Source organism: Undibacterium sp. FW305-107, assembly GCF_058788535.1.
Genome location: NZ_JBYTAV010000004.1, coordinates 115344 through 173014 on the forward strand (window position 1 = coordinate 115344; position 57671 = coordinate 173014).

General features: G+C 51.2%; 47 protein-coding genes (1 of these 47 only partly in view). 12 read left to right on the forward strand and 35 right to left on the reverse strand.

The window, feature by feature from the left end; all coding sequences use genetic code 11:
* The first annotated feature begins 88 nt into the window (after positions 1-88).
* Complete coding sequence (locus AC3WQT_RS10120; RefSeq protein ID WP_492703751.1) at positions 89-2011, forward strand: M64 family metallopeptidase; 1923 nt, start codon at positions 89-91, stop codon at positions 2009-2011.
* 59 nt (positions 2012-2070) lie between these two features.
* Here the strand turns inward: AC3WQT_RS10120 and AC3WQT_RS10125 are convergent, their stop codons facing one another.
* The 27 genes from AC3WQT_RS10125 to AC3WQT_RS10255 all read right to left on the reverse strand — a co-directional run bounded on the left by AC3WQT_RS10125 (position 2071) and on the right by AC3WQT_RS10255 (position 36846).
* The gene (locus AC3WQT_RS10125; RefSeq protein WP_492703752.1) at positions 2071-2502 is read right to left on the reverse strand and encodes a nuclear transport factor 2 family protein; all 432 of its coding nucleotides are present in this window, start codon (positions 2500-2502) and stop codon (positions 2071-2073) included.
* Positions 2503-2508: 6 nt separating this feature from the next.
* Positions 2509-3147, reverse strand: coding sequence for an SGNH/GDSL hydrolase family protein (locus tag AC3WQT_RS10130; RefSeq protein WP_492703753.1), 639 nt, complete (start codon positions 3145-3147; stop codon positions 2509-2511).
* Between the two features lie 13 nt (positions 3148-3160).
* Complete coding sequence (locus tag AC3WQT_RS10135; protein ID WP_492703754.1) at positions 3161-3502, reverse strand: zinc ribbon domain-containing protein YjdM; 342 nt, start codon at positions 3500-3502, stop codon at positions 3161-3163.
* A gap of 74 nt (positions 3503-3576) precedes the next feature.
* Positions 3577-5628 (reverse strand): PAS-domain containing protein, encoded by a 2052-nt coding sequence (locus AC3WQT_RS10140; protein ID WP_492703755.1) that lies wholly within the window; start codon positions 5626-5628, stop codon positions 3577-3579.
* A gap of 119 nt (positions 5629-5747) precedes the next feature.
* Positions 5748-7382, reverse strand: a complete 1635-nt coding sequence (locus tag AC3WQT_RS10145; RefSeq protein ID WP_492703756.1) for a hypothetical protein — start codon at positions 7380-7382, stop codon at positions 5748-5750.
* An 8-nt stretch (positions 7383-7390) separates the two neighbouring features.
* Complete coding sequence (locus tag AC3WQT_RS10150; protein WP_492703757.1) at positions 7391-7843, reverse strand: GNAT family N-acetyltransferase; 453 nt, start codon at positions 7841-7843, stop codon at positions 7391-7393.
* Positions 7840-8340, reverse strand: a complete 501-nt coding sequence (locus AC3WQT_RS10155; RefSeq protein WP_492703758.1) for a DinB family protein — start codon at positions 8338-8340, stop codon at positions 7840-7842. The genes AC3WQT_RS10150 and AC3WQT_RS10155 overlap by 4 nt, the downstream gene beginning before the upstream one ends.
* A gap of 189 nt (positions 8341-8529) precedes the next feature.
* Positions 8530-8967, reverse strand: a complete 438-nt coding sequence (locus AC3WQT_RS10160; RefSeq protein WP_492703759.1) for a hypothetical protein — start codon at positions 8965-8967, stop codon at positions 8530-8532.
* A 157-nt stretch (positions 8968-9124) separates the two neighbouring features.
* Positions 9125-9598 carry a VOC family protein gene (locus AC3WQT_RS10165; protein ID WP_492703760.1) on the reverse strand — a complete coding sequence of 158 codons (474 nt, stop codon included), beginning with the start codon at positions 9596-9598 and terminating at the stop codon, positions 9125-9127.
* An 80-nt stretch (positions 9599-9678) separates the two neighbouring features.
* Positions 9679-9975 carry a cupin domain-containing protein gene (locus AC3WQT_RS10170; RefSeq protein WP_492703761.1) on the reverse strand — a complete coding sequence of 99 codons (297 nt, stop codon included), beginning with the start codon at positions 9973-9975 and terminating at the stop codon, positions 9679-9681.
* Positions 9976-9990: 15 nt separating this feature from the next.
* Positions 9991-10485, reverse strand: coding sequence for a nuclear transport factor 2 family protein (locus AC3WQT_RS10175; protein WP_492703762.1), 495 nt, complete (start codon positions 10483-10485; stop codon positions 9991-9993).
* Positions 10486-10552: 67 nt separating this feature from the next.
* The gene (locus AC3WQT_RS10180; RefSeq protein WP_492703763.1) at positions 10553-10792 is read right to left on the reverse strand and encodes a hypothetical protein; all 240 of its coding nucleotides are present in this window, start codon (positions 10790-10792) and stop codon (positions 10553-10555) included.
* A 469-nt stretch (positions 10793-11261) separates the two neighbouring features.
* Complete coding sequence (gene icmF, locus AC3WQT_RS10185) at positions 11262-14540, reverse strand: fused isobutyryl-CoA mutase/GTPase IcmF (protein WP_492703764.1); 3279 nt, start codon at positions 14538-14540, stop codon at positions 11262-11264.
* 288 nt (positions 14541-14828) lie between these two features.
* Positions 14829-18446, reverse strand: coding sequence for an indolepyruvate ferredoxin oxidoreductase family protein (locus AC3WQT_RS10190; protein WP_492703765.1), 3618 nt, complete (start codon positions 18444-18446; stop codon positions 14829-14831).
* 438 nt (positions 18447-18884) lie between these two features.
* Entirely contained in the window at positions 18885-19367 is a 483-nt protein-coding gene (locus AC3WQT_RS10195; protein ID WP_492703766.1) for a hypothetical protein, read from the reverse strand.
* An 89-nt stretch (positions 19368-19456) separates the two neighbouring features.
* Complete coding sequence (locus AC3WQT_RS10200) at positions 19457-20719, reverse strand: sugar MFS transporter (RefSeq protein WP_492704145.1); 1263 nt, start codon at positions 20717-20719, stop codon at positions 19457-19459.
* A gap of 47 nt (positions 20720-20766) precedes the next feature.
* Positions 20767-21768: a glucokinase gene (locus AC3WQT_RS10205; RefSeq protein WP_492703767.1), complete on the reverse strand. Its 1002-nt coding sequence runs from the start codon at positions 21766-21768 to the stop codon at positions 20767-20769.
* Entirely contained in the window at positions 21765-24353 is a 2589-nt protein-coding gene (locus AC3WQT_RS10210; protein ID WP_492703768.1) for a glycoside hydrolase family 3 protein, read from the reverse strand. The genes AC3WQT_RS10205 and AC3WQT_RS10210 overlap by 4 nt, the downstream gene beginning before the upstream one ends.
* A gap of 113 nt (positions 24354-24466) precedes the next feature.
* Entirely contained in the window at positions 24467-25297 is an 831-nt protein-coding gene (locus tag AC3WQT_RS10215) for a glycoside hydrolase family 16 protein (protein ID WP_492703769.1), read from the reverse strand.
* 64 nt (positions 25298-25361) lie between these two features.
* Positions 25362-28061 carry a TonB-dependent receptor gene (locus AC3WQT_RS10220; RefSeq protein ID WP_492703770.1) on the reverse strand — a complete coding sequence of 900 codons (2700 nt, stop codon included), beginning with the start codon at positions 28059-28061 and terminating at the stop codon, positions 25362-25364.
* A gap of 330 nt (positions 28062-28391) precedes the next feature.
* Positions 28392-29837 (reverse strand): GH1 family beta-glucosidase, encoded by a 1446-nt coding sequence (locus AC3WQT_RS10225; protein ID WP_492703771.1) that lies wholly within the window; start codon positions 29835-29837, stop codon positions 28392-28394.
* A 589-nt stretch (positions 29838-30426) separates the two neighbouring features.
* Positions 30427-31455 carry a LacI family DNA-binding transcriptional regulator gene (locus AC3WQT_RS10230; protein ID WP_492704147.1) on the reverse strand — a complete coding sequence of 343 codons (1029 nt, stop codon included), beginning with the start codon at positions 31453-31455 and terminating at the stop codon, positions 30427-30429.
* A 76-nt stretch (positions 31456-31531) separates the two neighbouring features.
* Positions 31532-32593: an ABC transporter ATP-binding protein gene (locus AC3WQT_RS10235; protein WP_492703772.1), complete on the reverse strand. Its 1062-nt coding sequence runs from the start codon at positions 32591-32593 to the stop codon at positions 31532-31534.
* Between the two features lie 27 nt (positions 32594-32620).
* Positions 32621-33490 (reverse strand): carbohydrate ABC transporter permease, encoded by an 870-nt coding sequence (locus AC3WQT_RS10240; protein WP_492703773.1) that lies wholly within the window; start codon positions 33488-33490, stop codon positions 32621-32623.
* Entirely contained in the window at positions 33487-34389 is a 903-nt protein-coding gene (locus AC3WQT_RS10245; protein WP_492703774.1) for a carbohydrate ABC transporter permease, read from the reverse strand. The genes AC3WQT_RS10240 and AC3WQT_RS10245 overlap by 4 nt, the downstream gene beginning before the upstream one ends.
* A gap of 35 nt (positions 34390-34424) precedes the next feature.
* Complete coding sequence (locus AC3WQT_RS10250) at positions 34425-35666, reverse strand: ABC transporter substrate-binding protein (protein WP_492703775.1); 1242 nt, start codon at positions 35664-35666, stop codon at positions 34425-34427.
* Positions 35667-35943: 277 nt separating this feature from the next.
* The gene (locus AC3WQT_RS10255) at positions 35944-36846 is read right to left on the reverse strand and encodes a LysR substrate-binding domain-containing protein (RefSeq protein WP_492703776.1); all 903 of its coding nucleotides are present in this window, start codon (positions 36844-36846) and stop codon (positions 35944-35946) included.
* Positions 36847-36978: 132 nt separating this feature from the next.
* Here AC3WQT_RS10255 and AC3WQT_RS10260 point away from each other — a divergent pair, with 132 nt between their 5' ends.
* The gene (locus AC3WQT_RS10260) at positions 36979-37461 is read left to right on the forward strand and encodes a nuclear transport factor 2 family protein (protein WP_492703777.1); all 483 of its coding nucleotides are present in this window, start codon (positions 36979-36981) and stop codon (positions 37459-37461) included.
* On the opposite strand, the gene AC3WQT_RS10265 is transcribed toward AC3WQT_RS10260, so the two are convergent.
* The 5 genes from AC3WQT_RS10265 to AC3WQT_RS10285 form a co-directional block, all read right to left on the reverse strand.
* Positions 37431-38630, reverse strand: a complete 1200-nt coding sequence (locus AC3WQT_RS10265) for an acyltransferase family protein (RefSeq protein ID WP_492703778.1) — start codon at positions 38628-38630, stop codon at positions 37431-37433. The genes AC3WQT_RS10260 and AC3WQT_RS10265 overlap by 31 nt on opposite strands.
* Before the next feature lie 122 nt (positions 38631-38752).
* Positions 38753-39451: a LytR/AlgR family response regulator transcription factor gene (locus AC3WQT_RS10270; RefSeq protein WP_492703779.1), complete on the reverse strand. Its 699-nt coding sequence runs from the start codon at positions 39449-39451 to the stop codon at positions 38753-38755.
* Positions 39448-40563, reverse strand: coding sequence for a sensor histidine kinase (locus tag AC3WQT_RS10275; protein ID WP_492703780.1), 1116 nt, complete (start codon positions 40561-40563; stop codon positions 39448-39450). Before AC3WQT_RS10275 ends, AC3WQT_RS10270 begins: the two co-directional genes overlap by 4 nt.
* Positions 40530-41468 (reverse strand): LysR substrate-binding domain-containing protein, encoded by a 939-nt coding sequence (locus AC3WQT_RS10280; RefSeq protein WP_492703781.1) that lies wholly within the window; start codon positions 41466-41468, stop codon positions 40530-40532. The genes AC3WQT_RS10275 and AC3WQT_RS10280 overlap by 34 nt, the downstream gene beginning before the upstream one ends.
* 3 nt (positions 41469-41471) lie before the next feature.
* Entirely contained in the window at positions 41472-41918 is a 447-nt protein-coding gene (locus tag AC3WQT_RS10285) for an Lrp/AsnC family transcriptional regulator (protein ID WP_492703782.1), read from the reverse strand.
* 126 nt (positions 41919-42044) lie between these two features.
* Between AC3WQT_RS10285 and yedA the strand changes: the two genes are divergently transcribed.
* Positions 42045-42932, forward strand: coding sequence for a drug/metabolite exporter YedA (yedA, locus tag AC3WQT_RS10290; protein ID WP_492703783.1), 888 nt, complete (start codon positions 42045-42047; stop codon positions 42930-42932).
* 61 nt (positions 42933-42993) lie between these two features.
* On the opposite strand, the gene AC3WQT_RS10295 is transcribed toward yedA, so the two are convergent.
* The gene (locus AC3WQT_RS10295) at positions 42994-44043 is read right to left on the reverse strand and encodes a GGDEF domain-containing protein (RefSeq protein WP_492703784.1); all 1050 of its coding nucleotides are present in this window, start codon (positions 44041-44043) and stop codon (positions 42994-42996) included.
* 309 nt (positions 44044-44352) lie between these two features.
* On the opposite strand from AC3WQT_RS10295, the gene AC3WQT_RS10300 reads away from it, so the two are divergent.
* The gene (locus tag AC3WQT_RS10300) at positions 44353-44973 is read left to right on the forward strand and encodes a methylamine utilization protein (protein ID WP_492703785.1); all 621 of its coding nucleotides are present in this window, start codon (positions 44353-44355) and stop codon (positions 44971-44973) included.
* Between the two features lie 39 nt (positions 44974-45012).
* Positions 45013-47415, forward strand: a complete 2403-nt coding sequence (locus AC3WQT_RS10305) for a bifunctional diguanylate cyclase/phosphodiesterase (RefSeq protein ID WP_492703786.1) — start codon at positions 45013-45015, stop codon at positions 47413-47415.
* Position 47416: 1 nt separating this feature from the next.
* Here AC3WQT_RS10305 and AC3WQT_RS10310 read toward each other — a convergent pair whose 3' ends face one another.
* Entirely contained in the window at positions 47417-49129 is a 1713-nt protein-coding gene (locus AC3WQT_RS10310) for a sensor domain-containing diguanylate cyclase (RefSeq protein ID WP_492703787.1), read from the reverse strand.
* Between the two features lie 341 nt (positions 49130-49470).
* On the opposite strand from AC3WQT_RS10310, the gene AC3WQT_RS10315 reads away from it, so the two are divergent.
* The 6 genes from AC3WQT_RS10315 to AC3WQT_RS10340 all read left to right on the forward strand — a co-directional run bounded on the left by AC3WQT_RS10315 (position 49471) and on the right by AC3WQT_RS10340 (position 54277).
* Entirely contained in the window at positions 49471-50622 is a 1152-nt protein-coding gene (locus AC3WQT_RS10315) for a tetratricopeptide repeat protein (RefSeq protein ID WP_492703788.1), read from the forward strand.
* A gap of 93 nt (positions 50623-50715) precedes the next feature.
* On the forward strand, positions 50716-51621 hold the full coding sequence (locus AC3WQT_RS10320; RefSeq protein WP_492703789.1) for a DUF3034 family protein: 906 nt from the start codon (positions 50716-50718) through the stop codon (positions 51619-51621).
* Between the two features lie 9 nt (positions 51622-51630).
* Positions 51631-52086 (forward strand): group I truncated hemoglobin, encoded by a 456-nt coding sequence (locus tag AC3WQT_RS10325; protein WP_492703790.1) that lies wholly within the window; start codon positions 51631-51633, stop codon positions 52084-52086.
* 169 nt (positions 52087-52255) lie between these two features.
* Complete coding sequence (locus AC3WQT_RS10330) at positions 52256-53104, forward strand: DUF3034 family protein (RefSeq protein ID WP_492704148.1); 849 nt, start codon at positions 52256-52258, stop codon at positions 53102-53104.
* A 37-nt stretch (positions 53105-53141) separates the two neighbouring features.
* On the forward strand, positions 53142-53582 hold the full coding sequence (locus AC3WQT_RS10335; RefSeq protein WP_492703791.1) for a group I truncated hemoglobin: 441 nt from the start codon (positions 53142-53144) through the stop codon (positions 53580-53582).
* 23 nt (positions 53583-53605) lie between these two features.
* Complete coding sequence (locus tag AC3WQT_RS10340; protein WP_492703792.1) at positions 53606-54277, forward strand: cupredoxin domain-containing protein; 672 nt, start codon at positions 53606-53608, stop codon at positions 54275-54277.
* 316 nt (positions 54278-54593) lie between these two features.
* On the opposite strand, the gene AC3WQT_RS10345 is transcribed toward AC3WQT_RS10340, so the two are convergent.
* Entirely contained in the window at positions 54594-55508 is a 915-nt protein-coding gene (locus AC3WQT_RS10345) for a collagenase (protein WP_492703793.1), read from the reverse strand.
* Positions 55509-55917: 409 nt separating this feature from the next.
* Here AC3WQT_RS10345 and AC3WQT_RS10350 point away from each other — a divergent pair, with 409 nt between their 5' ends.
* Positions 55918-57671 carry the 5' portion of a TonB-dependent receptor gene (locus tag AC3WQT_RS10350; protein ID WP_492703794.1) on the forward strand. Its footprint extends 961 nt past the window's final position, so the window shows 1754 of its 2715 coding nt (coding positions 1-1754); its start codon is at positions 55918-55920; its stop codon lies beyond the right edge, outside the window.

Consider the following 57671-nt stretch of genomic DNA (forward strand, 5'->3'; position numbering starts at 1 on the left):
GTTAATATATTTACGGGAATACTTTTGACACGGCAATGCTGGGCTACAGTGTTGCTAAAATCCGTACTTATAACAGGGCTTACCCATCATGGCAGACGTCACCACCATACTCAATAATGGCAGCAGTAAAAACCGCGTTGATATTGTCTTTGTCGCTGAAGGTTATACCGCCGCTGAGCGCGCCCAGTTTTTGGCAGATGCGCAAAAATTTCTCGACAATATGCTGGGTGATGCCAATGCCAAGCTGAATGCTCCATTTTCACCGTATAAAAACCTGTTTAATGCCAACGCCATTTTTGTCGCCTCTGCACAATCAGGTACGGACCAACCCAACAAGAATATCAGCGTCAATACCTATTTCGATGCTACCCAGCATGGTAGTGACGGACGTTTGCTGTATGGTGATTTTTCCAAGGTAAATACGGTTGTCAATGGCGCTGTCGCCAGCGACGCGCATGAACTGGTGATAGTGCTGGTCAATACCGCACTATACGGCGGGGCTGGTGGTTCCATCGCCTGGGCATCTGCCGGAAATATTTCTTCTGCTGAAGTGGTGTTGCATGAAATCGGCCACAGCTTTGCCGGCCTGCAGGATGAATATGTGGATACTTCCATCGCCAGTAATTATCCTGTGACTGATTCTGGCTTCCTGAATAGCCCGCATGTCACCGATTCGCTGAGCCGCATCCCCTGGTCTGCCTGGCTTGGTTATAAGGATGGTGATCTCGGCGTGGTCGGTACTTATGAAGGTGGCTATTACCGTAATACGGGTATTTGGCGCGCAACCCAGGATTCAAAAATGAATCACCTGGGTGTGGCTTTCAGTGCGCCTGAAAAAGAAGCCTTTGCGCTGAAATATTATGCCGCCATTGGTGACTATCTTGACCTGTATTCGAGCATACCCGGCATCTATCAACCATCGGTGCCCGACAGCAGCTTGCTGGCCTATACCTGGAAGATAGGCGGCAACACTGTCAATACCACAGACAAAGTCTATTTTGATGCCTATGGCTCCGGTGCCTACAAGTCAGGGGCCAGCCTGAGCCTGACGACCGTAGATAATACTGGTTATATACGCAAAAACCTCAGTACCACACAACAGACTGAATCCACGACACTGGACAAGACCATCATCAACGTCAGTGGTGCCAGCAGCAGCCTGAATGCCAATAACACTATTTACCAGTTTGATGGCAGCAATAATACGATAGGCCTGAGTGCGCCTCAATCTGTACGTTATGACTATATTGATGGTGGCGCAGGCACAGACACCTTGGTCATCAGTGCCAAACTGGGTACAGGTGGTGGCAGTTATTTTGTCTGGGAAATCGGCAACAACACCATGTTACTGGGTAACCAGAATGCGGCTTATTGGGCTGCCCACAGTGTAGAGAAAATACAGTTCACCGACTACATCGTGAATACCACAGTGTATGACAATGCGCATACCATCAAGACTGGGGAATTGAAGGCGCTGGAAGAATTGTATGTTGCCTATTTCAATCGCGTGCCAGATGCCGATGGCCTTGATTACTGGATCAATCAGTTCAAATCAGGCATGAGTTTCAAGCAGATAGGTGATGCATTTTTCCTGGCGGCAGCCCAGTTCCCGGCACAAACCGGTTATAGCGCCAGCCTCAGCAATACTGATTTCATCAATATCATTTATAAGAATGCCATGGGCAGGACCGATGGCGCTGATGCAGCCGGCATGAAATACTGGCTCAATGAACTTGATACCGGCATACAAAGCCGTGGTTCCATGGTCAGTGCCGTGCTCGCAGGCGCACGTGCTTTCACTGGCGATGCGACCTGGGGCTGGGTTGTCAATTTGCTGGACAACAAAATCAAGGTCGCCAACCAGTTTGCAGTGGAATGGGGTTTGAATTACCTGACACCAGAGGCATCCATCACGAATGGTATCGCAATTGCCTCTGCAGTCACGGCGACCGATATTTCAGCAGCGATTGCACTCGTGGGCATTTACGATGGTCAGATACAATTTGCCTGATGTGTAATTCACTTTACGCTTGCTAGCGCAACAAGAAAGCCACCTTTGGGGTGGCTTTCTTATTTGACGATACCGGCGTGTATCGCAGTCTGGCCATCGCTCCAGAATACTTTCTGGACGATGGCATTGATCAGCCATTGCCCACTGGGCTTGATCAAACCAAATTCATACAGACAATGGGTGTGCAGGGTCTGGCCCTCTGCATTCTTGCGAAAAATAACTGTAGAGACTTTTGCCCTGGCAGTATCACCTGTCAATTCTATTTCAGTATTGCCACTCAGATGATGGGTCTGCAAATCTTGCAAGGCGATGCGGCGTAATTCCGCGTAATGCTTATTACTCATCTGCTCGGGTGGGGTACCGCGCAAATCTGAATAATCAGTGTAAACAGATGCAGCCAGACAGCCGCATAAAGCATTCCAGTCTTTCAGGTCAAAACTATTGGCAAACCTGGCCAACAGGTTTTGAATGGCATGCAAGTCGGCGCTCATAAAAACTTACTTCAAGATCGAAGACACCACACCGACCAGTTCCCAGCCCAGTATCAGATGCTGGTCAGCATCCAGGTGCACGCCATCGTATTCGCTGGAGGTGACGACACTGCCTGCATCAAAGAAATGGCAGCCTGCAGCGGCGGCAACTTCTTTATAGGCGTCGGCCAGACCCGCACATTTTTCTTCACAACCAGTAAACTTGGGAGCAATCGTACCCTTTGGTATGCGTGGTGGTGGCGGTACAACGACGAGTATGGGCGGGATCTGCATACCAGGTTCTATCGGCGCCTGGCGTATGGTATTGATAATCACAGCCAATCCTTGTGAGGATAACCAGGCGTCATTCTGATGCATGGACTGAAAATCATTAATGCCCAGCATAACGATCACCAGTGACAAGGGTGTCAGGGTTTCTATGCGCTGCGCCAGACCTTGTGATCCATTGCGCCCCGGCTTGAAGGGATCTTCCCACACCGTGCGACGTCCATTCAGGCAATCTTCCACTACGCGCACATGCTGGTCAGCACTGTTGAGGCCGATCTCCAGTACACCTGGCCAGCGCTCTTCAAAGTTCAGACGTTTGCGTGTCGTCGGGATCAAGCCCCAGGACAAAGAATCACCATAGACCAGTATGTGCCGCATGCATTACTCCAGATTAGACTTTTTTCAGATAACAGGCTTTTAACATGAAATTGCCTGCGTCCATTTTACAATCGACTTCATGGTCGCCGCTGACCAGGCGTATGCTTTTGACTTTGCTACCCATTTTTAATGTGGTAGACGAACCTTTGACTTTCAGATCCTTGATGAGGACAACTGCATCGCCATCAGCCAGTACATTGCCGTTTGAATCCTTGACGATGCGCTCATCACTATCTTCCGCTGCCGATGTGGCTTGCATTGGCCATTCATGCGCACAATCGGCGCAGATATAGTTGTCGCCATCTGGGTAAGTATTTTCCATGGAGCAGACTGGGCAGGCGGGAAATTGGGACATGAAGGGCTTTCTTGATGCAAAAAGAAAGATAGTATAGCCGACCGCTCTTCTCAAACCGGTAATACCCGAGCGCATTAGTCAGCCGGACCAGCGGGATCAGCAGAGTCAGTATCATTGACAGTTGCGACAAGAGGGATTTGCATGACAAAACTGGTACCGGCACCTTCTTCACTCTCTATGCGAATATCGCCACCCAGCAAACTGGTGACGATGTTATAGACGATATTCATGCCCAGTCCGGTACCACCCTGACCCAGCTTGGTGGTAAAGAAGGGATCAAATACCCGGCCCAGATTTTCTGTGGGTATGCCCACACCATTGTCGTCGAAGCGCAGTTCTACCCTGTCTTGCCCCAGCATGGTGGCGCTGATCCAGATTTGTCCGTCGGGCTTGCCTTCAAAGGCATGCAGGATGGCATTATCGACCAGATTGCAAATAACCTGATCCAGCGGCCCCGGAAAACTATCCAGTTCTATTTGCTCTGGTATATCCATGTTGATACGCAGACCCGCCTGGCGTATCTTGGCCATCATGGTGGCAATCACATCATGGCAAACCTTGCCGAGATTAAAACGGCGGCGCTTGGAACTGGCCTGGTCGACAGCCACTTGCTTGAAGCTGACAACCAGATCAGCAGCATTGTTCAAGCCATGCTCTATCAACTCACTGGCATGTTGCGCCGCCTGCAAATAAGCCGTCAGATCCGAGCGGCGAATATTGCCGTCACTTACCTTCTGGGCAAATTCCTGGGTCTTGGCTTGCAGGGTACTGGCTGTCAACAAGCTGTTGCCGATGGGCGTATTGAGTTCATGCGCTACACCGGCCACCAGCGAACCCAGGGCTGCCAGTTTTTCACTGCGCATCAAATCATCCTGGGTATGGCGTAGCTCTGTAGTGCGCTCGGCGATATTCTGTTCCAGCAAACTATTGGCTTTCGACAAGGCCGTCTGCACTTTTTTGAGTTCAGTAATGTCGGTATAGGTGGTGACAAAACCTTGCAACTTGCCATTTTCATGGATGGGCTTGCCCTGCACCAGATGGGTATGGGCATTTGGGCGGGTGCGTTCAAACTCATGCGCCTGAAACTGTCTGGCCAGAGTCAGGCGGGTGCTGATAAGTTCTTCAATATCACCTTCCCCATACTCACCACGTTCGGCCATGATGCGCAATAAGTCTTCAAATGGCACCCCATGGTAAATCGCATCGGGGTGATAATCGAGCACATCAAGAAAACCCTGGTTCCACAAATACAGTTTCAACTGATCATCGAACACACTTAGACCCTGGGGCATATGTGCCAGCACGGCTTTCAGAAACAGGGATTGCTTGCGGAATTCAATTTCTATACGGCGTTTGGCTGTCACATCCATGCAAGTGGTAACAAAGCCACCACCTTCTACCGGCACGCCACGCACTTCTATAATGCTGCCATCAGAACGCAGGCGTTCATAAGAATAAGGGACATCGCTTTGTATGATGGCCATGAGCTTGGCCAGTTTTTCTTCATCGCTGGCGCTGCTGAACTCACCATATTCACCACGTTTGATATTCGCTTCAAACACTTCACGCGCCAAGGGTGGCTGTCCCTGAAACAGGGCTGTTGGCAAATCCAGCATACGCAACAACTCACCGTTCCAGGCCACGACCCTGAGATTTTCATCGATCAGTGAAACACCACCAGGAAAATTTTCCAGTAAAACGCGGAGTTTTTCATTTTTCTTGCGCGTAGCCAGTTCTGCCTGCTTACGCTCTGAAATATCACGTACCACGGCAACGATGCATAGTCGACCATTATCTTCCAGGAGATTCAACGCTACTTCAGAAGTGAACAGGCTACCATCTGCCCTGCGGGAAGCCCATTCAAAATGTTGGGGCTGACCAGATTTGGTCAGTTCTATATAGCTGTTGGCAGCAGTAAGGGAATCACGCCCGTCAAACTGAGTGGCGGCAGACAGATGCACAGGCGAGCTGGACAACAATTGCTCTCTTGATAAGCCAAACATTCTTTCCGCACTGGGATTGCAATCAATGAAATGCTCTCCCTCTAACACAAGCAAGGCATCCTGAGCCTGTTCTACCATGGCGCGGTATAGGGCAACTCTGGATACTTCAACTTTGCCTGGCATGGGCTTTCCTGAATGAGCTACGGGATGGTGTCGAAAGTAAATACAGCTTACATTTTCAGTATTCCTCAAACCTGCACAGACTACAAGCGGCAAATCTGGCGAGGTACAAATTTATACAATCAGCGGTCCAGGCTAGCTAATAGTTTCTTCATATCAACTGCATAAAATTGCTCAACAGGCTGATATGCCTGCTTGCAGGGCAGGTCCAGTTGCAAGCCAGAGTCCATGGTCAATCTTACCTGCGACCGCAGCCTGCAAGCAGCTATGGTGGCAGCCAAGGTGTCAGAATGATTATATAAAGGCAAATTTTCAGACTTGATGATATTCATGCCACCACGCAGTGTCTTGCAACCCTTGACTTCATCCACGCTGATTTTGTCCGCTTGTGGAAACATGCTGGCGCTGCCGCAATCCGCTCTCATCAATTCCTGCATGGCTTGATTGATCATGGCATTCTTTTGTTGCTGGCTGGCGACGACTGGATGTGCTAGCCCCGTTTGACGGAAAAAATCTACCCAGACAGCCTGCATGCTTTCCTGCTTGCCGAGCAGTCGGGGCAACCATGTACTTTTGCAGTCATGTTCATCGCCACATTCAAGGGCTTGGGCAAAATCTGGCCTTGGTGCCTGCGCCGGTACCTGCCTGAGTTCCTCATAAAAACCATCAAAACGCTCAAATGGTCCTGCCTTGCCCTGCCTGGCTGCCAATCCGTATACATAGACTGCCAGACCACAGCGATAATCAAGCAGCCCGCCACGTATCTCATTTGCTGTCAAATTGCCCCAACTGGACTGACGCACATGCAGCAGACAATCGCCGAGAGCCATGTTCAAGTCTTCAGCTGCCTGCTCATGGTTCAGCCATCCTTTGCGTACAGCCATCAGCCAGCGCAAGAATTCGCCACCACCCTCATGGATCAGGCGTGCATCGGCATAGGCATCAGTCGCATCACGCATTTGAAAACGATGACTAAATTCATGCGACACAAACAAGGTCATCATGCGTTCTGTCTCCGCATCCGGCTGCAAGGGCCAATTGACAAAAGCCAGACGCATGACGTCGGCAGCGTCGCCATCTGGCCTGAGGCCACCAGGACCTGCAACCCTGGAGACCGCAACGATGGGCATCTCGAATTTTGCTTTTGGCAAAGCCTGGCGCAAAAAAGTGACGCTTTCGTCACCCGTTTTGCGTATATTGCTGATATTGGCTTCCCCCATTGCGGCGTCAAAATAGCCAATAAAATTACCTACCACCTTTAATTGCTTTGGCAATAATAAGGCAGCCATATCACCACCGTTTCCATCAGCGGGCCTGGCATTGTCTGCAAATAACCGAGCATTCATGGCAATACCAGGTGCACTAAAACTGTAGTTCACTTTGCCGCAACTTTCATCCACGGCAAAATTGCTGGTATGAACGTAGATCGCGTCACCCACGGGAAAAGCTGCGGGATAACCCCGCACTTTATTCGCACTGACAGGTACCTGGAAACGTAATTGCGTACACGCTGCCTGCTGACTGCTCGCTTGCTCACCATCCGCCTTGCTGCAAGTATCAAGTGGCTGCCAGCTACTACGTATTTTTGCTGCATCACTGCCATGCTTTTTAAAAACCAGTTGAGCGCATGCCGGTGGTAACTGATAACTCACTTCGAGTGCCTGTGGATGCAGAAATTTGATATTGACGTCAACATCTGCGCAAGCACAACCAGATACTGCCAACAAGCAGGTCGCAAGTATTTTTTTATATTTCATAGGGATAATTATTCAGTGGAATTATTTTCCTGAAGTGGCCCAGTATGTTCCAACAGATAATAAACCCCATCTTCACCTTGCCCCTGTTCGATTTGATGCCATCCCAGATGCTGATAAAATTTCAGGGCAGCATGGTTTTGTGCCACGCATTTCAATTGCCAGGGGAAAGGCAAATAAGTTTGCAGATGCTGCAACAGAGCCCTGCCCAGACCCTGCGTTTGCGCTTGAGGATCTACATACAAGTGATGGATATAGGCATCACCTTCCTGCACTGCAAGAACGGCCAATATATGATCCATTGCATCCACTGCGACCCACACTGTTTCGCCATGAGTAACATCAGCAAAACCGGGAATGGTTTCTACAGCACGCTGCTGCCATGCAGCTTCAACCAGGCATTTCTGGTAAATTGCCTGCAGGGCGCTGGCATCCGAATCACTGGCTCTGCGTATGGTAGTCAAGACTGAGCAGCCGTTTGCTGGCTCAGGAATACGGTCAAAGTATCTTTCGGTAGCTGCTTGCCTATCTGGAACAAGATACGGCCAACCGCACCCCGGTGATAATTTCCATGGGTGGCTACATGCAATAACATCTCACCACGGGACATGCAGCCAGGTGTACCATCCACAAAAGTAAAGCGTATGTCATCTGCGAACCTGGTTTCTTGCTGGGCAGCGACATAGTCCATGTACCACTGATCCACTTCTTGCACGCCTCGCTGCAAATCGGCCAGCGTGGGTGTTTCTTTGGTGTTCAGCGCAGTAAAGCCATGTTGCTGGCTTTGCAGGTTGGCGACGAAAATCTGGTCAACTACATAGATATGATTGAGGATGCGTATCGCATCATGCAATTCACGCGCATGCTCGTCTGGCGAGACGCTGGCTGCCAGCTGATACAAGTCGGCATTGGCCCAGGCCTTGTATTCAAACAAAGTCAGTAAAAGTTTTCTGGTATGCATACAATTCCGCTAAAACACACAATAAATTCATACGTCGGCAATGGTCTGCAAAGTAGCCTGCAGCAAATTGCATTTTCACACATATTTTAGCGAGTAATACACTTACGCGTCGGGATACTGGAATCGATAGTGAGCGGGCAAAAAAAAGCCTGTCATCAGAACAGGCATTTGTGTCATAGCGCAGACAATTTATTTTGCAGCTTCTGTCGAGGCAGTCAGCAAATGCAGGGGCCGCACCTCTTGAGATTTTGACTTTACCTCACTAATGGAAATTGTTCTGCCATCCAAAAACACTTGATAAGACGAAGCAGATCCGCCCGAATTTTGCCTTAGCGACATACGTGTCTTGCCATTGAGCTGGTAATCCACGCCAGAGCCACCGTGTACTGCGCGGTATTTGATCGTCTTGCCATCGATACCGGCATTAAATGCTGCGGCACCCTTCATCTTCAGCAAGATATCATACAAACCCTCTGCATTTCTGCCAGCAAATTGCGCCATCTCCACTTCCACATCCTCACCTTCCAGGTACTTACCATAAGGATTCACGACGATGGTCTCAGCCATGGCAAACCCCGTCACGGCGAACAAAAAAAACGCAGCAATCAATGGCTTTGGTAGTTTCAATTTTATTTACCTTTGGATGTAAGTGACTTATAGACTGGCAATCAGCGATTCATAGCAATTCATATACGCTGAATTTTGGGTCTGGCAATCTTACATAAATAAAATCAAAACTTGGATATAGGCAGAAATATTTACAAAATTTACATTTTTTACAAACTCATCCCCTATAGGCTTTGTCAAGGTCAGCAATGATAATTTTCTTCATCTGGAACATAGCCATCATGACCCTTTGCGCCTTGGCCGGGTCAGCGTCATTGAGATAATTGATCAAGGCTTGTGGCACGACTTGCCAGGAGAGACCGTACTTGTCCGTCAGCCAGGCACACTGGCTTTCTTTGCCGCCGCCCGCCAATAATTTGTCCCAGTAATAATCTACTTCTTCCTGCGACTCGCAATCGATGACAAAAGAAATCGCCGGAGTGAAGCTGTAATGCGGGCCGCCATTGAGTGCCACAAATTCCTGCCCGGCCATGGTGAACTTGATGGTCAGCACCGTCCCCTTGGGCAGGGGTGCGCCTTCACCATAGTGGGCAATGCTGAGAATTTTTGCATCCTTGAAGATGTCGAGATAAAACTGTACGGCTTCTTCAGCCTGATGATCAAACCAGAGGAAAGGGGTGATTTTTTGCATGATGCTGTCTCCGTATTAAATATAGATTCAAGATGAAGTACACGATCTGCTGCTAAAACTTATTCCAATATTCTTGCAATTCACTGATCAATGATAACCAGGGTACCCCTGCTGCCAGCCGCAACCGCGTGCGGAGTATGCGCAGGCACCAGATACAGCTCACCCGCTTTGACAGCGACAATCTCGCCGTGAATGTCGAGATTCATTTGCCCATCCAGCACCAGCAGCGCTTCCGTGAAGTCGTGGGTTTCGTCAGGATAGTCACATTCATCCATGCGCAAGACTTTGACTTGCGCACCACCAGCCTTGCCCAAGATGGCAGACCGCCACGCACTTGGCAAAGATGCCGCTTCTGAAATCAAATTTTTATGCAACATCTGTCTGCAAACCTTTCAATGACTGTCTTTTAAAGCCGGGTCCCAGTGTTCTGCAATCTTCCCGTTTTCTATGCGGAACATGTCAAACCAGGTTGTCGTGTATTTCTTGCTGGCATCTTTGGGATCTGGCACAGTACTGACAAAGCTCAAAATCACTTTATCGCCCTCGGCAGTAATCGCCACCAGCGGCGCCTTGACCCTGGCCTGTATGTCTTTGGGTTTGACGAATTTGCTGAAGAGTTCGACAAAAGCCGCACGCCCTGTCCCTACTCCTGGGTTGTGCTGCATATAGGACTCGGCCAGATATTTGTCTGCCAGCTCCATATGCCCGCCTTCAAACACTTCCCGCCAAAAGTCATACACCAGCCGCTTGTTCGCAGCCAGCCGCGCATCCACACTGGCCAGCATGGCCTCATGATCAGGATTGGCCTGCACAGGCAATTGCGCATGAGCAAGCAAAGGCAGACTAAGACAGGAAACCAAGGCAAGACGACGAAAAGAAATCAACATGAAGCGCTCCTATTGGAAAAACATATTTTGCTTACCAGCCTGCAGCCAAGTGCCCCACAAAGCAACGCTACTTGCCCGCATCACCCTTCGCAGGCTTGGCAGCAGCTCCACCCGTTTGGACCTCAACAATCGCCCTTTGTTCATCCGCCTTCTGCTGCATCAACTGCGCCGCCGCTTTCGCCTTGTCCAGCTGCGCTTTTTGTTCGGAAAGAATATTGGCCGAAGCGCTGGGTTCAACCTTGGGTTCTGGTGGTTTGTTACAAGCAGCGAGAATAGAGATACAAGCTAAAACGAGAATGGTACGCATGGAATACTCCTGAAAGCTGCAGCACCGCAGCCATGACCAAATTGAATGTAGATAGGTATTCTAGCAATAAATAGTGCACAGCGAAAAAACAAAAAACCCGAAGAGTTTTCGGGCTTTGTTGAGTCAAAAAATTTTCATCCCCAATACATGCAGATTCATTCGCCTTTCAGTGCCTTACAAAGGCGCGCGCAGCGCCGCCAGCAAACCGTATCCGTGGCACGCTGAGAAATTCATTCAGCGGGATGCAGTACAAGGCCAACGTTAACCCTTGCACAACAATACGTCGGTATTGCGCGCATTTGCAACGCAGTAATGCGCCCGCTAATTGGTGCCCGGATTCCCCCCGTCAGGGAGCTTCGAAAAACCTTTTCATCGGGATGCAGAGCAAGGCGTAAAGCACAGCAATACGTAGGTATTGCGAGCATTTACAACGCAGCTATGCGCCCGATTAAAAGGTTTTTGAAGCTTCCTACATGTTGCGTCGGTATTGTCCCCCGACCTCAAACAGCGCAGTCGTAATCTGCCCCAGCGAACAAACCCGCGCCGCATCCATCAACCTTGCAAACACATTCTCATTATTGATCGCCGCCTGCTGCAAAGCCGCCAGCGCCTTCGGTGCCACGTCCGCATGACGGCTATGGAAATCTGCCAGGCGCTGCAACTGCGATTGCTTTTCTTCTTCCGTTGAACGCGCCAGTTCTATCTTTTGCGGCGTGTCATTGGCTTTTGGATTGCGGAAAGTATTTACACCAATGATGGGCAAAGTGCCGTCATGTTTCAGGTGTTCATAGTGCATGGATTCTTCCTGTATCTTGCCGCGCTGATAACCGGTTTCCATTGCGCCCAGTACACCACCGCGTTCAGCAATGCGTTCAAACTCTTGCATGACGGCTTCTTCTACCATGTCAGTCAGTTCTTCGATGATGAAGCTGCCCTGGATAGGGTTTTCATTTTTCGCCAGACCCCATTCACGGTTGATGATGAGCTGGATAGCCAAAGCACGGCGTACAGATTCATCCGTAGGCGTGGTGATTGCCTCATCATAGGCATTGGTGTGCAGGCTGTTGCAGTTGTCGTAGATCGCAATCAGGGCTTGCAGCGTGGTGCGGATGTCATTGAAGTCGATCTCTTGTGCATGCAGGGAACGGCCACTGGTCTGGATATGGTATTTCAGTTTCTGGCTGCGGTCATTCGCACCATATTTGTCACGCATTGCCACTGCCCAGATACGACGGGCAACACGGCCCAGCACGGTGTATTCAGGGTCCATGCCATTGCTGAAGAAGAAGGACAGGTTGGCCGCAAAATCATCAATGTGCATGCCACGTGCCAAATAGGCTTCGACAAAGGTGAAGCCATTCGACAGTGTGAACGCCAGTTGAGAAATCGGGTTCGCACCTGCTTCGGCAATATGGTAACCGGAGATGGAAACAGAGTAAAAATTGCGCACCTGGTGATGGACGAAATATTCCTGGATATCGCCCATGACCTTCAGTGAGAATTCTGTCGAGAAGATACAAGTGTTCTGACCCTGGTCTTCTTTCAGGATATCTGCCTGCACCGTGCCGCGGACATTTTGCAATACCCAGGCGCGTATTTTTGCTGACTCATCAGCAGTCGGTTCGCGCTTGTTATCGACGCGGAATTTTTCCATCTGCTGGTCGATGGCAGTATTCATGAAGAAGGCCAGTATCGTCGGTGCCGGACCATTGATAGTCATGGATACCGATGTGGCCGGGTCGCACAGGTCAAAGCCGTCATACAAGACCTTCATGTCTTCCAGTGTCGCGACTGACACGCCAGAATTGCCGACCTTGCCGTAGATATCAGGACGTATGGCCGGGTCTGCACCGTACAGTGTCACAGAGTCAAAAGCAGTCGACAGGCGTTTCGCATCCATGCCTTGCGACACCAGCTTGAAACGGCGGTTGGTGCGGAAAGGATCACCCTCACCGGCAAACATACGGGTAGGGTCTTCACCTTCACGTTTGAAGGCGAACACACCGGCGGTAAAGGGGAAAGAACCAGGCACATTTTCCAGCAGCAGCCAGCGCAGGATTTCACCGTGATCGACAAAGCGTGGCAAAGCCACCTTGCGTATCTTGGTGCCAGAGAGCGATTGCTGTACCAGGCGGGTGCGGATTTCCTTGTCGCGGATCTTGACGACATATTCATCACCAGCGTAGGCAGCCTGCATGTCTGGCCACATGCTGATGAGTTTTTTTGATTCACCATCGAGACGGTTTTCACGCTCAGTAATCAGGTCATCAAAATCGGCAGACTTGCCTGCCACTGACAGCATGCGCTTGCTTTCTTGCAGTTGCTGGCGCTCACGGGCAATCAAGACCTGCTTGCCGGTATTCTTGTGATAGGCACGTACTGTATCTGCAATCTCGGCCAGGTAACGGCTGCGTGCCGGTGGCACGATGACATTCTTGGCGCTGGAATATTTGACATTGATGGCAGCCAGCTTGCTGGGCTTGGCCAGCAAACCACGTTGCACCAGCGCTGGCAAGATGCCTTGATACAGAGCAGTAACACCATCATCATTGAAGCGTGAAGCTTGCGTGCCATAGACTGGCATTTCATCCGGCTTTTGCGTCCACAATTCGCGATTACGCTGGTATTGTTTGGCGACATCGCGCAGGGCGTCCTGTGCGCCTTTGCGGTCAAATTTATTGATAGCGACAAAATCGGCAAAGTCCAGCATGTCGATTTTTTCCAGTTGTGACGCCGCACCAAATTCTGGCGTCATGACATACATGGACACATCAACATGCGGCACGATCGCCGCGTCGCCCTGACCTATACCGGAAGTCTCGACGATGACCAGATCAAAACCGGCGACCTTGCAGGCCGCAATCACATCTGGCAGGGCTTGTGAAATCTCTGAACCTGCTTCACGGGTTGCCAGTGAGCGCATGAAAACCTTGAGCTTGCCCTTCCAGGGATTAATCGCATTCATGCGTATACGGTCACCCAGCAAGGCACCGCCAGATTTGCGGCGTGACGGGTCTATGGAAATCAGGGCGATGTTCAGGTGATCATCCTGGTCCAGCCGTATGCGGCGTATCAGTTCATCCGTCAGCGAAGATTTACCGGCACCACCGGTACCCGTGATACCCAGGGTTGGTGTCTTGCTGGCTTTTGCCGCATCCATCAATTGGGTGCGCAATTCTGGCGCGACCTTGTCGTTTTCCAGCGCGGTAATCAATTGTGCCAGCGGGCGGTGTTTGTCGGCGATATCGCCTTGCTGCAATACTGCCAGTGTAGTTGGCGCATAGCCAGAGAGGTCACTGTCACAAGCCTGTATCATCGACAAGATCATGCCCACCAGGCCCATGCGCTGGCCATCTTCAGGGCTGAAAATGCGGGTCACGCCATAGGCATGCAGGTCGGCTATTTCTTCTGGCACGATGACACCACCACCACCGCCAAACACCTTGATATGCGCACCGCCGCGTTGCTTGAGCAGGTCTATCATGTATTTGAAGTATTCAACATGGCCACCCTGGTAACTGGAAATGGCGATGCCCTGGGCATCTTCCTGCAGGGCAGCAGTGACGATTTCTTCTACCGAGCGGTTATGACCCAGATGGATCACTTCTGCACCATTCGCCATCAAGATGCGGCGCATGATATTGATCGAGGCATCATGGCCATCGAACAGGGAAGCAGCGGTAACAAAGCGCACTTTGTTGGCAGGTTTGTATTCAGTCAGGTTCTGGGCAACGGACAGGTCAGTCATGTCTTCCTCATCGGTCTTGTTTTATCACAATGATCATTGCTCTTTAGTAACAATCACTGCGTTTGGGTTAAGCTAAGTTATATGACGTTAACGTAAACGTCAACATGAATATGTAAAACAGCAATCTCAGGCCGGGCGAGGCTTACAACAATAAAATGTCTGGAAAGCTTCATGGATACTGGATATTGAAAAAACTTATCTACCCGTACAATTAGCTACAGCAACATCACTGATGCCACTCTGGCAAGGCAGGTTTTTCACCTAACTTGCCAGATTGCCATTAGGAAATTACGCCACGCGCGATACTTCCTTGATCACTACAGGTGTCTGAGGATTCAGCAAGACTGACTTCTCTGCATGATACGCCTGCATGGCCTTTTCTTTGACATGGCCGTAACCGCGTATCTTTTCAGGCAGGTTCGCCAGGGAGATGGCCTGTTCGAGGTTGTCTGCATTCAAACCTGCTGCCAGTTTTTCCATAAGGGCTGTGTATTCAACGATGAGCGCGCGCTCGGCCTTGCGTTCTTCTGTGCGGCCAAAGATATCCAGTGCTGTGCCACGCAAGCCCTTGAGTTTAGCCAGCAGCTTGAATGCCTGCCAGATCCAGGAACCATATTGCGCCTTGACCAGATGGCCCTGCCCGTCTTTCTTCGAGAAGATAGGGGGTGCCAGATTGAATTTCAGGCTGAAATCGCCTTCAAACTGTTGCTTGAGTTTTGCCGTGAAATCGCCATTGGTGTACAGGCGTGCGACTTCATATTCGTCCTTGTAGGCCATGAGCTTGAACGCATATTTGGCAACTGCCATGCTGAACTTGTTACCAGCGTTCAATGCAGATTCAGCCTTGCGGACCTTATCGACCAGGTCCACATATTGTTGGGCATAGGTGGCATTCTGGTAATCCGTCAATACCGCAATACGGCGTTTGATGAGTGCATCCAGGCTTTGCGGCATCTGGATGACAACAGGCTGGCCAGGGATGGCGATTTTTTCAACGCGGGCAAAATCCACCGCTGCACGGCGGCCCCAGAGGAAGGCTTTCTTGTTGGCTTCGATCGCCACGCCATTCAGTTCTATCGCCCGTAGCAAGGCTGTTTCAGATACTGGTATCGCACCCTTCTGATAAGCAAAACCGAGCATGAACAAATTGGTGGCGATGGAGTCGCCCATCAAGGCGGTTGCCAGTTTGGTGGCATTGATGAAATCAACATTGCCACCGACTGATTCTGAGATCAGGTGCTCTACTGATTCCAGCGGGAATTGCCAGTCAGGGTTCTTCGCAAACGGGCCAGTCGGTTGTTCATGGGTATTGATGACAGCACGGGTACGGCCTGCGCGCATCTTGGAAATCGCGTCATGTGCGCCAGCGGTCAAAATATCGCAACCCAAAATCAGGTCAGCTTCACCAGTCGCAATGCGCTGTGCACGCAATTTGTCAGCCTGGTTGACGATGCGTATATGCGAAGTCACTGAGCCATTTTTTTGCGACATGCCTGTCATGTCGAGTACCGACGCGCCCTTGCCTTCCAGATGTGCGGCCATGCCCAGCAGGGCACCAACCGTGATCACGCCTGTGCCGCCTATGCCGTTCAACAGGATATTGTAAGAGCTTTCACAGGCAGGCAATTGTGGTTCTGGCAGTGCACCAAAGTCATCGGTCTTTGCCGTACCTGTCTTGGACTTGACCAGCTTGCCGCCTTCTACAGTGACAAAACTCGGACAGAAACCTTTGACGCAGGAATAATCCTTATTGCAGGATGACTGGTCTATGCTGCGCTTGCGGCCAAATTCTGTTTCCACCGGCATGATGGAAGTACAGTTGGATTGCACACCACAGTCACCGCAGCCTTCGCAAACGGCTTCATTGATGAACATGCGCTGGTTGGGGTCGGGGAATTCGCCTTTTTTGCGGCGGCGGCGTTTTTCCGCAGCACAGGTCTGGTCGTAAATGAGTACGGTCGCGCCGGGGATGTCGCGCAACTCACGCTGCACCGCATCCATGTCCTTGCGGTCATGCAGGGTCAGAAAGCTCGGCAGGTTGGAGCGATCGGTATAACGCGACAAATCCTCAGTCACCAGGGCGATGCGCTTGACACCTTCTGCCGCCATCTGCTGTGCCATCATAGGTACACTGATAATGCCATCGACAGGCTGACCACCCGTCATGGCAACGGCATCGTTATACAAAATCTTGTAGGTGATATTGACCTTCGCAGCGACGGCTGCGCGTATTGCCAGGTAGCCGGAATGGAAATAAGTACCGTCCCCCAGGTTCTGGAACACATGCGGCAAAGTCGAGAATGCGGCCTGCCCTATCCACGGCGCACCTTCGCCACCCATATGGGTCGTCAGTTTATTGAATTCAGGGTAAATCGCGGTTGCCATGACGTGGCAACCGATACCAGCCAGTGCCAGGCTACCCTCCGGCACCTTGGTCGAGGTATTGTGCGGGCAGCCTGAGCAATAGTAAGCTGGGCGTGCTGGTGTATTGACCTGTTTGCTGAGCACGACATCCTTGGCTTCCAAAAACGCCAGGCGCGCCTTGATGAGGTCACTGGTATGGAAACGGGATATGCGGGAAGAAATCACGCGGGCAATCTGTGCTACTGAAAAGTCAGCTTTAGATGTCAACAGCCATTCACCACGCGGATGTACCCATTCGCCTTTTTCATCGAACTTACCGATGACGCGCGGGCGCACATCATCGCGCCAGTTATACAGTTGTTCCTTGAGCTGGTACTCGACCATCTGGCGTTTTTCTTCGACTACCAGTATCTCATCCAGACCCTGGGCAAATTCCCGCACACCATCCGGTTCCAGCGGCCATGGCATGGATACCTTGAACAGACGTATGCCTATCTCGGCAGCGAATTTCTCATCGATGCCCAGTTCTTCCAGCGCTTCCAGCACATCGAGATAAGACTTGCCTGAGGCAACGATGCCCAGGCGCGCAGTCGGGCTGTCTATGGTGACATGGTTGAGTTTGTTGATACGGGCATAAGCCAGGGCTGCATAGATTTTGTAATCCTGCATCAGGGCTTCCTGCTTGCGTGCCTGGATACCCAGGGTGTCCAGTGACAAACGGGTGTTCAGGCCACCTTCAGGCATGACAAAGTCTTGCGGTATCTTGATTTGCAGACGGAAAGGATCGGCATCCACAGACGAGGTGGACTCTACCGTATCCGCCAGCGCCTTGAAGCCGACAGCGCAGCCAGAGAAACGCGACATGGCCCAGGCATGCAAGCCCAGGTCCAGGTATTCCTGCACATTGCTGGGATACAGCATGGGGATCATGCAGGCAGAGAAAATATGGTCAGACTGGTGTGGCAGAGTCGATGAATACGCACCATGGTCATCACCAGCCACCAGCAAGACACCGCCATGTTTGGATGTGCCTGCATGGTTCATATGCTTGAAGACATCGGCGCTGCGATCCACGCCCGGGCCTTTGCCATACCACATGCCAAATACACCATCGTATTTGGCCGGGCCTATCAGGTCTACCGTCTGCGAGCCCCAGACTGAGGTGGCGGCCAGGTCTTCATTGACGCCGGGCACGAACTGCACATGGTTTTGCTCCAGCAGTTTTTTGGTTTTCCACAATGTTTCATCCAGGCCACCCAGAGGGGAACCACGATAACCGGAAATAAATCCCGCCGTATTCAAGCCCGCAGCAAGGTCGCGCTGGCGCTGCATCATGGGCAGTCTTACCAGTGCTTGTATACCTGACAAAAAGATCGTGCCGCTGTTCGACGTATATTTATCGTCGAGTTGCACATCATTCAATTGCGGGGGCCTGGCGATCTGGCTGGCTTCGAGTGCATCGCTGGATGCTTCTTGATTGCTATTGCCTGTTCTGGCAAGGGACGAGAGTCCAGCAGACTCCATGGTGGTGTCGGATGACATAAGGTGGCTCCAAAATTTGTGATTTAGATCGCAAAGAGCATGCGTTGCATCCGGTAAGACACAATTTTGCTCAGAGCCTATAGCGAGGTATCAGAGATAGGCTCTCGTTGCGTTGGTAGTGATAACTACCATTTTATTCGAATTCGACACAAAATTCGATATCAAGACGCTATCTGTATCACATCTGCCAACGTCAGATATGCTACGAAGGTGCTTGAGACCAAGCTGGTCGAATCAAAGAGACATCAAAAGAAGCTTTCGAAATTTCGCTGCAGCGCTTCTTCGACTTCCTTTGAAATCTGCTGTGTTCACAGTGTAGGTGGAATACGTCTTTGTGGAAAATATGGAATTAAAATATGGGTATCATGAAAAATGATACCCATGTCATACAAGCATGAACTTGCGCTCAAGGGGAAATTGACGATGGGCTGAAAAACCTCAGTATGTGCGTTTCCATACAGCACGCAAGCCCAACGCGAAGAATATGCCTATCGCCAGCCAGATCACGGAAGCGACTATTTCAAAAGTATCCAGCCGCTTCAACCATGCAGGGTTAATCATGATCAGGGGGAAAAAGATCAGACCACGCACTACGCAGATAAAAGCGACCACAAACAAACCTGTGCGCAGCAATGGCAGGCGGTGCACAAAACCAGCCGCTGAAAAAGCATACAGGCTGCATAACCACATCAAGGCAGTGATCAGCAAAGTGCTGACCGGAGCAAGCCAGGTGCCTTGACGGGCTGACTCGACTACCGAGGGTGGTGCATGGAAAAAGTGGATCCAGTCTGCGCCACCGAGCAAGGCAATGATGTGCAACAAGCCACCAAGAAAAGCCGAGATACCTGCCAGTGTCGCCCAGGGTTCTTTTTTTGTTGTAGTCATTTCTTTGCCGTCGGCTTGCGTATGGAGAGCGCTCATTATTGTTCATAAACATACTTCACGCAAAAAAAAAAACGGGAGCATATAGCTCCCGCAATCTCCTGTAACGAAGAAAAAATTAATCCAGTTTATTTGGTCGAGTACATGCCTGCATAACGTATGCCGAAATACAGGATGAAGGTATAGCAGGCTGCAGGCACATAGAAAGACACGTGCAGGCCTATGCTGTCGGCAAGGTAGCCTTGCAGGAAAGGGACGAGGGCACCGCCGACGATAGCCATGCACAAAATACCTGAACCCTGCCCCGTCAATGGCCCAAGCTTGTTCAGGGCCATGCTGAAGATGGTCGGGAACATGATGGAATTGCACAGACCCACCGCCAGTATCGCCCACATCGCGAACGAACCATGACTATAGATGGCAGTGAGTATCAGGATGATGGCGGCAGCCGAATTAAATGCCAGGGTCTTGCCAGGACTGACCTTGCGCATGACGGCAAAACCGATGAAGCGGCCTACCATGGCACCGCCCCAATAAAAACCGACATAGTGAGCGGCGACTGCCGGTGTCAAGCCACCTACATCTGCCTCACCCAGGAAATTGATGAGGAAGCTGCCTATGCTGACCTCACCACCCACATACAGGAAAATACCGATGGCCCCCATGACCAGATGACCATGCGACAATACCGATGCTCTACCGGTGCTGACTGTCGTATCGCTGTCTTCTGCGTGAGTAATTTTGGGCAGCCTTGCAAAAGCAAACAAGACAGCCAGCAACAGCAATGCCCCCGCCAGCATCAGGTAGGGCATTTGCACTGCAGCACCGGCGCTGGCACGATACGTGACTTGTTCTGCCGCTGGCAACTGATTGATCTCTACTGCTGTCAGTGCAGCACCAGATAAAATCAATATGCCGCCAAGTACAGGAGCTACTGTGGTGCCCAGGGAATTGAAGGCTTGCGTCAAAGTCAGGCGACTGGATGCAGTCTTTGCTTCACCCAGTACAGTGACATAGGGATTGGCCGCCACCTGCAAAACCGTGATACCGGAAGCCAGAACAAAAAATGCCAGCAGGAACAGCGCGTAGCTGCCCATGGAAGCAGGATAAAACATGGCACAACCAATGGCAGCAATCACCAGGCCAGTCACCGCGCCATGTTGATAGCCAATTTTCCTGATCAGCATGCCAGCCGGTATTGAGACAATAAAGTAAGCGCCAAAAAAACAAAACTGCACCAGTGTCGCCTGCACATAGCTGAGGGTGTAAATCGATTTCAGATGCGGGATCAGCACATCATTGAGTGAGGTCAGAAACCCCCACATGAAAAACAAAATCGTCACGATGACGAGAGAACTGGTCTGGCTTCTGGCATTGCCATCAGACGTCACGGCAGCAGTTGTCGGTAGTGAAGTTTCCAAGATATAGCTCCTTGTAGTTAATTTTTTTCCTGCTTGCCCAGATGATCAGCCAGCATGGCTGACACACCCAGGAAGGCCGGATATTCTTCAGTGATCAGGTAAGTTGGTATCTGCGCCAGAAAACTGCTGAGCCGCCCCTTGGCTTCAAAGCGCTGACGGAATGCCGATGCAGCAAACAAAGGCCCCAGCCTGGGGACTATGCCACCACCTATATACATGCCGCCCGTTGCGCCAAGAGTCAGCGCAACATTACCGGCCATGCTGCCGAGGATGGCGCAGAAATGCTCTACCGTGCGCAGGCAGTCTGCGCAACTGCCATCCAGTGCACGGCGCGTGATATCTGCTGCATCCAGGGTCTTGCCAGAGATGGCAGCACAGATCAATTCCAGCCCCTTGCCCGACAACAGGCGCTCTGCCGAGACATGCTCATATTGTTGCCACAGTGATTCGAGTATGCGCATTTCTTCCCGGCTTACTGGCGCAAAGCTGGCATGCCCGCCTTCACTGGACAAGGCTGCCCAGGAATTACCTGCGGGGATAATGCCGGATACACCCAGCCCCGTACCAGCACCTATCAGGCCGATAGCCGAACCCGGTACATCAGCGCCACCACCAATTTTCTGCAACTGGCTGGCATCGAGATAAGGCAAGGCCATGGCAAGCGCAGTGAAGTCATTGATGACCAGCAGGCTGCTGAAGTCCAGTTGCTCACGCACGGCAGAAATGGAAAAACTCCAGTGATGATTCGTCATGCGAACGTTGTCACCATCAATGGGGTTGGCGATCGCAATAGCAGCGTGCGCTATTCTTGCATCATGTCTGATCTGCACTTGCCTGACTGTAGTGCTGGCGAGATAGCTTTTAATCGCACCCGGCAGACTGGGGTAATCAATGCAGGCCAGCACGCTGATCGCCTCAAACTGACGCTCTGCGGTTTCCAGCGCAAAACGTGCATTGGTGCCACCTATATCGGCCAGCAGGCGCGGGTAAGTCTGGTTGGTCTTCTGACTGAACATCATTTCAACTCTGCGCAGTTCAAGGTGTCCTGGTCTTTTGCCGCACCACCGACGATTTGTATATTCGTGAAGGCGGCACTGAAAGCGGCTGTGCTGCTGACGCTGAACGGAACATCCACACTATTAAGCTTGACGCCTTTCGCAGTGAAACAGGACAGGGGGACTTTGATGGTCTGCTTTTCTTTCTTGCCAGCCAGGCGTTTGAAGGCTTCAGTCACATCCACACTGGCACTGCAATGGCTGCGGCTGTTGCCACCACAGTGCATGGACAGGCTGACTGTGCCTGCAGGTGCAGTTGCAACGATGGTGTCAAAGCTCAATGCGCCATCCTTGCTGGCAAAGGCAGGTATGGCTTTGCCTTGCGCAGCACGGGCTTCCATGCGTGCGGCACCGCTCCAGCTGACCAGCTTGGCATCTTGCTGGCTATTGACCTGCGCAGTCTGGACGCTGATGCCGGGCATATTCAATACGCGGTTCAGATCCGCCCCTACCGCCTGCTGTTCATTACCGCTGACGACATACAGAGGATAAGTTGCACGGTCAGTCTGATTGAATACCGGATAAGCATTCGTCACACCGCAACCACCGGAAGGATATTTACTATCGAGCTTTCCAATTTTTGTCTTGCTGGAATAGTTGAGTCCATAGCCAAGCTTGAACAGAGGCGAATAGTTAGCCTCATCAAAATTCAGGCTGGTCTGGCACACTGATTTTGGCCATGAGAATGACAGCGTGCCCTTGAAGTCATGCGCCACTTTGCCGTCAGCGGCACGGAACAAGACATCGGCTACGCCCTTGCCTTCCGATCCCGGCAACCAGGCGGCGACAAAACTGTCAGACAGATTCAACAAGTCATTCACATACAACGGGCGGCCAGAGACAAACAGCGTCACTACAGGTTTACCCTTACCTGCTACTGCCTGCAACACCGCCAGGTCTTCAGGGTAGCGGCCACTATGACGCAAAGTACCAGCGGGGCCGATGTCGCCATACATTTCTGCATACGGTGTTTCACCGATGACGGCTATCACGGCATCAAAGCGGCTGAGATCCACACCCCTGGCATCTGCACTGAACTCAACATTGGCATCACCCACGGCTGCCTTGATGCCCGTCAGTATGGAATCAGCATTCGGGAAGTCTGCATTTTTATTGTCCGTACCTTGCCAGGTCAGCGACCAGCCACCAGTCTGATTGGAGATATCATCCGCAGTCTTGCCAACTACCAGGATTTTTTTGTTGCGTGTCAGTGGCAAAGTCGCTCCATCGTTCTTCAACAAGACCAGGGATTCACGCACGGCCTGCCTGGCCAGCTCACGGTCTTGCAAGGCATCCTGTTTGCCTGCATAGGTATTTTCAGATGGCTTTTTACCGAACAAGCCTGCCCGTAACTTGACGCGTATGATGCGCGTCACTGCATCATCTATCCTGCTCATGGGTATTTCGCCAGACTTGACCTGGGCGATGGTGTTGCTGATGAAAGCCTTCCAGACATCCGGTACCATGACCATATCAATACCGGCATTAATCGCTTGTGGGCAACTGTCGTTGCGGCAGCCAGGTACTTCACCTATACCATCCCAGTCGGTGACGATGAAACCATCGAAGCCCATTTTTGTTTTGAGCACATCTGTCAGCAGGGCCTTGCTGCCATGCATCTTGCCGTAGTTGGCGCCTGAGGTTTTATCGTTCCAGCTATTGTAAGAGGCCATCACGGTTTGCGCGCCTGCTGCCAGCGCGGTCATATAGCCTTGCGCATGCACATTGAGCATCTGCGTATTGGTGGACAGGTTGACACCCCTGTCCTTGCCCTGGTCCGTACCGCCATCACCCATGAAGTGCTTGGCAGTGGCAATCACATTGCCATCCTCCATGAATGAGCCCTGCAAGCCTTTTACATATTCACCGGCATACTGGCGCACCAGTGCGCCATCTTCAGAAAAGCTTTCATAAGTACGCCCCCATCTGTCATCACGCACTACCGCCAACGTAGGGCCGAATACCCAGGCAATGCCTGTGGCGCGCACAGACTTGCCCATGGAGCGACCTATCTGCGCCGCCAGTTGCGGGTTGTGGGCAGCGCCCAGGCCGATATTGTGCGGGAACAGGGTTGCGCCGTAGACGTTGCTATTGCCGTGTATGGCATCGATACCCCAGACCACAGGCACTTTGACGGCCATGTCAGTCGCCATCGATGCTTCATAATATTTATCCGCCAGCGTAACCCAGTCAGCCGCCGTGCCGCGCTTGTTATTGCGGTCTGGCCAGCTGCCACCACCATTCAGGACAGAACCCAGGTAATAGCGACGGACATCCTCCGGCGTGATGGACTTGATTTCAGGCTGTGTCATCTGGCCTATTTTTTGTTCCAGCGTCATGCTTGCGACAATCGCAGCGACCTTGGCTTCAATTGCGGGGTCCTTGCTGATGGTACTCTGAACCTGCGGCCAGGCTGAGAGGTTATTGGCAGGCATATTGCCAGGGCCAAATTGCTGCGAATTGCCAGTCGCAGCCAAGCTGATATTTCCCGCGCTGTAAGCCAGCATCAGGGCTGAGCCTAGTCCAAGTACGCCTGTCTTTAATTTCATGTTTTTACTCTTTATCGTTAGTGAATCATCTGATCCACTTTGTCTCTGGATAAACGGATACTGCCTGCTTTTTACTGCTGAACCACATACTAATTTTTACGCCTGTTTTGCGTTTACGATTTGCGCTTGAATACACGCACATAATCCACCAGCATCTGTTGCGGGAACGCCGTGCTGGCATCGGGTGCGCCTGGCCAGTCACCACCTGTGGCCAGATTCAGAATAAGGAAATGCGGATGATCAAACACCCACTTGCCCGCCAACTGATCAGGGTGGACTGTGTGATATTGAATGCCGTCCACATACCAGCGTATTTCTGCGGCTTCCCATTCAACGGCATAGATGTGATAGTCATCGGCGAATTTGCCACTGGCCAGGCTGTATGGCTTGCCATTACCCTGCGCACCTGAATAGCCGGGGCCGTGCACCGTGCCATGTATGGTGGCAGGCTCTCTGCCTATGTTTTCCATGATGTCTATCTCGCCGCAATTGGGCCAGCCTGCGGTGCCTATGTTATTACCCAGCATCCAGAAGGCAGGCCAGGTGCCCTGGCCTGCGGGGATTTTTATACGGGCTTCAAAGCGGCCATAAGCTGTTTCCTGCAAGCCAGCAGTCTTGATGCGGGCTGAGGTATATTCGCGGCCTGAATAATTTTCTTTGCGTGCTTCGATGATCAGTTTGCCATCGGCGAGACGCAAGTTCTCTGTGCGACTGGTATAGAACTGCAATTCATGATTACCCCAGCCATCGCCACCGGTTTCTTCTTGCCATTTGCGGTGATCAAGCGTGCTTCCGTCAAATTCATCTTGCCAGACCAATTCCCAGACCGGGCTACTGACTTGCGTGGTAACGCTGGGTTCGAGCACGGGGACTGCAACCTGGGTAGCGCTACCACCGCAGGCACACAAAAAAAACAGGCAAGCAAGAGTAAGGTATTTTTTCATATGGAACTGATCCCTGTCGACAACAGCATGGCCTGCAAATACAGGCCATGCTGTCAGGCCTACATCAATAACTTACACCTACACGTACACCAAAAGAACGCTGGTCTATATAGCTGGCGCCCATTTTGCCGCCACCTGCATTCCAGCCATTGGTCTTGGCTTTGGCGTCGGTGAAATTGCGTATATAAGCTTCAGCAAACCATTTGTCATTCGGCGCTACCAGTTTCAGCGACACATCGCCCTTGGCATAGGCTTTCTGTGTCAGACCAATATGGGCATTGTCAAAATTGCGCAGGTCGAAATACACCTTGTCTTGCCAACGCATGCCTATCCATGGTGTCAGAGTATAACCATTGTCGAATGCAAACTCTTGCGAGAAATTCATGCCAAAAGTAAATTTAGGCGCATTCGGCATTTGGTTGCCTTCCAGATTGTAAGCACGGCGGCCACGCAATCTGTCATCAGTACCCAGATAAACTGCCGGACAGGGAACTGCACCAAACTCTGCGCGCTGGTCACAGGCATATCCATCATCATAGGAATCATAATCATGGATCACGCTTTTCAGGTAACTGAAGAAGCCCCCCAGTTTGGCACCCGGCCATGGACGATAATCCCACTCGGTTTCTATACCTGACAAATTGACTTTGGCAACATTGACTGTCTGCCACGCAGTTGCCACGTCACAAGTCGGTGCCCATGACGGGCAAGGCAGGTTGTCTGGCGTCGTGACCTTGGCCAGGAAGTTGCTGCCGGTTTGCTGCATGTCTTTATACTGCATGGCAAACAGGACGACGGACAAGGCCAGACGGTTATCCAGCAATTTGCCTTTGTAACCCAATTCAAAATTGGTGACAGTTTCTGGCTTATAGGTCAAGTAGGTTATCTGTTCTTTTTTATTGTCACCATACACGCAGGTAGTCTGGCCGCACTTGTTGGTACGGTCACCAAAGCCGCCGGATTTATAGCCAGTGGCCAAAGCCGCGTACACCATATCGCTTGGCGTCAACTGCGCTTGCAGACCGAGACGATAGGTGCCTTTACTCCAGCTGTCGCTATGGTCATTATTGGTGCCGGGACCATAACCCGCATAGGCGGCTGCACCACCGAGGGAACCCATTTGCGGCGTGATCTGGTTGCCATTTGGGGTACGGTAACTGTCAGTACCTGGGGTACCATAATCAAACATGCCGTTGTAGTAGCCATAGCTTTGGCCACCCCAGCTATTGCCACCATAATTCATACCACCTACGTCGGTCTTGGTATCACGTGTGTAGCGTGCGCCCACCGTAGCTGTCCAGACCGGAGTGAATTTCCAGTCCGCCTGTGCGAACAGGGCCTTGGAATCGATTTGACGGTCAGGCTGCGCGTAGAACTGGCTGATAGGGATATTGTTGGGGCCATAGTGCATCTGTTCCTGGCCAAAGTTGATGGCATTCTTTTCATGCATCCAGAATGCGCCAGCCACATACTGCCAGTTATCAAAACTCTGCTTCAGTTGCAGCTCATTCACGGTAGAGAGGTATTTGGAATTCAGGGTACGCGTGAGGTTATCCGAGATAGGCCAGACTGACCAGTTACCGTCTACCGGATTGCGGCCAGTGACTTCAAAAGCATAGGGCGAGACGCCACCATCATCATCATGCAGCTGGCTGCGTTTCTGGTTCGCATACACAAAGCCGTATTCCAGCGTCGTGTTCTTGTTCATGTTCCAAATAGCCTTGGATCGAACAGTATCAATAGTCATATCGACTTTGCCCGGTACATTGATGAGCACATCGTACTGACCACGCACACAAGCCCAGCGCGTACCGGCAGACTGATCACAATCACGCATGCCTATATAGCCAGCACCAGAGTCCTGGAAATGTTCATAGGCAAGTTGCCATTCCAGGTCATTGTTGACCTTCAGTCTGGCAGCCAAACGTCCTGCCCACTGGTTCTGGTTATTATAGCCATCAGCCTTGGATACCTTGCTGTTGAAACGCTGGGTCACATCAGGTATGCCGTCCGGCTTCCAGCCCAATGCCGGAATATTCGCTTCCGAGAAGTCCTGCATCTGGTTGAACGGACTGTCCCGTGTCACCTTCATCAAAGTAGCACGCAGGGCCAGGTTGTCATTCACTGCAATATTCTGTATGACATTCAGGTTGCGCAAGTTCAGGCTGCCAGTTTCCAGAGAAGCACTGCCATAGGTAGAACCAAATTCCGGTTTGGCCGGTATGATATTGATACTGCCTGCGGTTGAATTGCGGCCAAACAAAGTACCTTGCGGACCGCGTAATACTTCTACCTGGTCAAGATCAAACATCAGCGCTTGTGCACCTTGTGGACGCGGCGAATACAGGCCATCTATATGCAAGCCGGCAGAAGGGTCACCGATCTCGGTGAAGTTGGTGGCAGTAATGCCGCGTATGGTGATCTTGACGGCAGAGTCATTGGCCTGTCCATCCATTTGCACATTCGGCAATTCGCCGGAGATACCTGCCAGATTATTAATGCCTTGCTTGGTCAGTTTTTCCTGGCTGAAGGCAGTCACTGCCAATGGTGTTTTTAATAAAGATGTGGCGCGGCGGGTTGCGGTAACGGTAATTTCCTGTACTTCGTTTTTATCTGCGTCTGCTTTTTTTGTTTTGGATTTGCTATCTACTTCTGCGACTTTACTGCTTTCCTGATCTTGTGCCCATGTATAAGCTGTCAACTGTGCGCAGGCGCTGGCTACGGCCAGGCTTATCAGGGTACGCTTGGTTATTTGATGAAACATCATGTCTCCCATATTTTTTCAGTTATCGGCTGACGGTAGTGAACCTCACTAGCGGTCGCCGTGGTCCGCACATGGCTTGCATGCGCGTCTTACTGGTATTTTTTTGTTTTGGCTGGCATCTTTTTGCGCCATGCACATGTATTGCTGAAAACACTGCCCTGCATTACCCATAATGAATTAGTCATGGATGGATAATTCAATAATGGGAAGGTTTCCAATTTTATCGAAAATGCATATTGCTACCCCCGTTTCTGTTTGTCAATGAAAATGTGTTCGTGGTACGCCCCGATATATCCTGCATGCGACAGACATATCGATTACATCTGCCTGCTAGGCAACTGAGGATGCCTGCTGTTGTTGCGCTGCAGTAGTTACAGCAAACGTATCGTCTTTTGCTTTTCCTGCTCCCAGCAAAAAATCCCGGTACCAATGCGCGCTTAGTTTTAGTGTGCGTTTTTGCGTGACGAAGTCGACATACACAATGCCAAACCTGCGCGAGCAACCTTCAGCCCATTCGAAGTTATCCAGCAAACTCCAGAGGAAGTAGCCCTTGACCTGACAACCCAGGCGTATCGCGTCCTTGACAGCCAACAGATGGCGTATCAGATAGTCGCGGCGCAATTCATCCCTGATCTGGCCATCATCATCAAGATGGTCATCATAGGTCGCACCGTTCTCTGTGATGTACATGGCATGCGGCTGATAATCGTCCTGTATGCGCTTGAGCAAACTGGTCATGCCTTCTGGAGCGATTTCCCAGCCAAAGGCAGTACGCTCAACACCTACCGCATCCACCAGGCGCGTATTCAATGGCGATGCGCCGGGTGCGTGTTCTATGATTTCAGGAAAATAGAAATTCACCCCCAGAAAATCAGTGGAAACTGCCATGGCCTGCAGATCCCCTTCGTGTACCACCGGGACATATTCTCCCAGCGCCTGCCAGACATCCTGAGGGTAGCCACGGCCATACAGGGGATCGAGATACCAGCGATTGCGCAAGCCATCGTGCAAGCGGGCCGCCGCGAAGTCTTCAGGCTTGTCGCTGGCTGCAGAAATAGGATGGAGATTCAGTGCCAGGCCTATTCTGGCATCTGCGACATTGGCACGTATTACCGGCGTTGCCAGACCGTGCGACAGCAAGACATGATGGCATACCTGGATTGCTGTCTTGAAGTCTTTGATGCCTGGCGCATGGATGCCGTCCGCATGTCCCAGCATGGCTGTACACCAGGGCTCATTGTGGGTAATCCAGTGCTTGACCCTGTCACCCAGATGCTCTGTGACGACATCGGCAAATTCAACAAAAGCGTGCACGGTATCACGCGATGCCCAGCCGCCCTGGTCTTGCAGGTATTGCGGCAAATCCCAGTGATACAGTGTGGCCCAGGGTTGCAGGCCACGCTCCAGCATGCCATCTACCAAACGCGAATAGAATGCCAGCCCCTCAGGATTTGGTTTGCTGCCAGGCCCGGAAAATATGCGTGGCCAGGAAATGGAGAAACGGTAAGCATTGCTGCCCAGGCTTTGTGCAATATCCAGATCTTCAGGCCAGTGATGATAATGGTCAGAGGCTACGGCGCCACTGCTGCCATCACGTATGGTCCCTGCTTGCTCACAAAAACTATCCCAGATGGATGGAACGCGGCCATCTGTCGCTGCCGCGCCTTCTATCTGATAGGCAGAGGTTGCAGTACCCCATAAAAAGTCGCTGTTAAAATCTGTGCGCTGCAACTGTGTAGCAAGTGACGGAACTGCATGAAGAAGATTTTTGCTCATATTTTGCTTGCTCAATCTAAAGTTGATTCAAATTAAAATTATTTGGAAAGGTTTCCAATTGCGATTAAAAAATTTTGAGTATTTGCTACTCAGAATTTTTGTACGCGCTTATTGCAAACTCTTTCCTGTGTCCCCACCAACTGCTGTCTGCTCCATGGATCAAGATGGGTGAGCTGGCTACCCCCCGCATGCCCAGGCTTTTGCAGACATTAGCCAGGACATCTACGGCGACCCGTAGCCATGCCCCGCGTGCACTTTGCATCAGTCCAAGCTTAAATCCTGAGGCACTGCTGTTCTACTATCCTACAGGCTGAAATTACTTAAATTTCAGCATCTACCATTCACAAATATTTGATATAGCTATTCAGATACGGTGAAATAATAATCAGCTTTTAATTGCATGGAAAGGTTTCCATAATTTCATAAAAAAAATGAATAGTCAAGAAAACCATTCATTCTTTTTAAACTTATTTGCGCTATTTCTACAACAGACTTTCACACCACAAATTCAGGCAGATTCAAGCACACTCAACAAATTCCTCTGCTGCCTTGTCTGAATTCTAAAGCTAAAAACCAATCGTCATGGTCATTAGCCAGCCTTGTTTCGTTGCTGCACAGGTTTGGCCAGGGAGGCGCGCATGGTCACCTTGATCGGGTAATCACGTGTGACTGGTCTTCTAAGTCCATAGCAACGATTCAATAGTTCATTCAATGCACTGAGCGTGACATCGCGCCATGGAATATGTACCGAAGTCAGTGGCGGCGCAGCATAGGCGGCACTCATGGTGTCATCGTAACCGATGACGGAAACATCATGCGGTACGGAAATGCCAGCCTGCTGGAAGAAGGACAAGGCTCCCAGTGCCATTTCATCATTCGCGCAAAACAGGGCGGTAAAGGGGCGGCCTGATTCCAATAATTCTTTGGCACAATTCCAGCCACCTTCGGGTGAAAAATCACTCTCGGCTATCCACATCTTGCCTGTATCAATTCCTGCATGGCTGAGTTCGCCAAGGAAGCCATTAATTCGTTCCACATTATCCGGCGCGGTCGATGGACCGGCGATGACAGCGATATGTTTATGCTTGAATTCAAGCAGGGCGCGCGCAGCCATGACACCGCCTTGCACATGGTCAGCAGCAAAGCATTGGTCAGCGATGGTTTTTGAATCATGATTCAAAACAACCAGACGGTCACGTTTTGGGCCGAGGATAGAAAAATCTTCGTCCGTCAACACATTGCTCATGACGATGAGACCATCGCAACCACGTTCCATCAAAAACTCTATGCCTTCGACCCCCTGCCGCCGTTCATCACCTATACCGACGCCGAATGCGACCACCATATGCAAACCGGCCAGGCGCAATTCTGTATCAATAGACTGCAGGATGGGCATATAGAAAGTACCCTTGAGTACAGGAATATATACACCTATCATTTGCGAATTGCCCGACAACAGGCTGCGTGCCGCATGTGAGGGGCGAAAATCCAGCTCAGCAATCGCCTTGCGCACACGTTCCTGCGTCTTTAAAGACACCGACCCTTTGCCGCTGACGACGCGTGAAGCCGTACCCAGTCCCACACCCGCCAGGCGGGCCACATCCTTGATAGTCGCCACTTGATTCTTTTCCATGTTTATCATCCGGCCAGTATATTAAAAATTTACCCCGACTATCGTAAATTATCTTCTTCAATCACAAACGTGACTCTGTTTTTGCATCAAACAGGGAAACCCTGTCGGTGTGGATATCAAAGCGCACCGTCTCGCCCAGAATAAACTGCCGGTTCTCATGATCCAGCAAACACAACTGCTGCTTACCCATAGACAACCATAAGAGTTGATGATTACCCATGGGTTCCAACAGGCTGAGCGCACCACTGTATGCGCCATCTGCCTTCACCTGCATATATTCTGGCCTTATACCCAAAATCACATCCTGCGCTGACGATGTTGTCTGAGACGCATAAGCCGATAAATCCAGGTTGATCACTTCATTACCAAACTGCTTATCTTCATTGAGCTTGCCGGCAATAAAGTTCATGGCTGGCGCGCCCAGGAACCCTGCCACAAACAGGTTTGCCGGTCGCTCATATACTTCGGACGGTGTACCGAGTTGCTGTATCTTGCCAGCCCGCATGACGACTATACGGCTGGCCAGGGTCATGGCTTCCACCTGATCGTGCGTCACATACAACATGGTGGAACCAAGATTCTGATGCAGCAGCTTGAGTTCGCGGCGCAATTCTGTACGCAACTTGGCATCCAGGTTTGATAGTGGTTCGTCAAACAAAAACACCCTGGCTTCCCTGACCAGGGCACGGCCTATCGCCACCCTTTGTCTTTGCCCACCGGATAGCTGCGCTGGCTTGCGCTGTAGCAGAGCCTGCAATTGCAGCATCTCTGCCACCCTTGTGATACGGGCTTGTATTTCTGGCTTGGCAATACCATTGATGCGCAAGCCGAAAGACATATTCTTTTCCACCGTCATGGTCGGGTAAAGCGCATAGGATTGAAACACCATGCCTATCTGCCTGTCACTCGGCTCGGCGTAGCTAACATCCTTGCCTGCGATTTCTATGCTGCCTGCGGCAATATCAATCAGCCCGGCTATGCTGTGCAGCAAGGTAGATTTTCCGCAACCGGATGGTCCCAGCAAGACCAGGAATTCGCCCTCTTCCACATCCAGATCCAGTTGATCGATGATCTTTTGTCCGCTCAGCTGTATACCCAGATTCTTGAGACTTACATATGCCATGCACCCGCCCTTGATCTTAAACTCAGCTTAACCTTTGACCGCACCGGCGGCAATGCCACGCACAAACCAGCGGCCCGAAATGAAATAGATAGTCAGCGGCAGCAAGGCCGTCAATATGGTTGCGGCCATATTGACGTTATACATCCTGGTACCGGTCGTCGTATTGATGACGTTATTCAGTTGTGCCGTCATCGGTAAATGTTCACGCCCGGCAAATACCAGGCCGAGGATGTAATCGTTCCACACTCCGGTGACTTGCATGATGGCAGCCACGACTATCATGGGCAGGGACATGGGCAGCATCAATTGCACAAAGATGCGGAAGAATCCGCCGCCGTCTATGCGCGCTGCATGGAATAATTCCTGCGGTATGCCCAAATAGTAGTTGCGGAACAGCAGGGTCATGATGGGCATGCCAAAAATCACATGCACCAGGACGATGCCAGGCAGGGTACTGAAAATATTCAGGGCCGCCAGCACCCGTACCAGCGGGAACATCATGACTTGCGCAGGAATGAAAGCGCCCGCCAGCAAAATACCAAAAAGTAGTTGTGAGCCACGTGGCCGCCAGAACGACAAGGCATAGCCATTCAGCGCGCCCAGGAAAATCGCCAGCACTGTACTCGGTAAAGTGATCGCCACTGAATTCCAGAAGCCGCTACTGATGCCTTCGCAGGCCACGCCTGTACAGGCCATGCTCCAGGCTTGCCGCCATGGCTCTACCGTCATGTGCATGGGCAGGGCAAAGATATTGCCCAGGCGGATTTCCTCCATGGACTTGAAGGAAGTCACCAGCATGATATACAGCGGGAGCAAAAAGAATGCCGCAGCAGTCAGCAGGAAGGCATAGATGCCTACGCGTGCCGGTGTCCACGTGCGCTTTGTGTTTGCCTTCATATTTTCCCCTTGCGTGCTCTTGCATACGCATAGGGTATCAACAGTGCCAGCACGGGCAGTAACATCATGACGGCACCGGCAGATGCGAGTGACAGGTTGGCGCGGCCAAACAAGTGGTCCATAATGAATTTTGCCGGTACTTCGCTGGCAGTGCCGGGGCCACCCTGTGTCATCGCTTCGACCGCATCAAAGAGTTTGACGACAGCCGTTGCCAGTAACAGGAATACAGTGGCAAAACTGGGGGCCAGCATGGGAATGATGATGGACAGATAGACCCGCCAGGTGGGTATACCATCCATGCGGGCGGCCTTCCAGATGTCCTGGTCTATGCCACGCAATCCTGCGAGCAGCATCGCCATGACCAGGCCGGAAGCTTGCCAGACGGTGGCGATGACGATGGTATAGATCACCATGTCCTGATCGACTATCCAGTCAAACTGGAAATCCTTGAACCCAAGTTGCCGTATGCCCTCTTGTATTCCCACACCCGGATTCAGCATCCACTGCCACACCAGTCCTGTGGCGACGAATGACATGGCGTAAGGGTAAAGGAAGATGGTGCGCAGGACGCCTTCACCCGTGACGTTCTGGTCGATGAATACGGCAAGCAAAAAACCAATGATGATGCAAGCTAGGATGAACAACACGCCATAAATAGCCAGGTTATTCAGTGACAACAACCAGCGCTCATTGTCGAACAGTCGCTCATACTGACTGAAGCCGACAAAGTTAGTGACGGGCAGAGTGCGTGAACTGCTCAATGAAATTTTCAATGTCCACAATAAGGTCGCCATGTAGCCGAATACCACCGTCAGACTCATAGGCAACAAGGCAGCATGAGGTATGAGTTTGGTATGCAGCTTGCCTTTGTATCTGGCGCTGGGCGAAGTGGTTGGCATGTACGAGGGCGCTTGGCAGGGTATCAGTATGGCACTTAATTCTTTAATGCTGCGATGATATTCTTTTGTACTTTTTCTACCGCCATATTGGTATTCCAGTAAGCTGTCAGCACATCGGTCAGGGCTCCGTTCTGGTCTGGTGTCAGGTAAATCTCACCGATACCTGCGTGACGGCTTTTGTCTTTCATGATTTCCACACCCATCTGGGCACACAGATTCAATTGCGTTACATCAAGGTCATTGCGTATTGGAATGGAACCCTTGAGTTTATTGAATTCCAGTTGCGGCCCTGGTGCCACCACGATGCTGGCCACCAGTTTTTGCGCCTTGATGGCTTCTGGATTTGCAGTTTTTGGAAAGACAAAAGCGTCGCCCTGTATCAGGTAAGGTGCTTTCGGCCCCAGGCCAGGCATGCAGCCATATTCACGACCCGCGACTTGTTTGGCCGCGACGAATTCACCCAGTGCCCAGTCACCCATGATTTGCATGCCTGCCGAGCCTTTGATGAGCAAGGCGGTGGTCTCATTCCAGTTGCGTCCTGGTGATGCTGTATCAATATAGGACCGCAAGCGTTTGAAGCTCAGCAAGACTTTGCGAAAGGCTTCTGAATTCATGGTGGAGACATTACGGTCACGCATCACGCTCAGATAGAGGTCCTTGCCACCCACATTTGCCAGCATGGCCATGAAGACGATGGTCTCTTGCCAGGCCTGACCACCATGCGCCAGCGGTATCAGACCTGCTGCCTTAAGCTTGTCGAGGGCAGCAAACAGTTCATCTGGCGTGGCTGGTTCTTTGTCGATACCGGCTTTTTTGAATGCGGATTTTGAATACCATATCCAGGCTGGCATGTGGATATTCACAGGTACGGCATAGTAATGACCCTTGATCTTGAGGACATTACGTATCGGTTCTGGCAGGGTTTTGTCCCAATTTTCTTTAGTAGCGATATCATCGACATTGTTGAGCATGTCTTGTTCGACGACATCCTGGAATTGCCTGGAAATATTGAATTGCGCTGCGGTAGGTGGATTGCCGCCAACCATGCGGTTGATGGCAACTGAACGCGCCTGATCACCACCAGCGATGGCAGTATCTGTCCAGACACCACCGGCAGCACGATAGGCGTCGGCAAACCTGGCAACGGCAGCAGATTCACCACCAGATGTCCACCAGTGCATGACTTCAGCCTTGGGCCCTGCGGCATGCGCAGACATACAGGCTGCTACCAGGCTGCCCAGCAACAGAGCACGCACTGGTTTTTTGGTTTTATACATTTTGTCTCCGCCTAAGTTTCCACGGGTGCAGATGGCAGATCGTGGCCTGCAATTTTTCTGCTGTCTTCTGCTTTTTTATCGTTATACCTGTTACTGCATGTATGGAAATTCCCGCCTCTCATCACGTTCAGTCGCATCGACGGAATACAATTGGAAACGTTCCCATAAATCCAGGCAAAATATAACACCCAGGGTTTTCCAGTGTCAACATATTGTCATTATGAATAACAACAGTCTTGTTCAATCTTCTCTCCACAACAAATTACCCTGGGCATATTCATCCATGCTGCACCATGGTCTCGCGCAACTGCGCGACGATGAGATCAACAAAACTTCTCACCTTGGCATTGGCATAGCGACTTTCCCTGTGTACCACATGCACAGGCAAAGGCGCAGTTTCATATGCCTGCATGATGCGGCATAATTGCCCGCTATCAAAATATCCCCCAACCTGATAAGACAGCATGCGGCTGATGCCCAGCCCCGCCAGACTGGCTTCTATCGCTGCATCATTGCTGCTGACGGTCAGGCGGGGTTTGACCTTGACTGCCATGTTCTGCCCTGCATGGCTAAAGCGCCATTCAACCATGGGTGTGACGCCAGTAGCAGCAATGATACTGTGCCTGCTCAACTCCTCCGGGCTTGTTGGTGCCTCATGTCGCTGCAGATAAGCAGGTGCAGCACATAATACCCGGCGTATCTGCCCTACCCGTATTGCCTTCATGCTGGAGTCTGGCAACTCGCCTATACGCACACCGACATCAATACCTTCTTCCAGCAAATTCACGACACGGTCGAGGAAAAGCGCAGACACATCCATGGCTGGATAGCGCTGCAAATATTCGACAATACCGGGCATGACAAACATTTTGCCAAACATGACGGGAGCTGTGACTGTCAGGTGACCACGCGGTTCGGCATTGATGCCTGCGGTGGCTTCGTCAGCAGCTTCTACATCGGCAATGATGCGGCGCGCATCTTCAAGATAACGCTGCCCTGCTTCTGTGACCCTGACAAAGCGCGTGCTACGGTTAAGCAGCTTGACACTGAGCCTGGCCTCCAGCGCAGCAATGGCGCGTGTCACTGCGGGTGGAGACATGGCCAGACGACGTGCTGCAGCAGCAAAGCCTTCTTCTTCGGCAACTGCCACAAATACGGTCATCAGATGCAGCTTGTCCATGGCACTCCGGCGATTATTCCACTATTTACAATAATTAATTGTAAATGATGGGCATTCTTCAGACAAACGATATTGCGTAAATTTGAGCTCTCTGCAACTCCCCTATCAATATCCACTAAAGGACAAATGCATATGGATAAATCATTAGAAATCGCCCGCCCTCCCTTGCCACCCTTCACGCTGGAAACGGCAATACAAAAAGTGCGCATGGCAGAAGATGGCTGGAATACACGTGACCCGGACAAGGTGGTGCTGGCTTACACCGTAGACACAGTCTGGCGCAACCGCCATGAATTCCCGCAGGGGCGCGAGCAAGTCAGGGAATTTTTACAGCGCAAGTGGGTGGCTGAACGTGAATACCGCCTCATCAAGGAACTATGGGCATTTAGCGAGAATCGCATTGCCGTGCGCTTTGCCTACGAGAGTTGCGATCATGCAGGCAACTGGACACGCTCTTACGGCAATGAGAATTGGGAATTTGCTGAGAATGGCCTCATGCACAGACGTCTGGCCAGCATCAATGATCTGCGCATCAGCGCAGATCAGCGTTTATTCCACTGGCCCCAGGGCAGGAGGCCGGATGATCATCCCGGACTGAGTGCTCTTGGCTTATAAGTAAAACCAAGATCAAGTCCGAACAGTGGGCGCAGGAAAAACACGCGGCGTATGATCTCGTAACTAAGGAAACAGCTTGCTCCGGTCAGCGCAACCAGCAAGATACCTTCTGGTAGGGCAGGCAGGGCCAGCGGCTTCATGCTATGCGCCATGATGACGATATAAGTCTGATGCAGGATATACACAGGAAACACCGCCTGCGTCAGATAGCGTCTTGCCGGGCTGTCAAAGTTCAGGTACTGCTTCGCATAACCGCAGGCTGCAATAATTGCCGACCAGGCCATGCAAACCCACACACCGCGCTGGAACATGATGAGCCACTTCGGTGTTGCATCATATTCAAAACTGAAATAAATGATCAGGAACAACCAGCCACATGCGGCTATTCTAAGCGCCAGCCAGCGCAGCTCAGCCAGCTCTTGCCAGAATGCCTGTGAATTGGCGATCAGTGCACCGAATGTAAAGATAAACAGGTAGCAGGCATGGTTATACCAGTCGCTGGTCAAGCCATTATTTGGAGGGTAAGAACTGAACAGACCTATGCGCACCAGCGCCAGATATGCAACAGGCAAAACCAGGATGCGCCAGCCCTTCATCTGCCTTTGCAGCCAGTTACGGGCAGCCTGGAACCATGCAGGCTTGAAAGCCAGCCAGAACCACAGCAGCACGCTATATACCCACAAATAAGTGACGAACCACAGGTGATTCCAGGTAGGCAGGTCCAATACCTTGCCCTCTATCTTGAAACCGCGATAGTGATGCAGGTAGAGCTGCATGAACTCGCTATAGCTGCCGGCATAGGCAAGTTTCTCCACCACTTCAAGATACGCCTGTGGCGGCACCACGACGAACATGCCAAAGATCAGCGGCAGCAAGAGACGCAGGCTGCGGCTGCGCAGGAATTTCCCCGTAGCGATTTTTTCCAGCATGAAGGCAGATGCCACACCGGAAATGAAAAACAGCAGGCTCAGACGCCAGGGATTGGTCAGCATCATCAGCGGCTGTATCGCGCTATTGGCATGCGGACTTTTGACATGCCAGCCCCATTCCACATAATACATGCCTACGTGATACAGGATGAGCAGGAAGAAGGCAATGATCCTGACCCAGTCGAGAAAATACAAACGCTGCGATGGCAAACCTGACACTGCTATGCTTGAATTTGACATGATTTCAATGATTGGCTGTTGACGAACACAGGCGCAATACTAAAAGCATGATCAAATCCATACCAGGAAAATGTGGCAGACTGGATGTGGGCAGGGGTGAAATGGAAACCTCTGCCAGGGATTTAGCTGGCAAGCGCCTGCACAAGCTCATCTCTGTGCTGTCGGCTACATGGCAGGCGCAGTCCATCCACAAGCACCAGTTCTGCATCTCCCTTTTGCGCTGGCAAGACCTGGGTAATCTGGTCCAGCCTGACGATATGGCTGCGGTGGCAACGCACAAAGCCCTGCCCCAACCTTTCCTGCAAACCCGATAAGGTCTGCCGCACCATGTGCTGCTGTTGGCAGGTAAAGATCATCACATAATTGTCTGCAGCTTCCAGCCGTATGATGTCGGCTAGTTTGATGACAGTGACACGGCCTTTTTCATTCAAGAGCAAATGCTGTTCTGCCTGGATTTTCTTCGCACTGCTCCTGCGCTCACTGACTCTTTGCAGGGCACGCAAGAACCTCGCTTCATCATAGGGCTTGAGCAAATAATCGATCGCGTTTGCATCAAAAGCCTGCAGGGCAAACTGGTCATAGGCAGTGACAAAAACGATCAGTGGTACAGGCGTGGTCAGTTGACTGGCGACGGTGATGCCGTCCATCTCTGGCATTTGTATGTCGAGGAAAACCAGGTCGGGCTGCTGTCTTTGTATGCACTCCAGCGCTTCTTTACCATCCCGGGCTTCTGATACGACGGCGTCTGCCACATGCTCGGCCACCAAACGTCTGAGCTTGTCCCTGGCATAGGCTTCATCGTCGACGATGAGAATTTTCATGGCGCTATGCCTCCTGCATCAATGGGCAGGCGCAACTCGGTCATTACGCCAGATGGCATCAGATCGATCAATCGCAGGCTGGCTTTATCCTGATACAAGACTTGCAGACGCTGGCGCAAATTGCTGATGCCTACGCCAGAACCTTGCCCACTCTCCTGCAAATAACCGGCGTCATCTTCAATGCGTATGATGACTTGCCCGGCCTCTTTATATGCACTGATCTTTATGCGGGTAAGCTGGCTGCGTTTTTCCACCGTGTGTTTGAAACTGTTTTCCAGTATGGTTTGCAGACTCATGATGGGTACTTTAATGCTGAGCACGTCGTCAGCAATATCCCAATGGATTGCCACCCTGTCGACAAAACGCAGGCTCATCAGTTTTGCATAGGCTTGCAACAGTTTCATTTCATCTGCCAGAGTGGTTTCGCTATGCTGGCCCAGTTCCATGCTGGCCCGCAACAAGGTCGCAATCTGGCTCAGGGCAGTGTCGGCCAGTTTGACATCGGTGTACATCAGCGATGATATGGTATTGAGTACATTGAACAGGAAATGCGGCTGCATTTGCTGTGTCAGTCTGTGCAATTGCGCTTCGCGTAACAGTGCCTGGGATTTTTCTGCGTTTTCTTTTTCTTCCAGCAAAGAGGCATAGGCTTGCAGGCCAAAGATGACGACATAGAACATGCCAAAGAACATGAAGATCTTGCTGCACTCGTAGATATAAACCGTGATCCAGCCATCATGATGATAGCTCAGCCCCAGCAAGGCATAGACTGAGTGACGCAAGCTGTACACCAGCACGACAAACAAGCTACTGAATAGTGGCAAAGGCTTGATCTGTTGCCAGAACCATTTGGCTGGCGTCTGCAATAAACGTCTGTCAGTCAGCTTGCGTCTTTGCAACAAGAGCAGCAGTGTGCCGACGAGAGCAGAAGAGCTTTCCCAGAATATGGGTTCCCAGATATGCTTGCCGCCACCTTTCAGATGATCTTGCACGGCCACAGCCACCATCAATATCCAGAACAGAAACCAGCCTGTGAACACTGGTCTTTTGATCTTGTGCCAATACGCCAGTCCGTCCATCATTGCGCCACGAGATTGCTGGTACCCAGCCATTTACCGCTCGTGCTCAAATCACGCGTCAGTTCCAGCACCAGTTTTTCGACTGCCATGGCAGCATTCGTCAAGGGGATATTTTTTGATGCGCACAGGGTCACGGTACGTGACAGTTGTACATCGCTGATGGGACAGGCGCGCATTTCGCCACGTTCAATTTCTGCCAGCATGGGTGACACTGGCAAGATGGTCGCCCCCATATCGGCCAGCAGGGCTGACTTCAGGATTGCGATGGAAGTGATGTCGATGACGTTGTCTATGCGTTTGCCCTGCTGTCTTACCACTTGTTCTATGCGTGGCCGCACGCCGTGTTGTATGCTGGGTAAAATCAGGGTGGCCTGCAGGGCCTGCGCCAGGGTGATCGATTTGCGCTTGCAGGCGAATTGCGAATCAGTGCGTGTGATGTACATCATTTCTTCTTCCACCAGCGGCTTGCTGGCGAAGCCGCCCAGTTGACCATCATCGAACAGGATAGCCAGGTTCAAACGGCCCGAGCGTAATTGCTCGGTCAAATTGCCCGTCAATTCCTCTGTCAGTTGAAAGACAATATCCGGGTAAGCTGCGCGCACAGCTTTCAGCAAAGGAAAGGCCAGCGCACCAGAAGCACTTTGCGGGATGCCCAAAGCGACGGTACCACTGGGTTTGTCTGTCGACTGGGCAACAGCTGATCTGGCATCACTGACTTGCTTCAAAATCGCCAGCGCATGTTCATAGAATATTTTACCAGCGTCTGTCGCTTGCATACCCTGCGCAGACCTGTGCAACAGCATCGCACCCAGTTCTTCTTCAAGTTGCTGTAATTGCTGAGTCAGGGCCGGTTGCACGATATGCAGCACGCGCGCAGCGCGCGACAGCGAGCCGTGATCAACGATGGCGACAAAATAACGTAGCTGGCGCAATTCCATTTTTTATTCCACAGGCTTGATAGCCCGTCTTTCTATTGACGACGACAGGATCAGGGAAGTCGAAGTGACACCGCAGCGTGCCAGGCTGGTAATCACACGTTCCAGCTCACGCACAGAAGGTGCAACCACTTTGACGATCACGCAATCTTCGCCGGTAATGGCATGACATTCAACCACTTCTGGTACTTGTTCGGCAATTTTTAAAACCGGCGTATCAGTTGCACGGCTGGCAATGCGTACGAAGGCAGTAATGCCATAACCCAGTGCTTCAGGATTGACCCTGGCGTGGTAGCCGGTGATGACATTGGCAGCCTCCATACGCTTGACCCTTTCGGTCACGGCAGGCTGGCTCAGATGTATGCGCCGCCCTATCTCGGCCATGGTGACCCTGGCATCGGCCTGCAAAATCTCAAGGATTTTGCCGTCCATCATATCCAGATCTATCTTCATGGGAAAAGCCTCTTTTTTCGGTGAGATTAAAAGAAATGTACCTGATTTACCTTTGATTATCCATTCAAAATTCAATCTCACTGACATACACTAATACTCGACAATAAATTGCCACTTGGAAAATACATGCGCCACCTGCCTAGACAAGTCCTGCTTGCCCTGCTCACCGTCTATATAGTCTGGGGCTCTACTTACTTTGCCATTCAAGTGGCATTGAAGGCTTTTCCTCCTTACATGATGATAGGCACACGCTTTCTGGTAGCCGGTGCTATCTTGTACGCATGGCAAAAATGGCGCGGTGCAGCCAACCCGACTTTGCGCGAATGGCGTGACGGTGGCATCGTCGGCATTTTGATGCTGGGTGGAGGTACTGGCCTGACTGCGGTAGCACAGCAATATGTCTCTTCCGGTCTGACTGCGGTTTTCATTGCCTGCTCCCCCATGATTTTGTCTGGTCTGTCCGGCCTGTTTGGTGACTGGCCCAAGCGCCGTGAATGGACAGGCATACTCTGCGGTTTTGCCGGTGCCCTGCTGCTGGCATCCGACGGCCAGTTCTCGGCTCAACCGCTGGGCATACTATTCTTGCTAGGGGCGATACTGTGCTGGGATGTGGGTTCCATTTTGTCGCAAAAGAAACTCAAGATGGCGGCAGGTGGCATGGGCTTTGCCAGCGAGATGCTGGTGGGCGGAATGTTCCTGTTCATCATCAGCCTGTGCAAGGGTGAGCAACTGACAGGTGAAGTCACCGTCAATGCGGTGGCGGCCTGGGCTTATCTGGTGGTAGCTGGCTCCCTGCTGGCATTTACTGCATATATGTATTTGTTATCCAAAGTACCGGCGGGCCTCGCTGCCAGCTATGCCTATGTCAATCCCGTCATTGCAGTTGCCCTGGGTGTCGTGTTTGGTGGCGAACATCTGTCCATGCGCGAGATGCTGGCCATGAGCATCATACTTGGCAGCGTCATCATGATGACGAATGCGCATAAAAAGAATAAGGAACAGGCTGCTGCCTGAGACTGACAATAAGGGTGAAATGGTGCTGCAATATGGCAGCATCAAAAGGTTCGCTGCAAACTTAAAAGAATTCGGCAGTGTCGTTGGACACTTCAATCTTCAAATCGCCGCTGGATACCAGTTCATCATAGAAACAAGTCCGGTTGCGGCCATTGGTTTTGGCGAAATACAGAGCCTGGTCGGCTCGCCCGACGATGGCAACGGCAGGTTCAAACGGGTCTATGCGGGCATAGCCTATGCTGATGGTCACCGTACCTACCTGAGGGAAATGGTGCTGCTCCACATTCTGACGGAAACGCTCAAAGATGGTATCGGCATCTTCCTGCGAAGTCGAGCGCAGCAAAATGACGAATTCTTCCCCACCAAAACGGAACAGCCTGTCTGAAGGACGGAAAGAACTGCGCAAGAGATTGGCGATCAGGATCAGGACTTCGTCACCATATAGATGTCCAAACTGGTCATTCACGCGTTTGAAGTGGTCTATGTCCAGCACAGCCAGCCAGTGCTGGCGCTCAGGTTCATGGCTGCGGCGCTCTTCTTCTGCACGCTCAGCTTCGGTGCTGGCGCGCTGTTGCAAAGCACTGCTACGCAATACCTTGGAAAAATTGTCATCAAAAGTCTTGCGGTTGAGCAAACCCGTCAATGAGTCGCGCTCACTGTAGTCAAGCAGATTCTGGAAATTACGGTAGACAATCAGCATGCCATTGACGACTTCCATGGCGGTTGTCGTGTAATTGGCAGGCTTGTAAATCTCCAGACAAGTATGCAGCTTGTCATTGATCCAGATCGGTAGCCAGATGATTTTGCCACCTTCGATGACTTGCTCTATGACTTGCTGCTTTTGTGCAATACCCTCTTTCAGTTGAGGATAAAGTTCTATTGAATCATGAGATGCAGGAGATGCCTGGGTCTCGTCGGCAATAGCGACTGTGTCGTCTTCTATACTGATATGCGGTTTGATAAAGACTTGCTGGCCAACAGAAACCACATCCAATACCCGAGCAGATTCCGCGTTGGTCAATTGACGCAGCGCAGTAATTACTGAAATATTCAGTAAATCATGATCGCGATGCCCGGTAATTTCTACCAGGTGTTTAATGATTGATTCCATGCCCCGTATTCCTGCATCTTCCTGCCGATTCCAGCCGATCCTTGCATAAATTACCAGTACGAACTCGCCAGCAACAATTTGCCACACACAACCACCATGCGCAAATTGCCCTTATACAATAGTATAACAAGTCAGGGCTGGCTTTACCTGATATTCTGCAAACAATTCATACAGAGACATATTTTTACAAAATTGCACTTATTATCAATTGAAACTCATTTTCCATTAAGTCAGGGCATTCATAGAGATACCGAACTAAAGTAATATTAGCAAAACTCATTTCAATCACTTTTATGCCGGGGTGTAACCATGAATCGTCTGCGTACCAATTCTTGCGTTCTCACTCTCGCCTATATGGCAACTGGCCTGCTCGTGACTGGCGCAGCACATGCCAATTCAGTCATACAGGTTACGGATAGCAGCGGACAGGCTGTTCAGGATGCGGTGGTCTATGCAGAGCTTGCCGGCAACCCACAAAGCGCCAAATCAGCCACTGCGGAAATCCAGCAAAAAGACAAGAAATTCATGCCTTTTGTGACGGTAGTGCAAACCGGAACGTCGATTTCCTTCCCCAACAATGACACCGTCAGGCATCACGCCTATTCGTTTTCGCCGGCAAAACCCTTTGAATTGAAGCTGTATTCAGGCAAACCCGCGGCACCCGTGGTGTTCGATAAATCAGGCACCGTCATTGTTGGCTGCAACATCCACGATCAGATGGTTGCCTATATACATATCGTCGATACTCCCTATTTTGCCAAGACTGATGCGAGTGGGACAGCCCGCCTGCCCACTATTCCTGCCGGTAAATATGTCTTGAAAACCTGGCATCCAAAACAGCCGGCTTCTGCACCAATACAAGAACAAAACATACAAATCGACGGCAATGGCCCCAACCTGACTGTAAAATTGAATTACAAGGCCGGGTAAGCAGGAAATACTTTTCCACGCACATTAAGAGGAAAGTTCATGCGTTTGCATAGTTTGGAAAGCCGGGTTGTCACTCTTTTTATAGGCTTGCTGCTGACGGTACAACTGGCAGCCTATTTTGCCATCGGCAATGCCATAGACAGAAATGCGCGTAATGCAGTCGAAGAGAATTTGAAAATCAATGAAAAATTCCTGTTGCGCCTGCTGGATCAAAATGCACAAAAACTCGTCCAGGGCGCAATCGTCCTCGCCAAGGAATATGCCTTCCGCGAAGCCATAGGTACGCATGACACTGAAACCATCGTCTCAACCCTCTCCAATCATGGCAATCGCATAGGTTCGGACCTGACCATGCTGGTTGGTCTGGACCGAAAAATCACCGCTTATTCAAATACCAGCAAAACCAGCCGCAGCAATGGCGCGACTAATGAATTGAGCAGCAGCCTGCAACAATCAGTCGCCGCCCTGATACAGACAGCAGAAAAAACTGGCAGCGCTGCCAGTACGGCGATTGTCGATGGCAAGCCCTACCAAATGGTGGTCGTGCCTATCGAAGCACCGGTCACCATCAGTTGGGTTGTCATGGCCATTCCCATAGGCAAGGCTCTGGTTACTGATATGCATGAATTGTCACGCATGCAGATCAGTTTGCTGACTTCAGAAAAACAGGGGCGCTGGCTAGCCAATGTTTCCAGCCTCAGTGATGAAAACGCCAACAAGCTGGCACAGCAATTACCGAGCGCAGATAAGCAGGTCAACTACCTGCCAGCCTTGCAAATCGATGATGACCAGTACAGTGCCCGCATACTCAAACTGGCACAGAATGAACAGTTCAACACCATCGCCGTACTGCAATTGTCTATCAGCCAGGCAGTAGCCCCTTACAAGGAATTGCAACGCAACCTCCTGATCCTGACAGTACTTGCTGCGGTGGTCGCCAGCATTATCAGTGCCATCACGGCACGCCGGATTACCGGGCCAGTGCGGCAACTGGCAGAGACTGCACGCAGCCTGGGTGCCGGTGATTACACGGCTACCATCAATGTCAAACAAAAAGATGAAATTGGCGACCTGGCCCGCACCTTCATGACCATGCGCGATGGTATCGCCCAGCGTGAAAAGGAAATCAGCCGCCTGGCTTACTGGGACACTCTGACCAATTTGCCCAACCGGGCACTGTTTACCGACATGCTGGAAGAAGCCATCGCCAGCGCACGTTCCCATGAAAAATCCTGTTATGTGTTGATGATGGATCTGGACCGTTTCAAACATGTGAATGACGTCATGGGACACCGCTTTGGCGATATCCTGCTGAACCAGGTTGCGATACGCCTGTCAGCTGAACTAGGCGCTGGTGGTACCAAGCCAGCCCGCCTTGGCGGTGATGAGTTTGCCATACTGCTACCGAACAGCTCAAAAGAAAATGCGCTGAATCTGGCTAACCGTATCCTGCGCTCTTTGGAAAAACCGATATCCATAGAAGACCAGACTGTCGATCTGGGGGCTGGCATAGGTATCGCTGGCTTCCCTGAACATGCGGGTGATGCCCAGAGCTTGCTGAGCCGGGTTGAAGTCGCCATGTATGCAGCAAAACAGGGCAACAGCGGTGCTGTGATTTACTCACCCGACATTGACAAATCCAGCCAGCAAAGCCTGTCACTGCTCAGTGAATTGCGGGCGGCGCTCGAGCAACAGGCCTTCCGTTTATATGTACAACCCAAGGTCGGTCTTGACCATGGGCAGGTGATTGCCGTCGAGGCACTGGTGCGCTGGATACACCCTGAGCGTGGTTTTATTTTCCCCGATCAATTTATTCCCTTTGCCGAACAAACCGGCTTTATACGCCAGCTAACTCACTGGGTCATGAATGAGGCAGCGCGGGTCTGTCATCTGTGGAATCAGCAGGGGATACATCTGAAAATCTCAGTGAATATCTCTACCCGTGATTTGCTGGATCAGGACTTGCCCGGCAAATTTGCCCAGATACTGCAAAACCATGAAGTGAAAGCAGCTTCGTTTTGCCTGGAAATCACTGAGAGCGCCATCATGGATGACCCGGTCAGGGCTTTCCAGACCCTGGACAAGTTGCATGCCATGGGCCTGGAATTATCTATCGATGATTTTGGTACCGGCTATTCTTCACTGGCCTATCTGAAACGCCTGCCCGTCCATGAACTGAAGATCGACAAGTCTTTTGTACTCAAGATGGAAAAAGATATCGATGACACCAAGATCGTTAAATCCACCATAGATCTTGGCCACAATATGGGCTTGCGTGTGGTTGCCGAGGGTGTGGAAAACATAGAAGTCATGAACCTGCTGAAAGAGCTGGGCTGCGATCAGGCCCAGGGCTATTACATCAGCAAACCCATGCCTTCAGCCGATATGCCAGCCTGGCTCGGCAAATGGCAAGAGCAACACTTACGAGATGTGCAAACCTGACTCAGGCCAGATGCACGAACTGGCCTGATTTGCGGTCACGCTTGCGGTTGTACATGCGGCTGTCGGCAATTTTGATGAGCCGCACATAATCGCTGCCATCCTCAGGGAAGCTGGCCCAACCTACCGATACCCCCACACTGACAACCACCTCTTCCAGCGCAATGGGCTGTTCGACAATATTGCAGATTTTTTCCACGGTATTATTGATGTCTATGGAATTCTTGGTGTCTTTCAGCAGCAGCACGAATTCATCACCGCCATAACGCGCTACTTCATCGGTTTCACGTATGGCTGAACGCAGGCGGGCGGCGATGACGACCAGGGCCTTGTCGCCGGCATCATGGCCATGATTGTCATTGATGTATTTGAAGCGATCGAGATCGATGAACAACAAGGTGAAACCTTCGCTGGCGCCCGGGTTTTCCAGTGCCTGCTTTTGCAAATAATTAATCTGGGTAAACAGGGATTCACGGTTCGCCACCTGCGTCAGCTTGTCATAGCGCAGCTTGTTTTCCATCTCGATAAAAGTCTGGGCCAGGGTGCCTATCTCATCGCTACGACGGATTTGCAGGCTGGGCATGGGTTCGCCATTACCAAACTTTTCAGCCGCGGAAGTCAGCTTGCGGATATCGCGTATCACGCGTTCGACAATAGTCAGACCTATGGTCAATGCAAAAATGATGCATGCCAGCGCGATCACCATGCTTTGCATGAAACCCTGGTTAATACTGCTCATGAAGTCGGCACGCGGCACCGCTACCACGGTCAGCCAGTTCAAGCCCTGCCTGTTGCCCAGTGGTGAAATCGCGACATCGATGGTGCCGTTGCTGAGTTCCATGGAGTGTGTCTGGGTAGACTGCAGTTTCATGCTGCCCACTCTCTGAAAAGTCTCACTGATCAGCGGTGTTTTCATATCAATGGCACGCATGCGCTCGGGTGTGCCGTTAACTGTTCGTTCGGGCAATTCCTGGCCAGAAGTGGCGACGATATAGCCATCCGCATCGACGATGTAGGCAACACTGTTCTTGCTGATTTCCAGCTTGCGCAGGAAATTGGATAATTCCTTAAGTGTCAGGTCAGTTGCCATGACACCGGCAAATTCATGGTTCTTCTGATAAACGGCTTTTGCCAGCGTAATGGTCGGATAATGGAAAGAAAAATTATTATAGATTTTTGACCAGACCGGTCTTTCCGACGTTTGTGCAGTCTTGTACCAGGGGCGCAGTCGCGGATCAAAATCATCACTGCGCAAGACATTCGAACGGTCACCCACATGACTCACGCGATAAACTGTGCGCTTGTCGCTGTCAGGTTCACGCCAGAACAACTGCACCATTTCCTTGGAAATTCTGTAGACACCAACAAAACGCCCGTCGCTACCGCCAAAGTAGACATAGTTGTTGACATCCATGAACAAGCCGCTGGCAGCCCAGAATTTCTCTTCCAGGGCTTTCATGTCAGCAGAAAAATTCTGTTCTTTGGGTAAATTGGTAGGGCTGGGCGCTACCGACTCCAGTGCAATCAGGGCACCATCCAGGTGTTTTTCAGTCGCCAGGTTGATGCGGTTGACCATGTCGCCCAGAATCCGCTGTGTCAGCGTATAGACGGCATCTGTCCCGGCCTTCATGGAGACCCAGCCTATAGCGGCGGATACGCCTATCACCAGGACTATGATGGGTATCACCAGTTCTCGACGCAAAGAAGAACGACTCATACTTGGGCTCAATTGGGCTCAAAAAAAGCTATCGGAAATTTCTGTTCGGTGTTCTGTCCTGCACTGCCCTGCGTCCACACAAGCACTTCACGCCATCCTGCCAACGGCCGAAATGCCATTTAATTATCCAGTGAAGAAAAATCAGGGGGCTTTAGTATATACCGTTAAAAATTGTTAAAACCATCTTATGTGGCAACACAGAGATTAAATCTTGCGTATTGTGGTAAATGAACTGGCCGGACCAGATCGAATACTAATGTCAGCTTAACTTTTCATCCATTTCTTTTATTAATTGAATCGGTTACTCTCATGAAAAATTTCTTTTGAGCAACCAACATACCATGGACTTATACGCCACCGATAGTGAAGTTACGCGGTTAGAGCAGCGTTTGACCGGAATGGTGGTGCAAGAACAACTTGACGAGTTGCTCACACTGGCCTGGCACCTGCGTCAGCGCGATAGTAGTCGTGCCCTGAACTTGTGCGAGCAGGTCAGCAAATTACTGAACAACTCAGCCAGGACAGACACCGACAAGGCTCTGGTTTACCTGCGCCTGCAATTGATCAGGGCAGAAGAAAAATGGCTGCATGCCGACCTTGACAGTGCGGCGGCCATCATCCACGCCATACTCCGCCACCCCGACGTACATCTGGATCCAGCTGCCCTCAGCGACGCCCACCGCATACTGGGCTTCATCTTCTCGGATCAGGGCAAGCATGTTGAATGTGACATAGAGATGGCCATTTCCATCGATGAAGCCAGCAAGGGGGACGATGTCCTGCGCAAGCAATGTACGGCTGCCGCCCTGGCCAGGGTTGCAGTCATGCGCGACGACAAATTGGCCAAGTCTTATTTTGACCGCCATTTCGGCTCCAGAAACCTCCCCAGGGAAATCCATCCTGGCCTGGCGGCCTTGATGGACGATTTTCTAGGTTTGCATGCGGGCTTAAATGGTCAGCTGGACGATTCTGTGGCGCATTTAAGCAAGGCATATCAAGCCTGTCTTGATTCTGGCCAGATACGCCGCGCCATCCTGACAGCGGCAAATATAGGTTACAGCTACAGCAAGACAGATGATTTTGAAACCGCGCTTGAATGGCTGCAAAAAGCATTGAAGCTTGCCAAACCTACGGGCTGGGCACCCAGCATAGGGAATTGCCTGATGCAAATCGGCGACACTTTGCGAAAAATGGGTTCACTCGATGCGGCTGACCAGATGTTGCATGAAGCACTGGAACAGTTATCCAGGTTAACCGGCTCGCGCAATTATGCCTTGACCATCAGCGTTCTTGCCGATGTCGCCCTCGACAGACATGACTATCACCTGGCCTTGAATCTGTTCACCCAGTTGGCTATGCTGCAAGGTGCACAAGAGCAGGCCGATTTGCAGGAAGCTGCCAGACTTGGCCAGGCAAAAGCACAAGCCAGACTCAAACCTGCAGTCAGGGAAGCTGCAATTCACAAATCCGACACACTTGTGGCAAAGCGTTAATTGGTCTTGTGCAACATCTGACTAACTTGTATAAAGAAACCCAGCACCAGCCGCAAGCTGGATTACCGGGACAAGCCGCCAAGAATTGCCTTCATGCCGTACCAGAAACCCAAGCTCATTGCCAGCCTGCTAGCAGGCTGCCTTGCATACCACAGTGCCGCAACTGCACAGAGTCTGCCCCTGCCCGACAAAGGCAGGTTGCTGGCTACCGGGGGTGTAATACAACTCGAAGGTGCAGGCGGCGGTGGCCTGACGCCCTGGGCGACCATTACCGGTTACGGCAGTGAAGACAGCTATGGTGTCAATGCGCATATCACCCAGGTCAGTACCCAGGACTATCGCTTGCACACTTATGGTGTTGCTGTGGGTATCGCCGACAGGCTGGAAATGTCTCTGGCAACACAAAAGTTCAATGGCAGTCTGGCCCCTTTGGACAAGCTGGAATTACAGCAGGACATCGTCGGCATCAAACTCAAAGTCGCTGGCGACCTGGTTACCGATCAGGACAACTGGCAACCTCAGGTCGCCATCGGTGCCATGTACAAGCGTAATCACGCAGTCAAAGGTCTGGAGGCACTGGGCGTCACCAGTGTCAAACAACTGGGTGCGGTGGGTGACACTGGCGTGGATTATTATCTGTCTGCCACCAAGCTGATACTGGATCACAGCCTGCTGCTCAACGGCACTGTACGTCTGAGCAAAGCCAATCAAATGGGCTTGCTGGGTTTTGGTGGTGACAAGCGCAATCGCTATCAGCTCTTGCCTGAGGTGTCGCTGGGCTACCTGATCAACCGCAAACTGGTGGCTGGTCTGGAATACCGCAGCAAGCCGCAAAATTTGGCGCTGGATAATGAAAAAGCTTATTACGATGCCTTCCTGGCCTGGTTCCCGGGCAAGGCAGTATCCCTGACACTGGCTTATGCCCATCTGGGTGACATCACCGTCTTCAATCCCAAAAACCAGCGTGGCTGGTATTTGTCACTGCAAATCGGCAATTGAGGGATGCGTATGAACATCATTAAACCTGCTACTGTTTTGGCATTTTTTCTGTTCGCCGCAGCGACGGCTACCTCTTCTGCCTATGCCCAACTGGCACCGCAAACTCTGTATCAGGCCCTGGGAAGTGAGAGCGGTGTCAGTCAGATCGTTGATGAAGCCTTGCTCATCATCCTGCAGGATGAGCGTATCAAGGCCTCATTCAAGGAAACCAATATTCCCCGTTTGGCACAATTACTGAAAGAGCAATTTTGCGTCATCAGTGCAGGCCCTTGTCAATACACTGGTGACGACATGAAAACCGTGCATCAGGGTCTGGGCATCAATGCTGCACAATTTTTTGCGCTGGCAGAAGATGTACAAATCGCCATGGATAAACTGGCTATCCCGCCTGCCACGCAAAACCGCCTGATGGCCTTGCTGGCACCGATGAAACGCGATATCGTTTTCCCCAAGCCAAAACAGTAATACTTTTCTCCTTTTTTGCATCAATTCTGAATCTGATTTTCAGTCATCTTCGTATATAGAGCAGATGCACGGTTTTCCGTGCGAAATTGCCGCTTGATCAAGAGGAAATATGATGCAAATAAAGAAAAACTTCGTCGCTCTGGCTTTATTGGGCAGCAGTGCTGCCTGCATGCAGGCCAGCCAGGCTCAGGACATGATGAAGCCGGACATGGGCAAACTCATTGCCACTGGCGGCGTCAGCCAGCTTGAAGGCGCAGGTGGTGGCGGTCTGACTCCATGGGCGTTGATCACTGGTTACGGCACCCGTGACAGTTACGGCGCCAATGCCCACTACACCCAGGTCAACACCCAGGATTACAGCCTGAAAACCTACGGCGTCGCTGCCGGCATCGCCGACCGGGTAGAGCTGTCGCTCGCCAGCCAGGAATTTACCGGCGCACTGGCACCCTTGAACGCCCTGAATATCAAACAGGATATTTTGGGTGTCAAAATCAAGGTCGCTGGCGATGCTGTATATGAGCAAGACAGCTGGATGCCACAAATTGCCGTCGGTGCCATGTATAAGCGCAACAAGGGCATAGGTGGTCTGGGTGCACTGGGTGTGACGAACGTCAAACAACTCGGTGCCAAGGATGACAGCGGTGTTGACTATTATGTTTCGGCCACCAAGATCTTGCTAGAACAAAGCCTGCTGCTGAACGGCACGGTGCGCATGACCAAGGCCAACCAGATGGGCATACTGGGCTTTGGTGGCGACAAGAAAGACAGCTACAAACCTATGCTGGAAACTTCAGCCGCTTATCTGATCAACCGCAAACTGGCAGTCGGTGCGGAGTACCGCATGAAGCCGCGCAATCTCGGCGTGGATAATGAAAAAGATTATTACGATGTCTTCATCGCCTGGTTCCCGGGCAAAAATGTGTCTGTCACCGCTGCCTATGCGACGCTGGGCGACATCACCATTTTCAATCCAAAAAATCAGCGTGGCTGGTACTTGTCCCTGCAAGCCGGATTCTGAGCGCCCACTGACAGCTACACATTAGAAAGATCACATCATGAATACAATTCTCTCCCGTATCGGCAAAATCGCCATCAGCGTCTTCCTGCTCACTAGCTTGTCTGCCCACGCGCAAACCGGCAGTGACGCCCTGTACCAAAGCCTGGGCGGCAAAACTGGCATTAGCACTTTCGTCAACTCCTTCGTCGCCATCGTGCTGGACGACGTACGCATCAACAAGGCTTTCAAGGAAACGGATACTGAAAGACTGGCCAGTTTGCTGACCGAGCAATTCTGTGAGCTCAGCGGTGGCCCTTGCAAATACAGTGGCCGCAGCATGGCAGAGGCGCACAAGGATATGCAAGTCACGAATGCTCATTTCAATGCCTTGGCAGAGGACTTGCAAATCGCCATGGAAAAACATGAAGTACCATCATCAGTACAAAACAAGCTGATCGCCAAACTGGCACCCATGCAGCGTCCTATCGTCACCAAATGAGCAATGTAAAGACAGGAAAAAAGATGAATCCATTATTTCTGCAAAAGTATCGTACCTTACTCACCCTGGCGCAGACGGTGACACTGATGCTGGCAGCAAGTTCGCCCATGTTGGCGCATGCTGCCAAACTGAATTTCCAGGCTGTCGATAAAAATGGTAACCCCATGAGTGATGTGGTGGTGTACGCGACACCGACAGGTATACCCTTGCCTGCATCAGAGAAAACAGAAGCCACAATATCGCAAAGTGACATGCAGTTTTCACCATATGTAACGGCGATACGCACGGGCTCACAAGTCAAGTTCCCCAACTATGACAAGATGGAACATCATGTGAAATCATTCTCGGCAATCAAGGAATTTGAGATCAAGACGTACGAGCGCGGCGTGGTGCCACCACCCGTCATCTTCGACAAACCCGGCATCGTCATCGTCTACTGCCTCTTGCATAACTGGATGCGTGCCTATGTACTGGTGCTCGATACACCCTACTTCGTCAAGACCGACCAGAACGGCTCTGCCATGCTCGATAAACTGCCAGATGGCAATTACGAAATCAAGGCTTGGCACCCTAATCTGGGCAGCATCAAACCGGCGCTGAGCCAGGCTGTCAAAGTCAATGATCAGTCAGCTCCCATCAAGTGGCAATTTGATTTTGTGCCTGTACCTAGAAAATCAAAATCTGCTGGTTACTGAAAAATAAGTTAGGACTTGCGCAAAATTGTCCCAGCAAGGCTATCGCTTTAGGAAACCTCCCTTGCAAGGGAGGTTCGTTGCGTTGGCGGGCAACATGTTGTCCGAAACCCCAACTGCACCTATCGCTTTAGGAAACCTCCCTTACAAGGGAGGTTCGTTACGTCGGCAGACAAAACATTGTCTGAAACCCCGACTATACCGCGGCGACGAAGACAGTACTTTAGTACGGCTAGGCGCTGTAACGCAGCTGGGGCGATTTTGCGCAAGTCCTAATAAAAATGAAGCCGGGCGCGAGTGCTTGGCCTCATTCTTTTAACTACACTTTGCCAAGACTATCAAGCCATGTAGCAAACTCTTTATCCATGCTGGTACCCCAGGACCTGACCAGAGATTGATAGCGCGGATAATCGCCACTGCGTGTAAACACCAGCATCTTGTCTATCTCTGGCCTGTGTTTTTCCATCATGAAACGCACGGCCAGATAGCCCCAGCTATATACCCTCTCCGTCCCATTATTGTTTTCATAGCCCGTATCGAATAACTGGCTCAATGCATATTTCTTTTCAGCGGCAACCTTGATGGCTGGTAGATTATCCTTGCCCTTGGACACATATTCTGCGATGCCTTCTGTCCACCACACCAGGTAAGGTGTCAGTGGCGCAGGCTTGGCACAGTTTTCCGGTGGCGCATGCGAGTCATGCAGGTTGGCACAAAAGTCGCCATACAGATTGAAGCGCCCATCCAGATAATGTACGTACTCATGACCCAGATTGAGGATGCTTCCATCTTTTTTCTGGTTCGCTACAAACTCGGCCTGATTACCCGGACGTTCTGGATAGCCCTCCAGATACATGCCGCCATTATTGGTAGGCATATCAAAATGCTGGGTCGCATATTTGATGAAGTCTTCCTTGGACTGATAGATGTTGGCCCTCAGGCTGCCGTTATGGTCATCCTTTACCGGCTTGCCTGCCGTGCCGAAAATACCATGGAACTGCTGCTCCAACGCGCCCAGCATCTGGCAAGACTTGCGCTCATCATCTGGCGTCAAGGCTTGCGAGCGCAAGCTCAGGGTCGGGCTGCACTGATGTACATGCGTCAGCACTTTTTGTATTTGCTGATCGCGCTCCAGGTCACGTTGAGCAGATATTTGCTGCGGATTCGTGCTACAGGCGGCCAGTCCTAAAGCCAGCAAAGGCAAGACCAGCACCCCACTATTTCTGATTTTCAACTCCGTCTCCTTTTTCATTTCTCTTCTGCAAACAAGATTTATATCTTGATATCAGTTCGTTGTAAATATGTCTCAAATATTTTATTAATATACCTTAAATATATTTATATTGGTACATTTGAGTCCCGCCAGAATTTGGATTTCTTGTTTTTCACCCAGATTTTGGTAGTGATCAGCAATGACATGCTGGCAGAAAAACCACTGCTGCCGCTTAAAGCAGGGTGAAAAACTGAACATGAATTTGCACTACATAAAGAGAAGGCTGGCCTGGCTGGTAACAGAAAAAGCAAGAGCCAGACCCGAAAGATATCCATGCACACGTGCTGACGCAAAGTGAAATGGAGGTGGCTGTTCATTTGAGGGATTGAATGGTGAGACTGAGGGCAACCTCAAAACTATGGAGCATACTTTGAAAACTTTACCCAACATGAAAAAATCCGCATTGGCCATTTCCCTGGCACTGATAGGACTACAAAGCAGCTATGCACAAGATGCTGCGCCAGTACAAAAAGTGGTCGTGACCGGTTCAAATATCAAACGCCTGGAAGTGGAGGGTGTTTCGCCTATTACCGTTATCTCCAAGGAACAGATATTGCGCTCCGGTGCAGAGTCAGTGCTTGATTTGATGCGCAACCTGACTTCTGCTGGTGGCAATGGCTCAGAATTCACGGACGGCAATAATTTCAGAAATGGTGCGGCAACTGCCAGCCTGCGCGGTATGCCCACCTTGATTTTACTTAATGGTAATCGCCTGCCAGTTTCGGGTTCGGATGATTCTGACGGTTTTACATCGGTCGACATCAACTCCATCCCCCTGGCTGCAATTGAACGCATAGAAGTGCTCAAGGATGGTGCTTCAGCCATTTATGGCACAGATGCTGTAGGTGGTGTCATCAACTTTATCATGCGTAGCAACTATGAAGGATTTGAGGTCAGCGCCGGCTATGGTAAAACGACAAGCGGTGGTGGCGATGTCAGCAAATTCTCTCTGACTGGCGGCTTCGGTAACCGCGAAACGGATAAATACAATATTTCGTACAGCTTATCGGCTGAAGAGCAAAAACGCATACGTGGTGTGGATCGTGATTGGGCCAATCATATAGACTTCACCAACAAACCCGGCGGCGTGCAGTATGCCAACGTCTATGGCGCGATCGCCAATGGACAGGCGGGCCCAGGCACACTGGCCATTGGTTCAAACCGGTTCCCTGATCCTGAATGTGCCAAAAGCGCCCAGATGCCCTACCCTAGCGGCGCAGACTGGTTTCCATCCGCGATCCGGAATGGCTGCTTGCACGGCACTGCCGAGTTTTCCGACCTGGTCAAACCCACCAAGCGCTTTGGTGGAACGCTCAATGCCAACTGGGACATCAGTCCAGAGATGACGGCATTTGCTTCAGCCTTTGTGACCAAGTATCACAAACGCATCTACGGCGAAACATCCTGGCTGCAAAACCGCGACCGCGGCAATATTTCTGTCCCCGCCAGCAATCCCTTCAACACTTATGGCAAGACTGTGACGATCAGAGCCAACTTTCCTGGTGAAGGCGGCCTGGAAACGGATCTCAATACCCTGTGGCTGGTTGGCGGATTGAAAGGCCAGGTTGGCACGTGGGATTGGTCAGTAACACTTGCCCATACTGTGGAAGACACTAATGCCACTACTCTGGGCTCCTACAAGCTGGAAGCCTTCAATAAAGCCATAGAAGATGGCCGCTACAATCCTTTCGGCGCAAACAAAAACCCGGCTGCCCTGATCAATGAGCTGGCTGGCAATATGTATGTCAAAGCCAAGAGCAAGTCTGACTCGATCAAGCTGCAAACTTCTACAGAATTCGGTAGCTTGCCAGGTGGTGCAATTGGCGTCTCCATAGGCTCCGAATTCCGTAAGAATTCACTGGATTACAATCCCTCAAGTGACTGGCAACAGGGTCTGCTGGCAAAATACGCTGTGCTTCCTGCCATACGTGGTTCAGAATCACTGTCAGCCCTGTACGGCGAAATGCGCATACCTGTGTTAAAGAATCTTGAAGTACAAGCAGCTGTCCGTCATGATCGCTATGAACTGGCCGGTAACACCACCAACCCTAAACTGGGTGTCTTATGGAACGCGGATAAAACCTTCCTGTTACGCGCGAATTACAGTACCGGCATGGTGGGACC

What these genes read in the sequence shown, in the direction of transcription:
- AC3WQT_RS10120 (WP_492703751.1), top strand. Translation starts at nt 89, where the DNA reads ATGGCAGACGTCACCACCATACTCAATAATGGCAGCAGTAAAAACCGC.
- AC3WQT_RS10125 (WP_492703752.1), bottom strand. Translation starts at nt 2,502, where the DNA reads ATGAGCGCCGACTTGCATGCCATTCAAAACCTGTTGGCCAGGTTTGCC.
- AC3WQT_RS10130 (WP_492703753.1), bottom strand. Translation starts at nt 3,147, where the DNA reads ATGCGGCACATACTGGTCTATGGTGATTCTTTGTCCTGGGGCTTGATC.
- AC3WQT_RS10135 (WP_492703754.1), bottom strand. Translation starts at nt 3,502, where the DNA reads ATGTCCCAATTTCCCGCCTGCCCAGTCTGCTCCATGGAAAATACTTAC.
- AC3WQT_RS10140 (WP_492703755.1), bottom strand. Translation starts at nt 5,628, where the DNA reads ATGCCAGGCAAAGTTGAAGTATCCAGAGTTGCCCTATACCGCGCCATG.
- AC3WQT_RS10145 (WP_492703756.1), bottom strand. Translation starts at nt 7,382, where the DNA reads ATGAAATATAAAAAAATACTTGCGACCTGCTTGTTGGCAGTATCTGGT.
- AC3WQT_RS10155 (WP_492703758.1), bottom strand. Translation starts at nt 8,340, where the DNA reads ATGCATACCAGAAAACTTTTACTGACTTTGTTTGAATACAAGGCCTGG.
- AC3WQT_RS10165 (WP_492703760.1), bottom strand. Translation starts at nt 9,598, where the DNA reads ATGCAAAAAATCACCCCTTTCCTCTGGTTTGATCATCAGGCTGAAGAA.
- AC3WQT_RS10170 (WP_492703761.1), bottom strand. Translation starts at nt 9,975, where the DNA reads ATGTTGCATAAAAATTTGATTTCAGAAGCGGCATCTTTGCCAAGTGCG.
- AC3WQT_RS10175 (WP_492703762.1), bottom strand. Translation starts at nt 10,485, where the DNA reads ATGTTGATTTCTTTTCGTCGTCTTGCCTTGGTTTCCTGTCTTAGTCTG.
- AC3WQT_RS10180 (WP_492703763.1), bottom strand. Translation starts at nt 10,792, where the DNA reads ATGCGTACCATTCTCGTTTTAGCTTGTATCTCTATTCTCGCTGCTTGT.
- icmF (WP_492703764.1), bottom strand. Translation starts at nt 14,540, where the DNA reads ATGACTGACCTGTCCGTTGCCCAGAACCTGACTGAATACAAACCTGCC.
- AC3WQT_RS10190 (WP_492703765.1), bottom strand. Translation starts at nt 18,446, where the DNA reads ATGTCATCCGACACCACCATGGAGTCTGCTGGACTCTCGTCCCTTGCC.
- AC3WQT_RS10195 (WP_492703766.1), bottom strand. Translation starts at nt 19,367, where the DNA reads ATGAGCGCTCTCCATACGCAAGCCGACGGCAAAGAAATGACTACAACA.
- AC3WQT_RS10205 (WP_492703767.1), bottom strand. Translation starts at nt 21,768, where the DNA reads ATGATGTTCAGTCAGAAGACCAACCAGACTTACCCGCGCCTGCTGGCC.
- AC3WQT_RS10210 (WP_492703768.1), bottom strand. Translation starts at nt 24,353, where the DNA reads ATGAAATTAAAGACAGGCGTACTTGGACTAGGCTCAGCCCTGATGCTG.
- AC3WQT_RS10215 (WP_492703769.1), bottom strand. Translation starts at nt 25,297, where the DNA reads ATGAAAAAATACCTTACTCTTGCTTGCCTGTTTTTTTTGTGTGCCTGC.
- AC3WQT_RS10220 (WP_492703770.1), bottom strand. Translation starts at nt 28,061, where the DNA reads ATGTTTCATCAAATAACCAAGCGTACCCTGATAAGCCTGGCCGTAGCC.
- AC3WQT_RS10225 (WP_492703771.1), bottom strand. Translation starts at nt 29,837, where the DNA reads ATGAGCAAAAATCTTCTTCATGCAGTTCCGTCACTTGCTACACAGTTG.
- AC3WQT_RS10235 (WP_492703772.1), bottom strand. Translation starts at nt 32,593, where the DNA reads ATGGCATATGTAAGTCTCAAGAATCTGGGTATACAGCTGAGCGGACAA.
- AC3WQT_RS10240 (WP_492703773.1), bottom strand. Translation starts at nt 33,490, where the DNA reads ATGAAGGCAAACACAAAGCGCACGTGGACACCGGCACGCGTAGGCATC.
- AC3WQT_RS10245 (WP_492703774.1), bottom strand. Translation starts at nt 34,389, where the DNA reads ATGCCAACCACTTCGCCCAGCGCCAGATACAAAGGCAAGCTGCATACC.
- AC3WQT_RS10250 (WP_492703775.1), bottom strand. Translation starts at nt 35,666, where the DNA reads ATGTATAAAACCAAAAAACCAGTGCGTGCTCTGTTGCTGGGCAGCCTG.
- AC3WQT_RS10255 (WP_492703776.1), bottom strand. Translation starts at nt 36,846, where the DNA reads ATGGACAAGCTGCATCTGATGACCGTATTTGTGGCAGTTGCCGAAGAA.
- AC3WQT_RS10260 (WP_492703777.1), top strand. Translation starts at nt 36,979, where the DNA reads ATGGATAAATCATTAGAAATCGCCCGCCCTCCCTTGCCACCCTTCACG.
- AC3WQT_RS10265 (WP_492703778.1), bottom strand. Translation starts at nt 38,630, where the DNA reads ATGTCAAATTCAAGCATAGCAGTGTCAGGTTTGCCATCGCAGCGTTTG.
- AC3WQT_RS10270 (WP_492703779.1), bottom strand. Translation starts at nt 39,451, where the DNA reads ATGAAAATTCTCATCGTCGACGATGAAGCCTATGCCAGGGACAAGCTC.
- AC3WQT_RS10275 (WP_492703780.1), bottom strand. Translation starts at nt 40,563, where the DNA reads ATGGCTGGGTACCAGCAATCTCGTGGCGCAATGATGGACGGACTGGCG.
- AC3WQT_RS10280 (WP_492703781.1), bottom strand. Translation starts at nt 41,468, where the DNA reads ATGGAATTGCGCCAGCTACGTTATTTTGTCGCCATCGTTGATCACGGC.
- AC3WQT_RS10285 (WP_492703782.1), bottom strand. Translation starts at nt 41,918, where the DNA reads ATGAAGATAGATCTGGATATGATGGACGGCAAAATCCTTGAGATTTTG.
- yedA (WP_492703783.1), top strand. Translation starts at nt 42,045, where the DNA reads ATGCGCCACCTGCCTAGACAAGTCCTGCTTGCCCTGCTCACCGTCTAT.
- AC3WQT_RS10295 (WP_492703784.1), bottom strand. Translation starts at nt 44,043, where the DNA reads ATGGAATCAATCATTAAACACCTGGTAGAAATTACCGGGCATCGCGAT.
- AC3WQT_RS10300 (WP_492703785.1), top strand. Translation starts at nt 44,353, where the DNA reads ATGAATCGTCTGCGTACCAATTCTTGCGTTCTCACTCTCGCCTATATG.
- AC3WQT_RS10305 (WP_492703786.1), top strand. Translation starts at nt 45,013, where the DNA reads ATGCGTTTGCATAGTTTGGAAAGCCGGGTTGTCACTCTTTTTATAGGC.
- AC3WQT_RS10310 (WP_492703787.1), bottom strand. Translation starts at nt 49,129, where the DNA reads ATGAGTCGTTCTTCTTTGCGTCGAGAACTGGTGATACCCATCATAGTC.
- AC3WQT_RS10315 (WP_492703788.1), top strand. Translation starts at nt 49,471, where the DNA reads ATGGACTTATACGCCACCGATAGTGAAGTTACGCGGTTAGAGCAGCGT.
- AC3WQT_RS10320 (WP_492703789.1), top strand. Translation starts at nt 50,716, where the DNA reads ATGCCGTACCAGAAACCCAAGCTCATTGCCAGCCTGCTAGCAGGCTGC.
- AC3WQT_RS10325 (WP_492703790.1), top strand. Translation starts at nt 51,631, where the DNA reads ATGAACATCATTAAACCTGCTACTGTTTTGGCATTTTTTCTGTTCGCC.
- AC3WQT_RS10330 (WP_492704148.1), top strand. Translation starts at nt 52,256, where the DNA reads ATGCAGGCCAGCCAGGCTCAGGACATGATGAAGCCGGACATGGGCAAA.
- AC3WQT_RS10335 (WP_492703791.1), top strand. Translation starts at nt 53,142, where the DNA reads ATGAATACAATTCTCTCCCGTATCGGCAAAATCGCCATCAGCGTCTTC.
- AC3WQT_RS10340 (WP_492703792.1), top strand. Translation starts at nt 53,606, where the DNA reads ATGAATCCATTATTTCTGCAAAAGTATCGTACCTTACTCACCCTGGCG.